Below are 56,819 nucleotides of genomic sequence, written 5' to 3' on the forward strand. Positions count from 1 at the left end.
TATAAGAATCAGTCTGTGTTTTATCTGTATAGTCGTTTGATAGGATAACAGGAACAAACCTGTTCATACGCGATTAGGTGTTTAAACATACAATCATCCAACTATGAAAAACTCAATAATGATGACTGCCGTTTTGGGCATTTTAGGCCTTAGTGCCTGCAAGAACAACGGCACCGATGTCAACGCTCCCGCCTTCGCAGAACGTACCTCATTTACCGCCAGTCGGCTGTATCCGGAAGGTATTGCTTACGCCCCCTCACTCAACAAGTTTGTAGTTACGTCGTTGACCCAGGGAAAGGTAGGTACTGTTGATGTGAACGGTACGTATACCGACCTGTTTAGCGATCCGCAATTAATCTCAACGCAGGGTGTGAAAGTGTTTAACGACCGGATCTACGTTTGTAATGCAGCACAGGGCATTGCTGACAAGACAACAACAACGGCAACAATGCGAACGGCGGGTCTGTTCGTTTACAACATTGGTACCCGGCAGATTGAACGGCGTACCGATCTGGCCGCTTTGTTGCCTAACGCCTCACACTTAGCCAATGATGTGGCTATCGATGCGCAGGGTGTTGCTTATGTGACCGATTCATTTTCGCCGGTGATCTACCGGGTAGCTGCCGATGGTACGCCCAGTATTTTAGTGAACAACCCTGTGCTGGGCGTACCGGCGGGGCAGTTTGGGCTTAATGGCATTGTGGTTCATCCCGGAAACTACCTGATCGTGGTCGTTGCGTCGACCGGTAAACTGTACAAGATCGACCTGGCCAATAGCAACACCATTACCGAAGTGACCGGATTTGCCCCCGTTACCGGTGGCGACGGCATGGTATTGATCAACGACGATCTGTATGTAGTGAACAACCGGAATCAGGTAACGCAACTGCGCGGAGCCAGTAACTGGGCTACAGCATCCGTGGTGAAAACCGACGCTGTTGGATACGATCAAGCCACGACCAACACTGTTATAAACGGCCAAATCTACACGCTGAACGCTCGCATCGGCGAAGTAAGTGCCGCCGCCGCTGCCAGCAACCCGGCCAGCCTAACCTCGTCAGCGTATAGCATACAGCGGTTTAAGTAAAATGGGTTTCAGGTTCCAAGTTTCAAGTGCTCTGCTTGTCAATCATATGACTGAAAAGCAGAGCACTTGAAACTTGGAACCTGAAACTTGAAACTCCATTTATCCCCAATTACAACCGGTAGCATAGAAAAGGCGTCAGGTACGTTGTGAATCTGTAGATTACAGCACAGATTAGTCGTATTCACCTTCCTTCGCCAAACTTTCTATGCAGCTAGTTATTGAAAACCTATCCAAAACGTATAAAAATGGCGTTCGTGCCCTCGACAATGTTTCGCTGACTATTCCGACGGGCATGTACGGTCTGCTGGGTCAGAACGGAGCGGGAAAAAGTACGCTTATGCGTACGCTGGCTACGCTTCAGGATGCTGACAGCGGTACGGCTATGCTCGGCGACCTCGATGTGCTGAACCATAAAGAGGCCGTTCGGCGCACGTTGGGTTACCTGCCGCAGGAATTTGGCGTCTATCCACGCGTATCGGCGTCTGAACTGCTCGATCATTTTGCCCTGCTCAAAGGTGTAGTGAACAGCCGCGAGCGGGCGCAGTTGGTCGAAGCGCTGTTGAATCGGGTCAACTTGTTTGAACACCGCAAAAAAGCGGTAAGCAGCTATTCGGGCGGTATGAAGCAGCGATTCGGTATTGCCCAGGCTCTGATCGGCGACCCGCAACTCATCATCGTCGATGAGCCCACCGCAGGCCTCGACCCCGGCGAACGCAATCGATTCTACAATTTATTATCGGAGATCGGCGAGAACGTCGTCGTGATTCTCTCTACCCATATTGTGCAGGACGTGATGGAACTCTGCAACAACATGGCTATTATTCATCAGGGCCGCGTTCTCTACGGCGGCACACCCACAGCAGCCGTTGCCGGCCTGTCGGGTCAGGTTTGGGCCAAGTCGATCAATAAATCGGAACTACCCACCTATCAGCAAACCCACACGCTGATTTCCAGCAAACTCGTTGCCGGCAAACCCCTCATCCACATCCTCAGCGACCTAGACCCCGGCGATGGCTTCGTCGCCGCCGAACCCGATCTGGAGGACGTGTTTTTTAGTGAATTAAGAATTAAGAATTAGGAATGAGATGGCCAACGGTTTTCAACCTGAGACGCTCTTGGAAGATAACAATGTGCTTCTGGTGAAGTCATTCGAATTCGGGCTGCGTATTGTGAAAATGTATCAATGGTTGATGGAGAAACACCGCATTTATTCGCTTGCCGACCAGATACTACGCAGTGGTACTTCTATTGGTGCAAATGCAGAGGAAGCGGTTGGTGGATACAGCATGAAGGATTTTGCGGCCAAAATTGGAAATTCCTACAAAGAAGCGCGAGAAACACGCTATTGGTTACGACTGCTTTACGGCTCGGGTTATATAGAAAGGCCCATGTTCGATTCAATGTTAGCTGACTGTGAAAAACTGTTGCGCATACTCGGATCAATCAAAAAAACGACACAACATAAAATCAGAATGGAGACTGAAAAGCGCTAGTTTTTCAATGAAAGGCGAAGCTTAATTCTGCATTCTTAATTCTTAATTACTATATGTTTTCCCACCTCTTCACCTTCGAAATCCGGTATTGGCTGAGGCAGCCGATGGTCTGGATATTTATGCTCGTTAACATCGTGATGTTTGCCTGGGCGGCGGCATCGGATGATCTGACGATTGGCGGCTCGTTTGGTAATATCTACAAAAACGCGCCCTACGTCATTCAAAATCAGTACGCTGTCTGGACCATCTTCGCCTTGCTGATGACAACCGCTTTTGTGCAAAACGCTGCCCTGCGCGACTTCACGTACAACAGCCACCAACTCGTATTCTCGTCGCCCATCCGCAAGATCGATTACCTGGCGGGGCGGTTTTTCGGGTCATACGTCGTAGCGCTGATTCCCTTCTTTGGTATCTCTATCGGTATTTTGCTGGGTACGTTGATTGGGCAGACCACGGGCTCCATGGAAGCAGAACGGTATGGACCGGTGGTCTGGTCGGCGCACGCCAACTCATTTCTGACCTTTGCGGTTGGAAACACCTTCATTTCAGGTACGTTCATTTTCATGCTCGCCGCCCTCAGCCGGTCTACGGTGGTGTCGTTTGTGGGCGCGGTGATTTTGCTTGTGGTGCAGGCGGTGGCGGGTAATCTGCTGGGCGACCTCGACAACGAAAATCTGGTCGCTTATTTCGATGCGCTGGGTTTCGGGCCTTTCGGACTGGTCACTAAATACTGGACGGTTGCCGATAAAAACACGCGGTCGGTTGGTTTGTTGGATGGCTACATGGGCATAAACCGACTCATCTGGTTCGGCGTGGGCCTCATCTGGCTGGGCATTACGTATGCTCGTTTCTCCTTCGCAGAGCGGGTAAGTAGTGGCGGCTGGTTCAAACGGAAGAAAAAAGGCGATTCGCTGCCGACCGATGTGGCTGGTATTGCGGTGTTCGGCACGCCACAACCGCTTCCCCGTGTTCGCATACATACAGGAGGAAGCGCCCAACTGGCACAGATGCTGCGCGTGGCCAAGACCGATTTCAACGGCACCATTCGGGGCGTAGCGTTTATCGTGATTATGATGGCGGGCCTGATCAACATGGGTTTCTCGCTTCGTTTCGCCGATGATTTTTACGGCCTGTATTCGTACCCCGTCACCTACAACGTCATTCAGACGATTCAGGGCACGATGGGCCTTTTCCTGTTTGCCATCATCATTTTCTATTCCGGCGACCTGATTTGGAAAGAGCGCGATGCTGATCTGGCGCAGATTTACGACTCCATGCCGCACCGGAACTGGTCGGTGTTTGTGGGGAAACTGCTGGCGATGATTGGCGTGGTGGCCCTTATTCAACTCGTTTGCGTGTTGGCGGGCATACTGGCGCAAACGTTGATGGGCTATACCGTTTACGACCTGAAGCAGTACGTTGTCGAGTTTTTTCTGATCAGTCTGTCGCGGTTGGTGCCAATTGTCGTCTTGTCGATGCTGATGCACACGCTGGTGAACAACAAGTACATCGCCTTTTTCGCGGTGGTCGTTTTCCTGATCGCGAATGGCTACATCTGGGGACCGCTCGACGTGCAGAGCAATCTGGCTCAGTTCAATGCCACGCCCAACTATACGTATTCTGACATGAACGGCTGGGGTCCGTATGTAGCAGCACTCGTCTGGTTCCGCACGTACTGGCTGCTGTTTGCCGCTTTGCTGAGCGTGGTGGCGGTGCTTTTCTGGGTACGTGGTAAAGACACGGCCTGGGCCAATCGCTGGCACATGGCTAAGCAGCAGTTCACTGGCCTGAACCAGCGCGTGACGTTTGGATTGCTGGCTGTGTGGCTGCTTGTGGGCGGATTTCTGTTCTACAATGCGCATGTCCTGAATCCGTTCGTGACAACCAAAGTGCAGGAAAAGCGGCAGGTGTCGTATGAGAAAACATACAAGAAATTCGAGAACCGGCCACAGCCCCGCATCACCGACGTTACCTATACCATCGACTTGTATCCCGAAGAGCGGGCTATTCAGGTACGTGGTCAATACGAACTGGTTAACCGGACCAGTTTTCCCATCGATTCGCTCCATGTGTTGCTGCCTAATCGCATGAATTACAGTATCCAGATTGCCGGGGCAAAACGGGTGTTGAACGACTCCATTCATCAGTACACGATCTACAAACTGGCCCAACCACTGGCGCCCGGCGATTCGCTGACGATGGCCTGGACAGCGCATCGGGCGGCGCGGGGAATCGAGAATGAAGTCGAGTTTGTGCAGCAGGTAAATCAGAACGGCTCGTTTTTCAACAACATGGATATTTCGCCGCAGATCGGTTATCAGAAAGAAGGCGAGATCAGCGGCAAGAATAGTCGGAAAGAATACAAACTGCCCGAGCGCGCCCGCATGCCCGCCCTGCAACGTACCTGCACAGATGCTTGTATGAACAGCTATATTGGTGGTAGTTCCGACTGGGTAAACGTGCGCACGACCATTAGTACAAGCCCCGATCAGATTGCCGTTGCCCCTGGCTCGCTTCGGAAAGAGTGGACCGCTAACGACGCCAAGGGACGTACCCGACGCTACTTCGACTATGCGCTCGATCATCCGTCGCTCAACTTCTACTCCTTCATTTCAGCTCAGTTTGAGGTAAACCGGAGCAAGTGGAATGGGATCGACGTGGAGGTGTACTATGATAAACAGCACCCTTATAACGTGAAAAACATGAGCGAGTCGATCAAGGGGTCACTGGCTTATTACACGGAAAACTTCGGGCCGTATCGGCACAAACAGGCGCGGATCATCGAGTTTCCGCGCTATGCGTCCTTTGCGCAGGCGTTTCCGGGTACAATGCCCTATTCGGAGAGTATCGGCTTCATTTCGAAAATCGACCCGGAGACCGATATCGACATGGTGAAGTATGTGGTGGCGCACGAAATGGGGCATCAGTGGTGGGCGCATCAGGTGGTAGGTGCCGAAATGCAGGGGGCTACATTGCTGTCGGAAACGCTGGCGCAGTATTCGGCCCTGATGGTGATGCAGAAAGCCTATGGTCGCGATCGGATGAAGCGCTTCCTGGGCTACGAATCCAACAGCTATTTAGGGGCGCGAGGCAGTGAAGCCGAGAAAGAAGTGCCGCTGGAGAAGGTTGAGAATCAGGGGTATATCCACTACCGTAAAGGCAGTCTGGTGATGTTCAACCTGAAGGAGTTCATCGGCGAAAAAGCCGTGAACAACGCCCTTCGTGACCTCACGACCGAGTACGCCTATCGCAAGCCGCCTTACCCAACGTCGTACGCCCTTGTCGATCGCCTTCGCGCCAACACACCCGATTCGTTGCAATCGACGATCAAAGACCTGTTCGAGCAGATTACCATTTACGATAACCGGGCCACGGCGACCACGGCTAAAAAACGGAAAGATGGCCAATACGATGTCACGGTGACGATTCAGACCGAAAAGCTACGCGCCGATTCGCTGGGCCGGGAAATGACCTTACCGCTCAATGACCTCATCGACGTAGGCGTGTACGGCAAACCAGCCGAGGGCAAGAAGATTGGGAAACTGCTGGCCATTCAACGTACCCGGATGAAGGCCAAAACAGGTACGTACTCCTTCGTGGTGAAAGAACTTCCCTACGAAGCCGGCGTAGACCCGCTCAGCTACCTCGCCGACCGCATTCCGGCTGATAATCTTAAGAAGGTGACGGGGTTGTAGATGTGAGCCGTATTAAATTACTACAATAGAAAGAGGACGTACCCAGGCAGGAGTATTGTAGTAGCAAAACTTGCTGACGCGTGGCTCCGCGCCCCGGGCTAGCATTTTTTGCTACTACACCTCAAATAAAAAAGGGACGTACCTGCGCAGGTACGTCCTTTTTTACTTGGTGATAATACAGTCTTACCACGTCCACGAAAGGGTGGCTGATACCTGACGGGGGGCAATGGGGTTGATGCTGTTATCGTCGTGAACGTTATAGCTCAGTTCGTTCAGCAGGTTGGTCATGTTGGCGCGGATGGCGTACCGGGCCTTAACGTACCCAACCGAGGCGTTTAGCTGGGTGAAGGCTGCCAGAGGAATCAGGCGGAAGACGTCGTTATTCACCGTCACGCGGGTAGACCGGCCGGCCTGACGGTCGCCCATGTAGAAAGCGGTGAGGCCCAGTTGTAGACCCTGTCCGAAGCCGGGGCGCTGCACGGTGTAGAACATACTGGCGTTGGCCGTGTGGTTCGGATTGTAGCGAAGCAGGCTACCCACAATATAGGTGTTGCTCTGCGTGTAGCGGGTTTCGTTATAGCTGTAACCGGCCAGAAACGATAGGCCCCGGAACGTCTTGCTCTTTACGTCGACCTCGACGCCACGACTTGTTACTTCACCGGCCAGTTCCTTAATGTTCGCGTTGGTGTTGCCATTTTCGAGGCTAGTCTGGGCCAAATTACTGTTTCTGATCTGGTACACCGTTGCATTGGCTGAGAGTAATCCGTTGAACAGGTCGTTTTTAATACCGGCTTCGTACTGATTGATGAATGACGGCGGCAGCGCATTACCCGCCACGTCGATACCCGTGTTGAGGGCAAACGAATTGGCGTAGCTCACAAACAGGGCCGTAGTCTGGCGGGGCTGATATACGAGCCCGAAACGCGGGGTAAAGGCATCGTCGAACGCGTTGCTGCTGGTGGCTTTCTGGTCGCTCAGGGTAGTGACCGTGCTACTGGTTTGCTGATAGCTCCAGCGCACACCAGCCAGTACTTTCCACTTGTCAGACAGCGCGATCAGATCCTGCACATACACACCTGCCCGGTTGATGGGAGCCTGCGTCAGCTGGCGAGCCGTGAGCGTAGGCACGTCGGTACGGATGCGGAATTTAGCCGGGTTGAACAGGTTTATCGTATCGTAAACGGCCAGTGGGTTATACGCTGTTGTATTCGTCCGGTACTGGTCGGCGTCGGCACCAACCAGCAGGGTGTGCTTGAGAGCGCCGGTGCTGATCTGTCCGGTCAAGTCAACCTGTCCGATCCAGTAGGTTTCGGCCACCTGGGTACGTTGCAGGCCACGAATCCAGTCGCCGTTGGCTTTGATAGCCTGACTGCTGGCATTGGGGCGGGCTGCGCTGAACAGTTCACTGTTGAAATTCTGAATGGCTCCCGTAGCCCGTACCTGCCATTGATCGGTCAGGCGGTGGGTCAGGGTGGCGGTGCTGCTTTTCTGTTCTACGCGGTTGTAGCTCCAGGGCGTGCCGATAAAGCGGCTTCGAGGTACGTCGGGAATCGAGTAGTTGATGGCGCCGATACCAAAATCGGGCGTCCGGTCGTCCTTCAGGTAATCGGCTTCCAGTAACAGTTCCGTGCGACTGCCGAGCTTGACCAGCACCGATGGGTTTACGTAAATGCGCTCGCCACGTACCTGATCGCGGAAGCTGCGGCTGTTTTCATAGGTGCCGTTCAGGCGGACCGCCACCGATTTCGACAGGCCACCGTACACATCGAACGACGGTTTGTAGAAACCGTAACTGCCGATCCGCATCGACACCTGACCGCCTGACTCGAAGCGGGGTTTCTTGGTCACCAGATTGAGAATGCCGCCAGCTGCCACGTTGCCAAACAGAATTGCCGATGAGCCCTTGAGCACTTCCAGCCGCTCCAGCGATGAGATTTCGGGCATCACGCCGTTGTTGTAGCGGACGCCATTTTTAAAGGTGTTGCTGCTATTGAAGGCAAACCCACGGCCCCCAATTTCTTCCTGATAACCTCCCGTTGTGCCCGTGATATACACGCCGTTGATGTTGGCCAGGGCATCGCTGAGGCGGAGTGTTTGTTGCCTATCCAGGATGTCGCGCTCAATAACGGCAACGCTCTGAGGCAGGTCCAGCGGACGAATGGCGACTTTACCCACCGTCAGCGGCACCTGGTTAGGCGATTTATAGCTACGTACCTGCACTTCGCCCAGTTGACGGGCCGTTTCCTGAAGCGTCAGATTGAGTTGTGTCGTTTGACCCGACTGAACCGTAACCAATTGCTCCTGCGTCTGTAAGCCGACAAAGGAGACTACCAGCGTATACTCGCCGGGAGTCAGCCGGAGGTGGTAGCTGCCATCGTCAGATGTGGTTGTTCCTTTTGAACTGCCTTTGACAGAAACGCTGACATAAGCCGCCGGCTGTCCATCCTGTGTGCTGATGCGGCCATGAACGGCACCGCGCTGATTATCGTCATCGTCGTTAGTTGTACGAATCCGAGAGGCGTGGGGTCGATTTGGGCGGGCAACGGTTGGGTTAGTGACTGCCAGGGCCGAGAAGAATAAAAGCGTTGAGGTGAGTATAGGTAAAGACATAGCAGGTCGATGTCGTTATTTAGAATCAGTATCGATTAGTCAAAGGTTATGTTTATTTAGATTTAATCAAAATAAAAAACAAGAACCAGCGGCGATTCCTGTTTTTGTCTGGTTTTTCAGCGGTAAAAGTCTTTTTTGTACCTTCCACCTTCTCAACAAATTCTTCCGCCGTGGCTGAACCAACCGATGAATTGCTGCAAACGCATTTCCGCGCCTGTAATCTCTGTGAGGCTATTTGCGGCCTGACAATCACACACCGCAACGGCAGCATCATCAGCATTGCCGGTGATCCGGCCGATCCGTTCAGTCGGGGGCATGTTTGCCCAAAGGCGCTGGCCTTGAAAGACATTTACGAAGACCCAAACCGGTTGCGGCGACCCATGAAACGGGTGGGCACCGATTGGCAGGAGATAGGCTGGGAACAGGCGCTCGATGAGGTGGCCGACCGGTTACGTCAGGTACGTGACACCCACGGCCCCAGCGCCATTGGCGTGTATGCGGGTAATCCGACCGTTCATAATTCGGGCTCGTTTCTGAGTATGCCGGGTTTTGTGAAAGCCTTGGGCACCCGAACGGTATTCTCGGCCTCGTCGGTCGATCAGTTTCCGCACCATTTCGCCGCCTGGCAACTGTTCGGCCATCCGTTGCTGATGCCTGTTCCTGATCTCGACAATACAGACTTCTGGCTCATTATGGGTGGAAATCCGATCGCCTCGAACGGGAGCATCATGACCGCTCCCGACGTGGCAACCCGGCTGCGGGCCATTCAGCAACGTGGGGGTAAGGTCGTGGTGATCGATCCGCGCCGCACCGAAACCGCCAAACGGGCCGATGAGCATCACTTTGTCCGACCCGGTACCGATGTGTTTCTGTTGCTAGCCATAACGCAGGTGCTGTTTGCCGAAAACTTGGTCAATCCCGGTCGCCTGAGCAGCGTCACAGATCATATCGATCTACTTCGCAACGCTGTTGCCGGTTGCACGCCCGAACGCGTTGCCCCGCTGACGGGCGTTGAGCCAGGTACGTTACTGCGTTTGACGCGAGAGTTTGCCAGCACGCCCCGCGCTGCGCTTTATGGACGCGTTGGCGTGTCGACTCAGGAATTTGGCGGGCTATGTCTGTGGCTAATCAATGTACTGAATCTGTTGACGGGCCATCTCGATGAAATAGGCGGTATGCTGTTCACCTCGCCCGCTATTGACCTACTGGCCCAACGGCCCGGTGTGCAGCGACCTGTTTACAATAAGTTCAACCGGTTTCAGAGTCGGGTGAGTGGTAAGGCGGAGTTTATGGGCGAACTGCCGGTGGCCTGTCTGGCCGAAGAAATTGAAACGCCCGGTCCCGGTCAGATCAGGGCCGTAGTAACCAGCTGCGGCAATCCGGTGTTGTCGACGCCCAACGGTCGTCGCCTCGATCAGGCGTTGGCCGGGCTGGAATTTATGGTCTCGGTCGATATTTATATGAACGAAACCACCCGCCATGCCGATTATATTCTGCCGCCACTAACGGGCGTCGAAACGGCCAATTATGACCTTACCTTCCACGTGCTGGCTATCCGGAATACGTCGCGTTACTCGGAGCCGATGGTGCCAAAGCCCTCAGGTACATTGTATGACTGGGAAATCTTCGAGAACCTGCGACTGCGGCTCAGCGACGTGCCCCGCGATGAGTGGAAACTGCAAGATCCAGCCAAAACCATCGACATGGGCTTGCGGTACGGCCCCTACGGACGCACCGGCCTAAGCCTCGATCAGTTACGCGACAACCCGCACGGCATCGACCTGGGGCCACTCCGCTCTCAACTGCACGAGCGGCTGCAAACCCCGGATGGGCGCATCAATGTTGCCCCCGCTTTATTCCTGGCCGATCTGTCCCGTGCCGAAGCCGCTCTGATACAGGCGACTCCTGCGCCCAATGCACCTCGCCCGCTGCTGTTAATTAGTCGCCGCCACCTGCGCGATAACAATTCATGGATGCACAATGCCCCGGTGCTGGTAAAAGGACGTAACCGGTGTACGCTGATGCTGCACCCCGACGATGCTACCCGGTTGGGTATCGCTACCGGTCAGGCGGTGCGGGTACGTTCCCGCGTGGGCGAGATCGAACTACCCGCCGATGTAACGCCCGATATGATGCCGGGCGTTGTGTGCATGCCCCACGGCTATGGCCACAACCGCCCTGGAACCCGGCTGGATGTTGCCCAACAACATGCCGGTGCCAGCGTCAACGACCTCACCGACGAAGCATTCGCCGACACGCTCACCGGAAACGCCGCCTTATCAGGCGTACCGGTCTGTATAGAAGGAATCGCACCGGATTAGGGTGTGTTTGGGGATTGAGAAAGGCTTTGGCGGGTCGGAGAACGACCGGAAAAAAGTGTATTGCTTATTCCCAGTCTACTTCGCCGAGGCCCTGACGGATCACCTCGAAGGAGTCGGTAGTAGCATTGACAATAGTAGATGGAGCATACCCGCCGTAGCCGCCATCAATCACAATGTCGACATCGTGGCGGTAGGTTTCGTAGATCAGCTCGGGATCTGTGCTGTAGGCAATGCCTTCGGGCAGGTCTTCAGGGCCACCTTCGCGCAGGGTAGTCGTAATGATCGGGTTACCCAACTCCTGCACAATCAGGCGTGGTATGTCGTTATCCGGCACGCGAATACCGACCGTTTTCTTGCTGGAATTGAGCAGCTTGGGTACGTTATTGTTCGCATCAAGAATGAACGTATAGGGGCCGGGGAGTAATCGCTTCATCAGTTTGAATGCTGAGTTGCTCACCCGGGCATAGTCGGCAATGTGGCTGAGGTCGTAACAGATAAACGAAAAATCATTCTTCTGCGGCTTAATACCCTTGATCCGGGCCACTCGTTCAACTGCCCGCGCATTATGAATGTCGCAGCCAAGTCCGTAGATGGTATCCGTCGGATAGATGACCACCGCTCCATCGCGAAGTGCCTTCGCCACCTGACGAATCCGGTTCATATCAGGATTTTTCGGATATAATTTTATGAGTTCAGCAGCCATAAATCAGTTATCAGTTATCAATGAACAGTTATCAGTTAACAATGGCTCCGCTCAGGTACGTTATTGGGCGAAGCCACTGATAACTGATAACTGTTAACTGTTCATTGTTAATCGATAGTAACGTCGGTACATGTTGTTTACGGGGAGGTGCATACGGCAGAGGAGCAGTATGACTCTTGTTGGCAATCCCACCGGTTCGATTCGCTCCAACAATTCGCCAAACTTTGCCGCCAACTGATACTGCTCGGCGTAAAAGCATTTGCGAATAAACTGCCGAATACGGTTGGAAAGTGCTTTTTTTTCGTCGGTTGTCTGGCAAAGGGCATATGCTTTCTGACAAACACGCCAGGTAGAATCGAGCAGTGCATTATCGGCCTGTACTATTTGTTGCCCCAATGAGTTAGGCAAAAGTCGTTTGTGCGTCAATACTTCGTCGATATACGCGTAACGATACGTACGGGCCGAACGTACCCAGAAGTCAAAATCTTCGTAGGCCAGCGTTTCGTCGTAGCCACCCAATGCCGTTAGCATACTGCGCCGCATCATCATCGTAGGCGTGTTGATAAAATACCGTGTAAGCACTTCCCGGAATATGTCGCCGGTAGGTACGTTTTCTGTCGTTCGCCCATCGGCCCGAACAGAATGGTGATGACGGATAAACTGATCAGCGTCGTCGATATAAGCAGCATTGGAGAATACCACACCGTAATAGGTGGGGAGCGACAAAAATTGTTCGATTTGTCGATTAATTCTATGGGGAAGCATAAAATCGTCGGCGGCCAGGTCGATCACATATTCACCAACGGCCACTGCCAACCCCTGATTGAACGCTTTGCACAGTCCCCGATTAGTTTTATTTTGAATAAATCGGGTGTCTGGAAACTGCTTGCAAAAAAACGTGATCTGCTCTACCGACTCGTCTGTGCTGGCATTATCGATAACGATCAACTCGATGTTTGGGTACGTTTGCTCGGCTACTGATTGAAGACACCTCAGAACATATCCGGCCTGGTTGAAGCAAGTACAGATCACTGATACCCAGGGCTTATGCTGATTGAGGAAAGGAGCCATGGGAATGCTGACGCCCGCCTGGGTTATCCGTTTACGATTCATATTACCAATTCATGTTGGAGAAAGTAGTATAGAATACTATACGATATGAAAGTAACAGGTTACCTCTGGCTTAACGCTTTATTTTGAGTGAGCGGAAATTGTCAGGTTATTTTTAGACGATAATTGATATTTGGCACAGTTTTTCGACACTATGTATGTAAGCGGATCGGGCGGCGTGCCAAAATGCCTGCCACCCGGCCGCTATCACATTTATGGGTTAGGGTTCGCAAATGCCACTTCACGTGTTGGAGGTGGCATTTGTTGTTTTCCGGGCAACCGACGGGTTCTTGTCGCCTTCCAGGTCAAACAAGACCACATTCATCTCATACCCAAGCACCAGCAACAGGCAAACGAGATTCGTCCAGATCATCAGAGCGATTAATGTACCAATGGAGCCGTACACTTTATTATAAGAACTGAAGTTGGAGACGTAATAAGAAAACCCGAGTGTAGTTAGTACAATCAGTACCGAGGCGGTTGTTGAGCCGGGTGTGATAAACGTCCACTTCATGTTCACGTCTGGTCCGTACTTATAAATGACGGAAACTACACCCACGAACACGGCAAATACCAACAGATACCGGGCAATTTTAAGTACGTAGTAAAAAACGATATTATTGAAAACGCCGAATTTAAGCAGGTAATCGATCACCACGCCTCCAATGACGAGAAGGCCAATGGCCAATACCAGTGAAATAGCCAGGGCTACTGTGAGCACCACGGCAATGCCCCGTTTAGCCAGAAAGCTACGCCGTTCGGGCATATGGTGCGATGCGTTGAAGGCATTCATCAACGCTACCATACCATTGGTTGCTGAATACAGAGCCAACAGAAAACCAAATGACAAGACTCCGCCACGCGGCTGACTGACAATATCCTTTATAGTTGCCCCTACCGAATCGAACGTACCTGATGGCAAGGCCTGGGCAAAGAACTGCAAAATCTGCCCTTCCAGATCAGGAATAAAATTGATGAATGGAATCAGCGTAAACAGGAAAATAATGGTCGGGAAAATGGCCAGGATAAGACTGTAAGCTACCGATGAAGCCCGTTCGCTAAGGTCGTTGTCAGTGATCTTATCGGTGATCCTGCTCAGAAAACTGTACCAGTCGTTGGTCGAGTTGAACGCGTTGTGTGAACGTAGCCAGACCCGAGCCCCAGACAACGCTTTCAAACTCATCAGTTTTTGAAACATAAGCTAACTGGTTTTGGACATCCTTTTATACTATGCCAACTTCAGGTTCAAAAAAAGGTTTGAGGTGGTCGAGCAGCGTAGCGGGAGCCGCCGAGAGCCGCCCTGTGTCGGCACGCTGGAACACGAGCGTAGTTTGTCCTGTATTCAGCAAGTCACCGGCTTCGTTATGAATAGCGTACTGAAAGATGATTCGGGCGCGGGGTAGTTCGGGAATGGTTACCGTTACGGTGAGCAGATCATCATACCGGGCGGGCTTCAGGTAGCGCGACGTGTTTTCGTAAACCGGCATCATAATGCCCGACGCTTCCATCTCTTTATACGAGAAACCTAAGCTACGCAACGCCTCTACGCGCCCAATTTCGTAAAACCGCGCATAATTGCCGTAATACACGTACCCCATCTGGTCAGTATCAGCATAACGTACCCGGAAAGGAGGAACAAGGAAGGAAAACAAGGGATTTACGATTTACGAGGTACGAATTACGATTTTTGCGCTGCCACTTACTGAGACTTCGCTAAGTGGCAGCGCAAAAATCGTAATTCGTACCTCGTAAATCGTAAATCATTTCATGATTTTCCGTTCGGTCAGAGCGCGCTGGTAAATGCGGGCGTTGGCCATGTGTTCGGCCATGTTGCGCGAGAAAGTGTGATAACCTGAGAAATCGGCTTTGGCGACGAAGAACAGGTAATCGTGTTCCTCGGGGTTCAGCACGGCGTCGATAGTACCGGGCGGCGGCAGGTTGATTGGTCCCGGTGGCAAACCGCCATACATGTAGGTGTTGTAGGGGCTGTTGAACGCCAGGTGTTTGTTTAGTACGCGCCGGATGGTGAAATCATTGTTGGCGAAAACAACGGTAGGGTCGGCTTCGAGCTTGATGCCGCGTTTCAGTCGGTTCAGGTATACACCGGCCACGCGGGGTTGCTCGTCGGCCTTTATGGTTTCGGCCCTGACAATCGACGCCAGCGTTTGTACTTCGGTCTGACTCAGGCCCAGGGCATCGGCTTTGGCTTTGCGGGCGGGCGTCCAGAATTTTTTGTACTCATCGGCCATCCTGTTCAGCAGGGCTGTTGGTTTAGCCGTCCAGAACATTTCGTAGGTATTCGGAATGAACAGGCAGATGATCGTGGTGGTATCCAGGCCGTAGCGTTTGCAGGTGTCGGGGTTGTTGAGGAGGGCACGAAGTGGCTCGGGACCAAATGCAAACTTGTTGCCCACTTTTTCGATGAGCTCACTTTTCAGCCGGATGCTGCTGTTAAACGTCAGCTCGATAGGGTCTTGACTACCGCTACGGAGTTTCTTGATAGCCTCGTAATTGCCCATGCCCGGTTTCATGCGGTAGTGGCCTGTTTTCACCCGCTCAGGGTATTTCATCAATTTCGAGACGAACCGAAATGTCATCTCATTTTCGAGCACCTTATTTTTTTGAAGTGTATCGATGACCGATTCAAACGTGGCGCCTTTGGGAATGTACAGCGAAAACGTCTTGGCGTCGTCGGTATGGGCGTTAATGTTGGGCGTCTTGGCGAGTTGCCAGCCGTAGAACGTAAATGAAACGAATAGTACCGTAAAGGCGAGGTAAAGGCCAATTTTGGTGTTGCGCGACAGTGTCATTGGTATAAGAGGGCTGATGCGTTATTCCGAAGCAAAATCCTGCTCCGGTAAAACAACGACGCAAAGGTACAGTCCCAACGCAACAATGCGCCGACAAGCCATTTTTTGAAAAAGTTTGAGAGATGGCTTCCTACAAGAAATGTTTTTTGACCTGTTAAGCTTGTAAATCCTGTCAAAAAAAATAACCTGTCGAAAAAGAGCAGCTACCAGCGCAATGGGCCGTTTGTCATAAAAAGGCTGCAACCTTTCAGAGGTATCCTGCATCTTTCCGCTACACAACTCTATACGCCCAATGAAAACGCCTCTACTAATCACGTACTTGGCCATGAGCCTTAGCCTCAGTTCCTGCCTGTCGGCGCAGGATGTCGACAGAAAGCAAACGTTTTCGGGCGTATCTGCCCTCGACGTAAGCGCTGGCGTGAACGTGTACCTGACTCAGGGAAACACCGAATCGGTGCGCATTGAGGCAAAGGGTTTCGACGATGATGAAGTTATCTGTGAACAGCGTGGTAGTAAACTGGTGCTGGGCGTTCGGCGGCAAAACGGTTGGAAAAGCATTTTTGGTCGAAATGGATCTGTGAAAGCCTACGTAACCATTAAAAACCTGAACAGCATCGATGTATCGTCGGGGGCTGATCTGGAAGGGGAGACCAATCTGGTCGTTGATGAACTGACGTTGAACACGAGCAGCGGTGCCGATGTTGATTTAGACGTTAAAGTCAACCGCATGACTGTATCGGTCAGTAGTGGTGCCGACGTTACGTTGAGGGGGTCGGCCGCGAAATTAACGGCCTCTGCCTCGAGCGGAGCCGATCTGGACGCCGATAAACTGGTTACCGACATCTGTTACGCCGAGGCATCAGGTGGTGGCGATGCACGAGTGTATGGCCGAAAAGAGCTGTACTTGCGGGCATCGGGCGGAGGCGACGTTTCGTATAGCGGACCGGGACAACTGGTGAGCCGTAAAACATCGGGTGGCGGCGATATTAATCGGGATTAAACAAGAGAAACGAATGAAAATGAATGGTATGCGGCTGTTGGTAGCCTTTTTTGCGTTGGCAATCAGCCCAATTTATGCACAGAATGTTACACTGAATCCGAAGGTCGCCGACTTTTCGGTGTTGAAAGTAAGCTCAGGTGTACAAGTGTTTCTGACGCAGGGAGATGCGGAATCGGTGAAGATCGAGGCCAAAGGATTCGAGGAAAAAGACATTGTGGCTGAAGTAGACGGCCGTGAGTTAAAGATCAGCATTCGTTTGCAAGGCTGGCTGGGCAAAAACAAAGCCGATAAGAATACAAATCGCTACGTGAAAGCCTACGTAACGGCCCGTCAACTCAATGAGATTACCGTGTCGGCGGGTGCGCAGCTAACGGGTGAGACACCGTTTCAGGCTGAGAAAATTGGCTTATTTGCCAAATCAGGATCGCAACTGACCATGAACCTACAGGCTACCGATGTGGAGCTAAGTTCAGGGGCGGGGTCAACGGCCACGGTAGAGGGGGCGGCCAAAACGGTTATCGCTTCGGCATCGGCCGGGGCTACCATTGATGCTAAAGCGCTGACCTCAAACACCACACAGGCCGAAGCAACAAGCGGTGCCACTGTGCGCGTGTACGCCGAAAATGAATTGTTTATGAAGGCCTCGACGGGCGGTAGCGTTACCCACAGCGGCCCCGGCCGAATCGTCAGCCGCAAAACCTCGCTGGGTGGAAGCGCTGATTAGGGGAAATGTCATTAAGTGGTCATTATGCTTCTCTGTCATTAAATGGTCATTCGTTGTCATTTATCGTAAAACAAAAAATGACTACCTAATGACAGCGAAGCGTAATGACAATGAATGACAACGAATATCACATTGAACCCGGCATTTTACCACTGGTTGACGCACTGAACCGAACCGGGCTACTACAAACTTTTTCGAGTTGTGAGGGACACTTCGCGCCCGAGGAGCAACGCATGCGCGACCGAAATCATGCTGAAGTTCGGTTTCTGCCCGAACCAAATGCCAGGCTTGAGCCATGGCTGGGTACGTTGCTGACCCGCTTCAAAACCTGTCATGGGCTGATGCCGGTCACCGTAACTGGCTACAAACTGTTCACGCCCATCGACGAAGAGGCCGTTGACGAAACGTACGTGATTGAACTCCGGCCCTTCAACCGATTCGATCCGCCCGTCACCAAACGTGCTGATGTTGATCGCGCTGTGCTCCAACTGGCAGCGCTGATATAGATCAGCAGGAAGCTGTGATAAATATCATCTTTACTTGATGAGTGACTGAGGAGATTTGTGGTCTCTCTAAACTCGCTACAAGGATGTTGAATTTTTTAAGGACTGTTTTCGGCAGCACCGGGAATAATAAGCTTAAACAAGTGCTGGCGCAGGGGGCGGTCGTCATTGATGTTCGCTCACCCAACGAATTTGCTACCGGTCACGCCAGGGGTGCCGTCAATATTCCCCTCGATCAACTAAAATCGAAAGTCATACAGTTGAAAAGCTATCAGAAGCCGATCGTACTGTGTTGCGCCACCGGTATGCGTAGTTCACAGGCCCGACTGATCTTGCTTGAACAAGGCATTACCCACATGTTTGATGCCGGTAGCTGGCGAAATCTGAAGTAAGGGATTTTGGATACTGGATATTAGACGCTGGACTAAAACGGCCTTGGGGGAGACTTGTTTTTTATTCAAGATCCAGTATTCAACGTCTACCATCTACTATCCTTTCGTGATAAAAGTCACGGATAACAAGTTGTTTACCAGCGTGCTTTGTGTCATCAATCTTAAAATAAGACAACGATGATAAATTTAGTCAAAGCCGTCTTTGGCAGAGCAGGTAACAGCAGTAAACTCGACGAAGTACTGGCTCAGGGAGCGGTAATTGTTGACGTTCGTTCGGCGGGCGAATTTGCCAGTGGGCATGCCAAAGGAGCCGTAAACATTCCCCTCGATCAGTTAGAGGCGAAAATGAGCAAGATAAAAGGCTACAGACAGCCAATTGTGGTTTGCTGTGCGTCGGGTATGCGTAGTGCCCGGGCCAAAGCGTTTCTGGCTGGTCAAGGCATAGCCGATCTGCACGATGCCGGTAGCTGGCGCAATTTGAACTAGCAAGTAGTGTAGATATAAGCCAATAGCGCGGGCCACATAGCCCGCGCTATTGGCTTACTCATTGATGGGGTAAAAGGGTTCACCAGCCGAGGGTACTCTGTGGTATTTGTCACGAATTGACGCTGATACTAATCAGATTTTCAGGCTTTACCGGATAGTATACGGTTCCAATATAGCCACGGAAGCAGGTATTTCTTCATGAGCCACATGCTCCAGCGGGGCACAGCCTGATTGAACGGGAAGGTCATTTTGGGCTTGTTGGTGTAGTCAAATTCAGCCAGCATCAGCTTGCCATATTCCGTCGGAATAGGGCAGGCTGTGTAGCCATCGTACTGCGCATCTGATTTGGTTTTGTAGAGATGAGCCAGAATATGCTCGACCATGACTGGTGCCTGTTTCCGAATGGCCGCGCCGGTTTTCGACGTAGGTACGTTGCTTACATCACCGCACGCAAAAACGTTGTCGTATCGGGTATGCTGAAACGTGAATTTGTTTACCTCGACCCAACCCAACGCCTGCGCCGGATCGGCCAACGGGCTGCTCTTGATAAAATCGGGTGCCGACTGTGGTGGCGTTATATGCGCCATATCGAACCGGATCGATTGTTTCACCAACTCGCCTCCTGCGTTCTTCCCTTCGAAATAGATCATTTTGTTGGTACCATCTACTTCGGTTACGTTTTGCGCGTAATGTGTCTTGATCCGGTAGCGTTTCAGCAAACCTTCGAGCGTTTGGGCAAATTCTTTCACGGCAAAAATGGCCCCGGCTCCAGAAATGTAATGCACCTCCGTCTTGTCGAGCACACCGTTTTTGCGCCAGTAATCGCAGGCCAGGTACATGATCTTATGGGGCGCGCCGCCGCACTTGACAGGTGTGGTGGGATTAGTAAATACCGCCGTTCCACCCTTGAAATTTTTGATCAGTTCCCAGGTGTAGGCTGCCGAGTTGAACGAATAATTGCTTGATACCGAATTCTTCCTCAGCGTTTCCGTCAGTCCATTGATCTTACTCCAATCGAGCTGAATGCCCGGCACTACCACCAGCGAATCGTAGCCGATCACATCGCCGCTCCGGCAGGTAACCTGGTTTTGATTGGGCTGAAAGGTTACAACGGCATCTTTAATCCAGAAAGCCCCTTCAGGAATATAATCGTGTTCTGGTTTTTCGGTGTCTTGAATGGCAAACTGACCTGCGCCGACCAGTGTCCAGGCGGGCTGGTAGTAGTGTTTCACCGACGGCTCGATAATCCCGATTTGCAGGGTCTCATCTTTCCGTAGTAGCTGGGCTGCTGCCGACAGACCGGCGTTACCGCCACCAATAATCAGCACTTGATAATGTGGTGTCATTGTCCAGGAATAGTTTAGTTTTCCTAAACATAGGCCATGAAAAAGCGGCGGTCTGTAACATTAGTCACACACTGCCGCTTCAGGCGTCAGGATTCTTTTTTTGACAGGATTTGCACGATTTTTCGCTTGTACCGCATAACTCTGATGCAAAAACAAATCCTGTGAATCCTGTCAAAAAAACCTTTTTAAATCTTGTCGACCAGACAAGTTGCTCGGCGAAAACTATATAATCGAGGTCAGTTTGGCAGTTTGTCGCGAAGCAGCCCATACGTCCATGTGCCGCCAATGGCGCTCAACAGCGTGGCAATGACCACAACGTAACCACTACCAATTTGGGCGAATAGCGGACCCGGACAGGCACCCGTAATGGCCCATCCCAAGCCGAACAGCAAACCGCCGTAGACCTGACCTTTGTTGAACGTTTTGGGGTGAAATTCTACGGTTTCGCCCGACAGGGTTTTGATGTTGAATTTTTTGATCAGCAGAATCGAAATCATGCCGACCATAATAGCCGATCCGATAACGCCGTACATATGGAAACTCTGTAATCGGAACATTTCCTGAATGCGAAACCACGAAATAATTTCGGCTTTTACGAAAACAATGCCAAACAGAATTCCCACAATCAGGTACTTGACGTTAGCCAGCCCGGTCTCTGACTTTTTCATATCGTTGGGCGCATCACACACCAACGCCTCCGGAATTTCTTGTATCTGTTGCATACTGTTAAACCAGTTTCAGGATAAAGGGTAAAATCAAGTGAGTCATGGCAAAGCCGCCGACCATGAAGCAGCAGGTAGCTACTACCGATGGCCATTGCAGGTTGGAAATGCCCATGATGGCGTGGCCCGATGTACAACCACCAGCCCAACGAGTGCCGAAGCCAACCATAAAACCACCCAACACGAAGAAGATAAGCCCTTTAATGGTAAACAGGTTTTCGGTAGCGAACAGGTCGGCGGGCATCAGCCCCGAAAAGTCATTGATACCCAGTGCCCGCAGATCAGCCTCAGTAGCCGTTGACAATTGGAACGCGTCGGGATTGGCCAAAAACATGGTAGCGATAAAGCCGCCAACTAACGTACCCAGCACGAAAACCAGATTCCAGATTTCTTTTTTCCAGTTGTAGCTGAAAAACGGAATATTGGCAGGTATACAGGCCGCGCAGATGTGGCGGAGTGACGACGAGATGCCGAAAGATTTGTTACCAATCAATAATAACGTTGGAACGGTAAGCCCAATCAAGGGGCCGGCCACATACCAGGGCCAGGGCTTACGAGCGAGTTCAAAAAAATCCATATAGTTGGTTATAGCGATGATTAATAATCAAGACTGGTTATATATAAACGCCTGTACCTCAAAAGCGTTCAGTAATCTGATGAGCGCAAAAAACGCCCAGACCTGATTTGAATCATGCGAAACTAGCCCACTGTTTACGGCTAGTTTGTGACAATTGTTACACAGAGCTTATTTACGGGTCAAATACCAGATCGAATAGCCAATCAGGCCAACCCAGGGCGCGCCGTGAAACAATAGGTCACCCCAATCCATGAGCGTCATGCCGTTGGCACCGCCCATCAGCCAGCGCAGTTTCCCGATCAGGTGGGGTTCGGGCAGAAAAGGAGCCAGCCCCAGCGTAAGACAGGCAAACGCTAATGAGCGGAAAATTCGGGTTTTATAGAAAGGAGTAGTTGCCATGGACACTATTGTTGCGGTTTATTCTTGTTCCACGGATACAGCAACTGATTCAGCAGCGTTTGTGGAAACTCATGCATGCCCGAGAAGCCTAATTTAAGGTGATTGCCATTGTAGGGCTGGTAAGCCGTTTTGAACAGATAATCCCAGATACTCAGGGTGATGCCGTAGTTGATGCCTTCGGGCCGATCTTCGGGCAACACATCGACATGGTGCCAGAGGTGCATCTGTGGGCTATTGAACACGTACCTGAGCGGCCCCAACGGCAGGTTTACGTTGGCGTGGTTGAAGTGCCCGATGGCCAGCGTGAAGATATGAACCAGGAAAAAGTCCTGAATGCCAAAACCAATCATCGCCAGCGGAATGTACTCGAACGTGCGGTAAATGATGGTTTCCATCCAGTGGTAGCGCAGGTGCGCGGCGAACCCCATCTGCTTAACGCTATGGTGTACTTTGTGAAACTCCCACATCCACGGAACGTGGTGCAGCAGGCGGTGAACGTTCCACTGCACAAAATCACGCACCAGAAACAGCGTTAGTAACTGTGCCCAGACTGGCAGCGCCTGTACGTTGATAGCCACCAGATTACGGACGCCGAACAGGGCCAGAAAATCCGTGAACGCCTGTACCCCCACGTTCGAGAAGGCATTGTAGCCAATGAGCGAAAACAGGAAAAAGTTGAAGAACAGGTAAAAGGCGTCGAGCCAGAATTCCTGCCGGATAATGGCCTGGTCTTTGCGCCACGGAAACAGGATTTCGAGTCCCCAAACAGCCATTGATAAGCCTACCAGCCAGTAGAAATAATTATGCCAGGTAGGGTACAGAATTTCGTTGACAAGGTAGTTGAAGTAGCCCGAGTACCCGTTCGTGATAGCGTCTATGTAGCGTTCCATGACTTAGCGACTTTTCTGACAAAGTTGCCCTGTGTATGGGTCCGGTTCCGTGATAGATGTCACACAGGAAGAGTCGCTACCATCCGCAGTACACAGGCGGTGCCGTGGTGGAAAGGACCTTCGTCGAGGTCGGTATATACTTCTTCGAGCTGAAGGATGTCCAGGCCTTTAAAATCCTGAAGCAACTCGGTGCGGCTGTAGAGCATATCGGAGTTCTGCGGCCCGCCTGAATTTCGGCCGAGTTGCTCTTTGTGAAATGCTTCCAGTACGATTCGCCCCGACGGTTTCAGCCAAGAAATAAGGCGTTGGTGAAAGGCACTACGCTCGGCGGGCGGCATATGCACATACACCAGCCCGATGAGATCGTAAGTGTTTTCGGGAACTGTAAAATCCTGCAGTGTGCTGATGTTGTACCGAATACTGACACAGGCACCACCTGCCAATTGCAGGGCTTTATCGCGGGCGGCTTCGCTGAAATCAAACGCGTCGACGGCCCAACCCTGCTGAGCGGCATACACGGCGTTGCGGCCTTCCCCTTCGGCGGGCAGTAACATACGGCCCGGCTTCAGCGGCTGAAGGCATTCGCTGAAAAACGCGTTTGGCTGTGTGCCATACGCGTAGATTGGACTGCTATAACGTGTATTCCAGAATTCGTTCATGAGAAGTAGTTAAGCCGCACTTGTTTCAGCTTGCCTGATTACCTGCTCCAGTTGGTGAACAGGCACCACGCCCGACTGCCTCCAGATGATCTGTCCTTTCCGAAACAGGATCAACGTGGGCACGCCTTGTATCTTGTAACCACTGGCGGCCGCCGGGCTTTTATCAACGTCTATTTTCAGGATACGTACCCGATCACCCATACGAGCGGCCAGGTCTTTCAAAATAGGCGCCATTGCTTTGCAGGGGCCGCACCACTCGGCGAAGAAGTCGACGAGAACAGGTGTTTCACTTTGAATAATTTCGTTAAACGGTTGTCTTGCTGGCGTATCCATAACGATTAAGAGCGATTTTTAAGAACAGTTGTTGATAATTGAACAAGGAGATCGGTAACCAGGAAACCCATTATACCACCCCAGACCGACATTGTTTGCCAGTGCGATTGAATGGGGCAATGGCCGGTAAGGCAACCCACTTCGCGCCAATAGACGTACCCGCCTGCCGCGCCAGCCATTGCGCCCAGCCAACTACCGTACTTCTTCATACTCAACATCGTCGACAGACTTGTTCGCTGTTTTTGTCGATGAGGGCACACTACAGCCAGCAGCTCCGCAACCGGTGTTGGTCATGGCCTGGAAAAGCAGCAGGCCACCTACCAGACTCAACAGGGGTTGATGATCGGTGAAGGCGCTCCAGATGATGCCAACACCCGCAATCAGGCGGACAACCCGCATAACGCCCCAGTTCTTAAGATCAATCGTGTTCATCGTAGTTGTTGTTTGAAAGGCGTGCAAACGCCATAGGCTGGATTATCAGGCGACTCTTTTTTTGAAGCTACAGAACACAAAATTCTGCGTTGTATTAAAAGGCGTTATGTGGTCTTCGGTAATACAACGCAGCTTATCAAAACCATTTTCCAGTTCAGTGCTCAGCGTTTCTTCTGTGTACTGTTTTATGGATAGACCACTGCATTTGGTGGGGCCGTTTTCAGAGAACGTACCTATGCTCATGAAGCCATCTACTGATTTTCGGGCGGTTTCCATATAAGTCGCTACCTGTTCGTCAGTGGTCAGAAAATGGAACGTTGCCCTATCGTGCCAAACGTCAAACGTAGTTGTCGGCTCAAATTCGGTCACGTCACTCACTACCCAATTAATGGTCTTTGCTTTATCGCCTAAGCGTTTTTTTGCTTTTTCAAGGGCTACGGCCGAAATATCCAGTACCGTTACATTCGTGTAGCCCTCTGTAAGTAACCAGTCGACAAGGGTACTGTCTCCACCACCTATGTCAATGATAGCAGCCGTTTTGTCCAGTTCAAATGAACGGATGAAATCTAACGATGTTTTCGGGACTTCCTGTGTCCAACTGACTTGATCAGGGCTTTTAGTCTCGTAAACGGTTTCCCAATGGGTTTTGATTGATTCGATGGATGACATGGCTTTGAGCTAGCTGTTTCAATGGTAAGGTTAATGACGGATACGTCTTGGTTTTCGTGTGTAACCCATTCACATTAAGGCAGTAAGGTTCAGGTTTGATTTGCGGTTAATTCCTGAACCTATCTAGTACGAATACCGAAAGGAAGGTACAGCGGGCAGGTGCTAACCAGGCTGGTGAGCAGAAAGATGCCGGCTACTGCCAGACTAACAATGCCCCAAACGCCCGATAGCGTACCGGTGGCATACAAGACGATCAGGACAATGGCAATGACAATCCGGAGCGTCCGGTCGATGGAACCCATATTCTTTTTCATGACAGTTTTTTTCTGACGAAGAAACAAGGTAGCACCCTGCTGGTCTGTGATAAAAATCACACAGTCAGATGATTATCAGTTTCTTACTCAGGTACGTCCCCAGTCCAGTATCCAACGTCTAGCAACCAGTGTCTCCTATCCAGCATTTGACTGGTGGGCTGGGTCGTAGCTGACGAAAAAGTTGATCCAGGTACGTCGGGCAAGGCGGAATAAGAAAGGCGTCAGAGCAATCAGCGCCGGTATGAGTCCAAACAGGTAGTACGTCATGTCGATGTCGAGGATGCCGATGAAGAGTGCAAACGTCGTGATGATAAACGCCACGTAGAAAGCGTAACTCACGTATAAAGCGCCCGTAAAGAAACCAGGCTCACTTTCGTAACGCAGCTTACAGTGGCTGCAGCGTTCGTGCATCTCGTCGAAATGTTTCAGGTCATATGCGCTTTTGCTGATGAAGAAATCACCCTGCTGACAACTGGGACATTTATTGAAGAGGATGCTGTAGAGCCTGGTTCCTTTTAACATGGTATTGAGCAGTTACTGAATGGATAATCAAGATTTAGCCAACGTGCTGGGGCATACGTAATCGGTTGTCTTGAATCGCCCGGTTGCTTTAATGGCGGCAAAACCACCGGCTACATCGATCACGTTATCATAACCGCGTGCTTTCAGAATAGAAGCGGCCATCATGGAGCGGTAACCGCCCGCGCAGTGAAGGTAGATGGTCTCGTCTTTCGGAAATTCGGCCATTTGTTCGCTGATGAAATCGAGCGGAATAGACTTAGCTCCATCGATGTGTTCGGCTGTAAATTCGCCGGGCTTGCGCACATCGATTACAGGTACGTTACCACCGTCGAGGAGGTTGGCGAGGGTATCCGCAGAGATCGACGTTACCCGGTCGACCTCTTTATCACTGGCTTCCCAGGCGCTGAAACCGCCCTGTAGGTAGCCCATCACCTGATCGTAGCCTACGCGGGCCAGCCGCGTAAGTGTTTCCTGCTCCTGACCGGGATCGCACACCAGCAGTAACTCCTGCCGAACGTCGGGAATGAGCGCACCCACCCAGGGGGCAAACTGACCACTGAGGCCAATATTGATCGAGTTAGGGATAAATCCGTTGGCAAACACCTGTGCAGCACGAACGTCGAGTACCAGCGCACCTGTTTCGTTGGCGGCCGCTTCAAAAGCGTCGGGCGACAGGGGCTGTGTTCCCCGGCTAAGTACCGTATCAATGCTTTCGTAGCCCTGCTTGTTCATCTGCACGTTTTGCGGGAAGTATTTCGGCGGTGCCAATAGTCCGTCGGTTACTTCATAAATGAACTCGTCGCGGGTCATGTTGGCGCGAAGGGCGTAGTTGAACAGTTTCTGGTTGCCGAGCGTGTCGGTAGTTTCCTTGCTCATGTTCTTGCCACAGGCCGACCCCGCGCCATGCGCTGGATACACGATCACGTCATTGGGCAAGGTCATAATTTTATTCCGTAGCGAATCGAACAGATGCCCAGCAAGGTCTGTCACGGTCAGGTCTGATTTCTGCGCCAGGTCGGGCCGTCCTACATCGCCGATAAACAGCGTATCGCCGCTGAACAGGGCTTTTTCTCCACCTGCTTCATCGATCAGTAAATAGCAGGTCGATTCCATAGTATGGCCGGGCGTGTGCAGCACTCTAATGGTCAGCTTGCCCAGGGTCAGCTCTTCCCCATCTTTCGCTATATGGGCGGCAAAACCCGTTTGTGCGTTTGGACCATACACAATAGTGGCTCCCGTTTTCTGGGCGAGGTCAACGTGACCGGAGACGAAATCGGCGTGGAAATGGGTTTCCAGCACGTATTTGATCGTGGCTCCGGCCCTTTCGGCCTGCTCAATATACGGTTTCACTTCGCGGAGTGGGTCAACAATGGCCACTTCGCCTTCGCTTTCAATGTAGTATGCTCCCTGCGCCAGGCAGCCAGTATAAATCTGCTCGATCTTCATGTGAAAAGAGTATTTTGATGTGTTAAAGAAGTGTTTCTTTCGCAATGATGTAGATGCCCATGACCAGGACGAAGTAGCCGAAAGCGACCTTTAATTTCTGGCTTGGAATAAAGCGGGCCAGGTACGTACCCACGAAAATGCCCGCGACCGAAAGGGCCGTGAATTCGAGCAGAAACGGCCAGTCGACGGCCATGTTGGACAGGTCGCCCACGAAGCCTGCCAGTGATTTCACCGCAATGATCAGCAGCGATGTTCCCACCGCCGTTTTCATGGGCAACCGGGCCAGCAATACTAGGGCAGGAATGATCAGGAAACCGCCGCCTGCACCCACAATGCCGGTTAACAGGCCAACCAGCATGCCTTCGAGCGCAATGAGTGGCAGGTTAAACTGAACGGCCCCGTCAGTTTGTTTGGCCTCAGCCTTCTTGTCGCGAATCATGCTGATCGATGCGGCCAGCATGATGAGGGCGAAGAAGACCATGATGGCTACGTTCTTACTCAGGCTGAAGGTATCGGTTGAAAAGACCGGGTCGGGAATGACGGGGACGATGAGTTTCCGGGTCAGGTAAACGGTGAGCAGCGACGGAATAGAGAAAACAACCGCTGCTTTGTAGTTGATTTGTTTCAGCCGCATGTAGTTGACCGACCCCACCAGGGAAGTGGTGCCAACCACAAATAAGGAATAGGCGGTAGAGAGCAAGGGGTTGATACCCAGTAGATAAACCAGAACGGGTAGTGTTAGAATACTGCCGCCGCCGCCAATTAACCCAAGACTGACACCGATGATGATAGAGGCACCAAAACCTGCTACATGCTGTAAGGTCATAATCACTTAAATTTTAAGCGAAATACGACCCTGCCACGCCCGACTTCCGTGACAATTGTTACAAAGGCGCGAAATCAGACCAGCATCGTGATTTTATTACGCATCAGCGTGAGGCGTCCGGCTTTTTCCAACTGTTTCAACAAGCGCGAAATGACCTCGCGTGACGTAGCCAGATCCTGCGCAATTTCTTCGTGCGTGATCGATAGCACGGTGCATTGGCAACTCTGCGTCTTCTTGTTCAGGTACGTTAGTAACCGCTCGTCGAGTTTGTGGAAAATCACCTCGTCGATGGTTGTGAGCAGGTTGTCGAAGCGTTTTTGGTAGGTCTGAAACACAAACTGTTTCCAGGTCGAATACTGGCACATCCAGCTATCGACTTTGGCAACGGGTACGGCAATCAGTTCGGTTTCTTCTTCTACCACGGCGATGATCTCGCTCTGCTTGCTACCCATGCAACAGGTGAGTGACATGGCGCAGGCATCCATGCCACCGAGGTAGTATAGCAAGGCTTCGCGCCCTTCCTGATCGGGCCGCATGATCTTGACCGAGCCACGCAGAATGATGGGTACGGAACGGATAAATTCGCCAGGTCTGATAAGGTACGCTCCAACCGGTGCTACTTTATGCTGACCCACCTCAGCTAATTCCTGAAGCAGGGCATATTCAAATTGACCCTTAAGGGCCTCCTGTAAAAAATCAACCGTAAGTTTCATGTCTGTATATACGCTTTCAAGCTACATTTTGTGCCATAACGCAGAAAGGCCACATCGAGTGTCGACTGACGGGCAGGAACGGTAAGAGGTAAAGCTGGACAATGGCACCCCTTTTGCCTGACAAAAGTCAGGTTATTGAAGAACGTGTATCCCTACATTTGTTCGATGTATTGATCGCTCACTTACGTATTATCTGATTCCTCTTATGCTTGATTCTGCCCAACTCCGCACAATGCTTATGGTCCTGTTTGGACTGGCCGCAACCGTGGCGCTAATGTTCGTAATCATGATTTTACTAGCCTGGCATATGCCCGGCGAAGGGCAGCCGGTTGCGCAGGCTGGTCAGATGGCCGGTGGCGGCGGTGCTCCGGTGGCAGCGGCTAAAGTGCTCTCTGCTGATGCCCTTGCCGGAAAAGAAATTTTTGCCGGAAACTGTGCTTCCTGCCACAGCGCGGGTGCCGATAAATTGCTGGGTCCAGGGCTGGCGGGTATCCGTCAGCGTGCCCCAGGAGAGGCATGGTTGCAGAAATGGATTCGCAACTCGTCGGCTGTTATTGCCAGCGGTGACGCCTACGCCGTGAAGATTTTCAACGATAACGGTAAAATTCAGATGACCTCGTTTACGTCACTAACCGACCTGCAAATCAAGCAAGTACTCGACTACGTGGATTCGGAAAACTAGTTACTGGCGCCATTCACCCTGCCAACGCATCAGGGTGAATGGCGCCAGATAAGTAACTGACTGATAAAGCATGGTTTTGTGCAGTATGGTGTTATTATGACCAATAGCGATAGTTAATTCGCTTGTTGCTACCGATCACTAATTCCCAACTTCCAGATAAACCATTCAACCTAACTTGACATCAGCTAGCGCCAAACCGGCTGAAACCAGAGTGAATTGCTTTATGTACGATCTCCCTACTGTCTCTGTCATTGATAAAAAAAAGAATAGGTTAAAGCGATACATTATTTCGGAGCTATACCGATCTGAGTCACGAACCATTGCCCAACTTGCCCGTGTCATGCACAGTAGTGTACCGTCGGTCACGGCCCTGATCGATGAGTTAATGACTACAAAATGGATTCGAAGCATTGGAACGGGCGTGGCGCAGATGGGTCGAAAGCCTTCTTTATATGCCTTAAAACCAAGGTGCTATGTTACGGTTGTGGTCGACATCACTGTTCATGATACCAAACTGCTTGTGTTCGATTTGACTAATCAGGTGGTACTTCGAATGGATCTGGTACTGCATCTTGGCGATTCCTCTTCGTTTGTCTGTGATTTGCGGGAACCGTTGCAGCAACTGGCCCAAAAACTGAATGCGCTGGAGTTCATGGTCATTGGTATCGGCGCTACCATGCCGGGGCTGGTTAACCCGGAACTGGGCTTCAACTTCACGCATCCCGAACTGAATCAGCCGGGGCAATCGCTCAGTGCCCTCTTCGAGTCGCTGTTCGATGCGCCGACTTTCTTTATCAACGACACCAAAGCCATCATTTTTGGCGAAAGCAAATTCGGGCTCTCGCAGGACAAAAAACATGTGCTTTCTATCAACATCGACTGGGGCATTGGGCTTGCCGTAATGATCAATGGCGAAATTTTGCAGGGAACTGCGGGCTTTGCCGGTGAATTAGGGCACATTCAGATCAAAACCGATGGTGAACTGTGTACCTGCGGAAAAGTAGGCTGTCTGGACACATTGACCTCAGCGTCGTCGCTGATTCGCCGTGCCCGACTTGGTTTGGCACAGGGACAACCGTCTATGCTGGCCGACGAGGGATCAGATGCGGTGACGATTGAACGAATCATCGAGAAGGCCAATGCCGGTGATGCGTTTTGTATTGACCTGTTGCGCAACGCCGGTAGTGAATTAGGTCGCGGACTGGCCATTGCCGTTCATTTGTTCAACCCCGAACTGATTATTGTAAATGGTGTACTGGCTAAAGCAGCCGACGCCATCACATCGCCTATCAAGCAGGCGTTGATTCGTCATTGCCTGCCCGATTACCAAAGCAACTTAACCATCGAACTATCACAGCTTGGCGAGATGGCGAAGCTTTACGGCACCCACGCCTATGTGCTGCAAAGCCTCCTTGACCACGAACAAATACCCTGACTCAACAGAATAGGCCCCAAAAGTTAAGGGGTCAACTCATTGTTGTGTTTGGCAGCCTCTTCGGTGAGGGTCGTCAATGCATTTTGCGACAAGGCTGTTTCTACCTCTTTGCCTTCTTTACGAGTGCTGTCGCGACCAGCCGAAGATGGATCGGGAAGCATATTGTTGATAAAGGCAAGCGTGTCGGTTACGAGACCCGGAAATAGTCCATGAACGGCGCCGGCAAACTTGGCCGGTAACGATACAATTCGTTCAGCGTCACCGTAGCGAGTGGCCTCGATAATATCTGAGGCTACTTTCTCGGCGCTTACCGATAGACCGGGTAACGAATCGCCGATCTTAAACCAGGCATATTCTTTTTCGTGTTGCCCCCGTATCTGTGCCTGTCGCGGGCTACCTGTACGAATCAGACCGGGGCAAATGGTGGTCACGTATATATTATCGCGGGCAATTTCGGCCCGGAGGCCTTCTGAGTAACCAACCAGCGCAAATTTACTGGCCGAATAAGGCAACAGATGCGGAATGGAAACCTTGCCACCAAATGAGGCCACATTCACGATCCGACCTTCTTTTCGCCGTTGCATATCGGGCAAAACGGCGTTGATGGCGTGGTAAGCAGCCCAGAAGTTGGTGTTCATCGCTTCATGAAAATCATCGTCGGTGGTGTTGGCATATGGCCCGGCCATAATCACGCCCGCATTATTTACTAACACATCGACTGGACCAAGTTGTTGATTGACGGCTTCGAAAAACCCGTTTAGTTGGTCTTTGTTCGTTAGGTCGCATTGATGCGCATACACTTCATTGCCGTAGGCACGTAGCTCGGCAGCGGCAATATCGAGGGCTTCCTGCGTTCGGGCACAGATACCTATCCGAGCTCCTTCACGCGCCAGTTGTCGGGCCAGTACAAGCCCCAGCCCACGTGAACCACCGGTAATTACGACCACTTTATTCCGAAAATCGATCTTCTGATTACGGCGTTGCAAGGCACGGATAGCGACAACGGCTCCCACACCAGCTATACTCCAGAGCAATGTATTCCTGGCCATAAACTAAGCTGTTTTTATAAGGAAACAACCGTAGGCAGGTAAGGGCGCGCGAAGTGATGGAGTGGCCCGTTAATTCTTTGTGTACACGACATCGGCGAAGTAATGGCGGCAGTCGGTAAACCAGTGGGTCTGCGTGAATCCGGTTTGGTTGGCCAGTTCATCGATCTGTAATCGGGTGAATTTCCGGGAAATTTCGGTATGAACAATTTCGCCGTAATCGAATGAAATCGTCAGGTCTAACGCCGCGATAGTAACCGTCTGCTTTGTCTGGCTCACCAGATAGCTTCGGGCTTCTCCACTTTCAGGGTCGTAAAGCTCATAGTGATCAAAGGTCGCCAGATTAAAGGTTGCATCGAGTTCGCGGTTGATGCGGCGGAGCAGGTTCAGGTTGAACGCTTTAGTTAAGCCCTGACGGTCGTTGTAGGCGGCGTGAATCACGGCGGGGTGCTTTTGCAGGTCGAAACCTGTCAGCAGCAGATCGCCGGGCCTGAGAGAAGCCGACAGTTGGGCATAAAAAGCCAGCGCGTCGTCGGGCGTGAAATTGCCAATGTTCGAACCCAGAAAAAGTACCACTTTGCGCGGTTCATTAGCAGAATCGTAGGTCCGTTGCGCAATGCGGGCCAGCGCGTCGGTGTAGTCGCCGTGTTGCGGGGTTACGCTGAGCGAAGGTAGTTTTTGGGTCAGATCATCGGTCAGTTCATCCAGCGCCGTTTCCGAAATATCGACCGGCGAGTAGGTGAATTGAGCGTTTTGTTCTACAAAGTGGGAAAGTAAAACCTTCGTTTTTAGCCCGTCGCCCGCGCCAAGTTCAATGAGGTCAAAGGAGCGATTGTCGGCCGAAAACATGCTGAGCCACTGCTCTTTATAATTGTCGATGATCTCGTATTCGCTACGGGTGAGGTAGTACTCGGGCAGATGCATGATTTCGCTGAACAGCCGGCTGCCTTCAGCGTCGTAAAAAAAACGCGACGAAAGGCGCTTGGGCTGTTGGGTCAGTCCCGTACGTACCTCGTCGGCCAGCGCCGTGCTTATTAGGTACGTTGTTTCGGTATGGTCTGTAAGCATGTTGTTGTAAGAGATTGACTATGCATTCACCAGCCGGATCCCAGTGTATTGCCACTGTTTGTCGGGCTGGAAGAAGTTACGATACGTGGGTCTTGATGAGTTGGGCGGTGTGGCTACTGAAGCACCCCGCAAGACCATTTGTCCGCTCATGAATTTGCCGTTGTACTCACCTACAGCTCCCGGCACGGTTTTAAAACCGGGGTAGGGGAGATAGGCTGATGAAGTCCATTCCCATCGTTTTCCCCAGTTCAGGTTACCTCGTAACGCGGCTGTTTCCCATTCAAATTCGGTAGGCAGACGTGTTCCCCGCCAGCGGGCATACGCATCGGCTTCGTAGAAATTGACGTGACAAACCGGCGCGTCCGGGTCGATGGGTTCCAGACCGGCGAAGGTGTAGTTGTGCCATCGGCCGTCTAGTTTATGCCAGTAGAGTGGTGCTTCGGCTTTGGTAGCGTTCACCCACGCCCATCCGTCGGAGAGCCAATGCTGAAATTGACTATAGCCACCGGCTTCTATAAAGGCCACATATTCGGCGTTGGTAACCAGGTTGCCCGCCAGCGTTGTCTCGTTCAGGTAAACCTTGTGGACCCCCAGTTCATTGTCGAAGCTAAATCCACTTCCTTGATAGCCAATGGTATACACGCCTTCGTGAATAGTGATCGACGTACCTGGCTGTTCTGATTCATGCTCCGAAACGGGGATATCCAGTGCTGGAAACAGCGGGTTGTGACCGAGCGTGTATTTGATGTCGGTAATCAGCAATTCCTGATGCTGTTTCTCATGCTCCAGACCCAGTACAAGCAATGACTCCAACTCGGTAGCCAATTCGTTTTCGGTCAGAAAACGATTCATCTGCTCATCAACGTAGTCGCGGTAGCGATAGACTTCGGCCACGGTTGGTCGGCTTAAATTTCCTCGCATAGTGCGCAGTGTTCGTCGACCAACGGTTTCGTAATAACTATTGAAAACGTAGTTAAACTGATTGTTGAACACCTGGTAGTCAGGCACGTTCGGGATTAACACGAACGTTTCCCAGAACCAGGTTGTGTGCCCCAGATGCCATTTTGGCGGGCTGGCGTCGACCATGGGCTGCACCACAAAATCTTCGGTTTCGAGGCCCGCACACAGCCGCACCGACTGGTCACGTACCTGATGAAATGCGTCGGCCAATGCCGTAGTTACTGACTGTAAATGCATAGAATCGATAAAGTGAGCTGGTTGGGCTTTCTGATGGAATAGTCTATTTGTTGACTCGATAAGTCGATAGACTAACCGACTATACAGCAAACCAGTTAAGCCGGGTTATGGTGTCGATACATCGAAAAAATAATAGTGAGTGGACCGCAAACACAGATCGCCCAACTGTTGAGTACTGGCAAGGTTATGCGTTGACAGTGTTAGTTCAAACGTCAGACTATGCCAACTCCTAAGCCCGATTATTACGGTATCGACTTCCGAAAAGAGCCTGAAAAGTACCGGGTCAGTGTGGGCGAGATGGGGGTTCTTACTGCTATGCCGTACAAGGCTGAGATATTGCCATTTTGGCGGTTCAAAGACCCTGATATAGCCCGCGAATCGTCGGAGAAGATTTACCAGCTGTTTCTGGACTACAAGGCCGATAACGATTTCATTGGGATGGATATGGCCCGCAAATTCCTGCAAATGGGCTATACCCGCTCCCGTCGCTACGCCAATCATAAAGGCGGTAAGAAGTACGACGGTCCGGTGCCTGACGACAAAAAAGGGCAGTCGGGCGCGCACGGTCGGGCGCAATTGCCGCGTAGTGAGGAAGACCCTGTCAAGGCCGAATCAGCCCGAATTTTCTATGCCAAGTACCTCGAAGCCCGCGAAGACCCGGAGTATAAGCGTCAAAAGAAAGAATGGCAGGAAAGGTATGGGTGAGGGTGACGAAGTTTGCTAGCGCGAGTATTTACTCGTGTCTTTTATATCACAAGCATTTGCTTGCACAGCGCGAATGCGCAATACAGTAGAGACAGGTAAGTGATAGGCTTACTTATTTTCACTACCGCATTGCGCTTTCGCGCTGTGCAAGCGAATGCTTGCGATATAGAAGACACGAGCACATGCTCGCGCCAGTTTCGCACTTACTCCCTTCTCCGATGCTCATCCAACTCGTTGACGCTACCTTCCGCAATCCGACAAACACAACGTACCCACCCATAAACTGGACGCTGGAAGCTGATCAGCACTGGGCCATTATGGGGCCATCGGGGTCGGGGAAAAGCCTGTTGCTGGATGCCCTGGCCGGACGGATAACCTTGCTTGCCGGGAAATTGCTGCACCCGGTTGGTCCGCTCAAAACCACGGTCGAACTGGTAGCACGCGACTATTCGTTCGACTGGCGCATTGCCAGTGCGGCGCAGTTTTATCAGCAACGCTACAACACCCAAACCGTTGATACGGCCCCGACCGTGCGCGATGTGTTGCAAGGTCAGGTACGTCCCACTGGCACGATCGATCTGGCTTCGGCCCCTGTGCCACCGCCAGCTTACACCGATGAGTGGCTGGCCGACATTGCCGCCCAACTGAACATAACGTACCTGCTCGACCGGCGGTTAACGTCGCTTTCTAATGGCGAAACTCGCCGGACGTTGCTGGTCCGCTCATTGCTAGAACGCCCGCGCGTCTTGCTGCTCGACAACCCGTTTGTCGGCCTAGACACCGACAGTCGCGTCCAGCTTCACGCCATTATAGACCGGGTTGCACAATCAGGAGTAGCGCTGGTGATGGTAGTCGATGAGCGCGACGTACCGGACTGCGTTACCAACCGGCTCACGCTAATCGGTACACTCAAGTCAGACGAATCGACCATCCAACTACAACCCGCTTCAACAAGCCCCCAGCCTTCGTTCACTCATGCTGTCAGGATGCGAAACGTGACTATTCGGTATGGTGATAAGACGGTGTTACACGGCATTAACTGGACAGTGCGGCGGGGCGAAAAATGGGCGTTGCTGGGTGCGAATGGCTCTGGGAAAAGTACGTTGCTGAGCCTCATCACCGCCGATAATCCGCAGGCGTACGCCAACGATTTCGACCTCTTCGACCGAAAGCGCGGCACCGGCGAAAGCATCTGGTCGATCAAAGCGAAGATCGGTTTCGTTTCGCCTGAACTGCACCTGTACTTTCCCCGCCAGATAAAGGTGTACGATGTGGTGGCGTCTGGCCTGTTCGACACGATGGGCCTGTTCCGTAAGCTGACGCCCGAACAACGTACCCGCATTGAAGATCAACTCCGGCAGCTTGGCCTCGATCAGCTACGCGATCAGCCCTTATCGGCCTTGTCGGTGGGACAGCAACGGTGGGTGTTGCTGGCCCGTGCGCTGATCAAAAATCCACCGCTGCTTGTGCTCGATGAGCCTACGCAGGGACTTGATGCAACCCAAACTAGTCAGTTCCGCCAACTGGTCGAACAAATCTGCACGGTCAACCCCGATCAGACACTGATCTACGTAACGCATTACACCGACGAGTTGCCAAATTCGATCACAAATACGCTGAGGCTCGCTGACGGACGTATAGTGGTATAACCTGACGTGGTTAGTGTATAGCTGTATTTGTAAGTAATGCATTTCTTCGCGTGCGGGGCTGACGCATGGCCCTTCGACAGGCTCAGGGTGACAATCCACCCAAGAATGTAAATGACAAACTTGAGTGGGATTGTCACCCTGAGCCCGTCGAAGGGCCATGCGTCAGCCCCGCACGCGAAGCAGTCATGTCTATAGCCAATCCATAACTGGCGTTAACCTATTGTTTGCGCTGATTCTTTGCGACCTTTGCGGCTTCAACCGGCACACAACATTCCATGATTCTTTTAGACGGTAAACTCCTTTCTGCACAGATCAAGCAGGAAATCGCGGCTGATGTCGCCAAGATCAAGGCCGAAGGCGGCAAGATTCCACACCTCGTCGCTATTCTCGTCGGAACGGCCGGCCGGTCGGAGACCTACGTGGCTAGCAAAATGAAAAGCTGCGAGGAAGTTGGTATGCACTCCACGCTGATCCGGTTCGACGATGACGTGACTGAAGCTGAACTGCTTGCTGCTGTAGAAAGCGTGAACAATAATCCCGATATGGATGGCCTGATTGTGCAGTTGCCGTTGCCAAAACAGGTAAATACCGACACCGTAATGGAGGCGATCGACCCAGCTAAAGATGTCGATGGCTTTCATCCAACCAACGTGGGGCGCATGACAAAAGGCTTACCTGCCTACATTTCAGCCACACCGCAGGGCATTCTGGAGATGCTGAAACGCTACGATATTCCAACGAGCGGCAAGCATTGCGTGGTGGTGGGTCGTAGTCAGATTGTGGGCCTGCCCATGAGCATTCTGATGCAGCGTAACGGCTATCCCGGTAACTGCACCGTAACGCTAACGCATTCGAAAACGCAGAACCTCGCTGAGATCTGCCGCACCGCCGATATCCTGATCGCCGCCCTCGGTAAGCCCGAATTCGTCACCGCCGATATGGTAAAAGACGGTGCCGTAGTGATCGACGTTGGTTTGGAACGCGTTCCTGATGCCAGCAAGAAAAGTGGTTTTGCCCTGAAAGGTGACGTTAAATTCGACGAAGTAGCGCCCAAAACAAGCTACATCACCCCCGTCCCCGGCGGCGTAGGCCTGATGACGATCTGCTCCCTGATGCAAAACACCGTCAAGGCCGCCCGGCGCGAAGTGTACGGGTAAGTAATTTAAACGAGAGCTATCTCGCTCGCAAATAGATATGTACAGTTTCATCCTTGTCCGGAAGCCTAAATCGCATAATAGCTGGCAGAAAGATAGCACTCCGGGAAAGCGTTATAAAGCAGCACTAACTGAAGCATTAGTAGCTTCATGCCCTAACTATGAGAGTAGTACACAAGATATGTATGGACTTGTATACCACTTTTACACCAAATACGAGGGATTCGATGCTGATAACCTAAGCAAGCCTATTTGGGATTGCCTTTGTAATGAGTTATACAAAGATGACCGACAGGTAAAACTACGTGTAGCGGGAAGTTTTAACTTGCGAGATGCGTCGTATGATCTTAAGTCACTCAATTTCACTAGTTTATCTGGTGATCTAATTACCACCTTACTTGAGGCTTTTGAGACGGAGAGCCATATATTGTACATTGAATGTGGTGTATTTGATTCCGACATGATACGGTTAAACTTGGCAGAAAATGCAAATTAGACCACAATACCTACAGCGCTACATGCATGATATTGCTGTGGAACAGTTAATGTCTGATTATCAGGCTAAAGGATATCAAGTTGCCAAAGAGGAAAAGATTGGCAACTATAGAGCTGACCTTGTGGCTAGGAAAGCGGATGAGGTGGTTGTCTTTGAAGTGAAAGTCGGAAAGATGACTCCTCAAAAGCGAGCACAAATTGCTGGACTAGGGGACTATGTCAAAGCACAAAAAAACTACAAATTTCTAGTTGTTGTAGCCACTCCTCCCAAGCCAAAGAAGATAGATATTCCCAACTTGGACGAAATTCTGTATAACTACTTAGTCAACGATTTCCCTGACGAGCTTGACTCTCTTTCTACCCGTACCCGGATAGAAAATGTAGTTGACTCTACTGTTGATGAGTTAGCCATACTTGAAGAAGGTGGATTTATGGCCAAAGGAAACGGGACTGTGGAAGTTGAACTTCAATACGGTCTAACTAGCGATGCATCTTTGAGCGATGATAGCTTCCCGTTTACATTCGAGATTAAACTTAAGCAGAACGAACAAAACGAATTGGTTCTTGATGAGGTCGTTCAACTGCATGTCGACACATCCTCGTGGGACGAGTAACATTTCATTGAATCTGCTACCTGTCCTACGCGTATGGCAATACCTTTTCGTAAAGTTGCTTTCTTCTATCTGTTCGTCTTACTGCTGATTGCTGTGCTCGTTACGCCGCTTTCAGTGGCGCAGACACCGCCGAAGCGGGAGTTTCGGGGTGCCTGGATCGCAACGGTTTCGAACATCGACTGGCCATCGCGGCCGGGGCTTACTGCCGATCAGCAGCGGGCAGAATTTGTCAATATCTTGAATCAGCATCAGCAGGCCGGGCTCAACGCGGTGGTGGTGCAGGTACGTAGTGTGTGCGACGCCATGTACCCAAGTGCGCTCGAACCCTGGGCTGAGGTTTTGTCGGGGAGACAGGGCCAATCGCCGGGTTATGATCCGCTGGCATTCATGCTGGCCGAATGCCGGAAACGGGGTATGGAGTTTCACGCCTGGTTTAACCCGTATCGGGCTGTGTCGAATGCCCAAACCGCCCAACTCGACCCCAATCACGTGGTTCGTAAACACCCGGAGTGGCTCCTGGCACAGGGTACGTTACGAGTACTGAACCCCGGCTTGTCTGCCGTGCGCAACTACGTCACGAGCGTAATCATGGATGTAGTTCGCCGCTACGACATCGACGGGGTTCATTTCGACGACTACTTCTACCCGTACCCACCCGCTTCCGGCCCATCGTTCAACGATGATTCAACCTACAACGCCCTGAACCGGGGTATACCAAACCGGGCCAACTGGCGGCGCGATAACGTCAATCTGTTTGTGAAGCAAGTATCGGATAGCATCCGGGCGGCCAAACCCTGGGTTAAATTTGGCATCTCGCCGTTTGGTATCTGGCAGAACAAAACAACGGCGCAATCGCTCGGGTCGGCTACCAATGGCCTTCAGAGTTACTCCGATATTTATGCCGACACGCGGCTATGGGTACAGTCGGGCTGGCTCGATTATGTGGCGCCGCAACTCTACTGGAACATCGGGCTGGCAGCGGCTAATTACGACGTGCTGATTCCGTGGTGGTCAGCGGTGGTGCAGGGCAGTCCGGCAACGGCGGGGATTAACCGGCATCTGTACATTGGGCAGGCGGCGTATAGGGTGGGGGTGGCCACTGAAAACGCCACCTGGAATCTGGCGGGGCATATGCCGGCGCAACTTCGGCTCAACCGCCGGACGGTAGGCGTGCAGGGCAGCATCTTCTACAACACCACAACGCTGAACCGCAATCCGTTGGGTTTGCGCGATAGCCTTCAGACATTGGCTTTCTATGGCCGTCCGGCCCTACAGCCTGCTATGCCCTGGAAGTCAGGTACGTTGCCAGCGGCACCAACACAACTGACTGCCCAACGCATCGGCAATACCGTTCAACTGCGCTGGCAAAAACCGACAACCGGCTCTGGCGAGCTGGAGCGCGTGCGGCAATACGTGATCTATCGCTTCAACGACGGACAGGCGGCCTCTACTGAAGATGCTACGGCCATTCGGGCGATTACGGTCAACGATACTACTGCTTTCACCGACACTAACGTACCTGCAGGCCAACTGGTACGCTACTTCGTGACGGCCCTGACCCGGCTTCATGCCGAAAGCCCCGCCACCAATCTGGTTACCGCCGACCCACTGCTGGCTACCGAGCCAATTGTGAGTGGCCTTGACTTGCGTCTGTCACCCAATCCAGTATCGAACCGGGTTCGGATTGAGTACGATTTGCCCACCGCGAGCCTGGTAACGCTCTCGATCCGCGAGGGGGCGGGCCGGGTAGTGACACAATTGCCTGAACAACAACAGGAGGCCGGTTCGTACAGTATTTTCTATAATACGAATGCGTTGCCCAACGGTGTATACTACGTAGTGATTCAGGCCGATGGCCAACGCGCAGTAAAGCGTTTACTGGTAGGGCGTTAGAGTCTAAAGTTCAAAGTCCAATGTTCAAAGTCGCGCTGCTGCGTTTAAATGAGGTTGATTAGCAGCGAAACTTTGAACATTGGACTTTGAATTTTTAACTCTACCTCCTTCCTTTCTTAACCTGAACGAACGTACCGTCGGCGGCGAAGCTTAGTTCGGCGATCTGACCGTTGCTCTGCTGAATAATCACCTTGAACTGGCCCGTTGTGTTTTTACCCGCCACTTTAATCGTCGATCCGGCGTAGTTGGTGGTGATGTAGGTCGTAATGGCAGCGGGCAGGGCGGTGGTGGCCACTACGCTGTAGTTCCCTTTTAGGCCCCGCACAATTTCCTGCGCAAAGGTGCCGTCGATGTTGAACAGGAGCGCTTTGCGCTGGTCATTCAGTGTGATCATCACAATGAAGCCCCGCGTAGCATCTTTGGTGGCGACGTTGATTGTGGCACCAGCATAATTGGCCGTGATGTAGCTGGTGATAGCGGCTGGCAGATCGGCAATGGCAACCTGATTCAGGCTATCGCGACCACGTCCCGGACCGCCTTTCCCATGACCCGGCCTATCACGCAGGGCTAACTCTTTGTTGAAGGTGCCGTCGGCGTTGAAGAGCAGTGTTTTGCGTTCGGTGTTCTGCGTAATGGCTACCAGGAAGTTCCCCGCGTCATCTTTAGCGGCGTAGTTTACCGTGGCACCTGCGTACGACGCGCTGATTGCCGCAGTCACGGCGGCGGGTAATTCGGCGACGGTGATTTTGGTGACGGCGCTGCGGCAATGGAATCCGGTGGTGTCTCCCGTTAAGCGGGCCGATGAGAGTGTGGTGTCATCTTCAGGCGTAACTTGCTGTGCATTGTTACAACCCCACAGGGTTAAGCCAACCAGGGCAACGAAGAAGAAATAAGTCGTTTTCATGTGCTATACGATATTGTTTGTAGTCTCGATTACTACGGTTTAGCACCGGACGTTGCACTTATTTTTATAAATTTTTAAAGCATACTAACCTAGCATGTTTACGCGTTATCTTCAATTTTGTGAGTAATTAAACGCAGGAGAATTACGTTTATCCTCTACTCCACACGTCGGTGAGCAGTTATGTCTTCCTTTATGAGAACTAGGATTCTGATCTTTTTTGCGTTACTCTTTAACGCAGCGGTGGCCATTGCCCAACCGGCGATGCTGTCTGAAAAGCGGCTGACTGTGTTGACTTTTGGCGATAGTAACGGCACGTATTCCTACAGTTGGCCTGAGCAACTCAAACTTGCCTTGCCGAATGCCGAAGTCCACAATATCAGCAAATCGGGGCGCACTATTGGCTTCGTCAACAACGGCGACAGTACGCTGAATTCGCTCATGATGATTGATCAAAACCTGAAGAAAGCTGCCGAACTGACCGGGCGTCAGCCTTACGATTTCGTTGTGATCGAGCTGGGTACCAACGATGGAAAAGCCGTTTTTGCTGATCGTCAGTCAGACGTACCTGCTAACTTGGGGCGGCTAATCGAGCGGATAAAACGATGCCCGTATGACGTCATTCGCAAGGCGAAAATTATTCTTATCTCGCCCCCGCCTTACGGTAAAAAAGCGGAAGCTACGTCGAAATATGCGGGCGGTAATGAGCGGGTAAAATCGATGTCGAAAGCATTTAAAAAGGTAGCGCGTCGGCACAATTGCCTGTTCGTCAACGGCTACAAAACGCCCGGCCTCGACGTAGAGACAATGACTGCCGATGGCCTGCATCTGGACGCTACGGCATCCAGAAAACTGATCGAACCTGTGGTGGCGTTGATGGTGAAGTAAGCTGGCTTTGATGGTAAACTGCTGATTTATTATATCGAAGCTGCCTCAGCCCGGATCGTTTTGTCATTCCGACGCCAGGAGGAATCTTGAGTATAGACCTCTCAATTTGTCAGGGAACGCGCAAGATTCCTCCTGGCGTCGGAATGACAAAATGATCCGGGTTGAAGCATACTGTAGTATTTGAACGGTAACAGATAAGCTCACCAAAAGCCCGCAAACAAGCTGGCCAGAAAACCAGATACATTCCAGCGATTAGCCTGTTTGCGTTTAGCCAGTTCCCGCCTCTTGCGGGCCAGTTCGTTTTGTTTTTCCTGTAAATCAATCATGGTGTTGGCGTTAGGTAAGTGTAGACGAATGTACAAGAATCTTCCAATCACGATAGTCTCCTAAGTGTCTAAAAGCCAATATCCAGTACTAGCGGTTGCAGCAGGTATTGGCCGGTGCGAATGCTGTAGGTGGTACGCAGGCCAAGTTCCAGCGGCGTGCGTAGTCGGAGAGGATTGAAGACGAATGAGAGGTCTGCTCCAACGGTCCAGTCATACGAACTGAACGGCACAATGGCGCGAGCCACACCCCGGTTGTCATAACGTACCTGATTACTGTTGCCCCGTGCGTAATCGGTAAAAACGCCGCCTTTGATGCGCTGAATATAGAGCAACCGGGTCAGTGATAGGTGCATGTCGGCAAGGGGGAGCCGGTAATCGCCGCCAACTACCACCAGGTTGTCAAACGGAACATACGGCGCACCACGCGGGTAGAGTACGCTGGCCTGGAATCGGTAGAGCTTCTGGGCGTCGGGGGTGCCCCACTGGTACTGATACGCACCCCGCAACTGCATGAAATGATGCTTGCCAATACCGGGCAAATACACGTTCATCGCCGACCCCCATTGCAGGCCTGTCAGCTCGCCCGATTGGGCAAAGGGTGTGGAACGTACCTGCGTGCTGACCGCAAAACCAAGCCGTGGCCCCACATCACGGCGGCTTTGGCGTAAGGTCAGCGCGTAGTTGGCGCCGTAGGTCATCGTGTGCAGATAACCATTACCCGCTTCGGTAAATAACCGGCCTGGCAGGTCGTAGCCGCTCACTTGTAGAAATCCGTAATAGGCCGACAGGTTGGCGCTCTGATTGAACCGCGATTGTGTGAGCTGGAACGGAAGCCGAACGCCCGCCGACACCTGATTGTACCGCCACGTATCGGTGCGTAGGCTGTCGAGCGGGTTGACGCGGTCGAGATAATAGGAGGTGCGTCGGTTACCGCTCTGGAAACCCAGATCAAGCACTGGGTACAGGCCCTGATAGCTCAGATTTGCCGCAAAGGCACCCACCTGCTCGCTCTGGTTATAGGTATACCCCGCCGTAATCTGTGTAGTTGCCAGCAAATCTTGCGACTGTAGACCGACGTTTAGGGCTTGCCCGTTCGATGAAAATGTGGGTCCCCAACTGTAAATATTCAGCGGATGCGACAGGCGACGATACCGTTCGGGGGCCGAAACCGGTAAAGGCGGTACCGAGTCGGTAGCAATAGGCGGAACAGTCTGCGTTCCGCCGTTGAGTAGCGGCCCAAAGTAGCGCGTAGTCTGGTCGACAGCGGTGCCGGGTCTATCGACTGGTGGCCAGGTGGCGGGGTCGAGCGGCATTTCGGCAATGCGGAAGCCGTGCGTGTTAAAATCTTGAAAGGCAATGTATTGGCCGCGTGAGCTGGCCGATGACAGCGCTGCATGGTACGCTCCGAATGGCCGTGACGTGACTTGCGAGGTTTTTCCGGTCGCCACGTTTACGGCGTAGATGTTATCAATGCCCGATTGCGGTGAATTGTAGAGAACAAACGCGTTTGTGTAGGGTTGCGGATTGCTCAGGTTGGTCTGCGACACCGGCAGTAGCGCTCGTTTCTGACCGTTTCGCGTATCGATCAGCTCAATCGTTTTTCCCTGTTCCGACAGCGTAACGGTCACCACGGTTTCGGCGTCGAACCAGCGTGGATGAATGTACTGATTGTTGGTCGGGTTGGGCAAGATGGTCAGTTCACGACCCGTTTGGGCGTCGAGCACCACCAGCCGATTCTGAAAGTCGGTTTCGTTGCGAACAGCGATGAGCTTGCGGTTGTCGGGCGAAAGGGCCACGGCTTTGTAGCGGGTTCTGTGGGTCAGGCGGGTCAGCTTGCCAGAGGCCAGATCGAGCACCCGAACTTCGGCAAATACCTGCTGCCCCCAACGCGGATCGTAGCGGTTTTCAATCCAGCAGGCTTTCTCCGGCGTGGCCGAAAACATATCCGGATTTTCGATGATCAGCCCCTGTGTGTAAACCCGTTTTTCAACGCCATTCCGGCTGAGTAGAACGAGCTGCTGAATATCGCCGAGGCCACTTTTTACACAAAGAATGGTGCTGTCGGTGATATACTGTGGGTTGCGGTAGTTGGTGAAAACGGGACGGGGCGTTTTCGCTTTTTCGGCTGAAACCGGGTACATTGTCGCCGGGGTAATCGTCAGCGATTCCTGTTTTTTCTTCCACGTTTCGATCAGGTCGGCCACCGATTCCGAATACAAATCATCGACCCGCGTGCCTTTCGGATTCTCACCCGATTTGGTTGTTTGTTTCAATCCATTTGAAAACGAGAAGGGGTAGATGGGGAACTGCGTATAGATACGATTCAACGACTTACTCCACGCGTCGGGGCCGTAGGTACGTTTCAGTTTTGTGGTCAGAAAATAGCCCAGCTCATAATGGTTAGGTACGTTATCGCGGAAGGAGCCACCCACAGCTTTAGCGTAGCTGAATGGCTTGCGAGTCAGCAGGTTGGTGCGTGTGTTGAGCTCAAAAGCGGGAATCCGTCCCCGACCGCTGTTGGTCAGAATGGTTTCCGTCCCAACCGCATCGCCTTCCAGAAACCAGCCCGGCGTAACGATCTGCGTCGGAAAGCCAAGGCCCTGTGCGCCCAGTAGCGTGTAGAGCACCCGTCCGTAGCCTTGCAGGGCTTTTTCGTACTGCACAATATGTCGGTATTCGTGCACCGCCAGCAGATCGAGCCAGTTCAACGTACCCAGCAACGAGGGATCTTGCGGGGGAGCGGTAAAAAACTCACTACGCCGCGGATACAGCGTGGCAAATCCGTTACTGACGCTCGTCTGGTTTTGCAGAATAACCGACAACGGTCTTGGTCGACGGCCAAGTCCTGCGCTGACGGGTTCATACACCTGCTCCAACCGTTGCGCCGTACGAAGGGCGGGTTGCTCGAATCCCTGGGGATATAACACGTTGAAATGCGGCGTTTTTACCCGGTACCAGCGAAGCGAAGTTGGGTTCTGGCTAAGAATCGGCAGTGTCTGAGCCGTGGCTGACAACGTTGCCAAAAGGGCAGCGAAAAGAAGACGGAATTGCATAGGACGAAGTACGCAAAAAAATTGCCGTCATCTTTAGCTGACGCACCCTCTCTAACTATTTCATTTAAATACTTGTTAGTCTATCAAACAACAAGACTCAACATACTAATGAAAAACGCCTTTTTAGTACTCGCCTTTGTGGTGGGTGTATCTGCCTGTGCGCCGCGTGTTGCGGTGGATAAGGCCAACGTTGATTTCTCAAAGTACCGCACCTTCGCCTGGATGAAGTCGGACGTGAAGGGATCGAAAAATCCGGTTTATTATAATCAACTAGCTACTGAGCAGGTTGAAAACACTGTAGCCAGTGAACTAGCCAAGAAAGGCCTGAAAGCAGTAAGTCGCCGCCCTGACTTGTTGATTGGTTATCACTTTTTCGTGGAAGAGAAAACCCGCACAGTAGCTACTAATAATGGCCCATACGGCTTCTACGGCCCTTACACAGGCTGGGGACGTTGGGGCTACGGCGGCTGGGGTCCAGGCTGGAATGGCTTCGGCGGTCCGCAGTATACGCAGGAGAAATACGAATCGGGCACCGTCGTCGTCGACATGGTTGATTCGCGCACGAAACGTCTGATCTGGCGCGGTGCCGTGCAAAACGCAGTTAGCGACCCAACCAAAATCAGCCAGAATCTGGCCAAACAGGTCGAACGCATCGTTGAACAGTTCCCGCAGGTGAGGGGCTAGTAGGGTCCAAGGTTCAATGAAAAGGGGTTCAATGTTTAATGTCCAACGTCTAAAGTTGCGCTGCTAAGGATAGTTTTGTGAACAAGCAGCGCAACTTTAGACGTTGGACATTAAACATTGAACCCCTTTTCATTGAACCTCCCTGTCTTTCTTGCCAGTCGGGTGCGTAACGCGCCATTAGGTAGTTTCTCGGCCACCGTTACGCGGGTGGGTGTTGCCAGTGTGGCTATTGGACTGGCCGTACTGATCGTTGCGTTTGGTATTCTGTTTGGTTTCAAACGGACTATTCAGCAAAAAATATTCGCCTTTGGTGCCCATCTCCAGGTCGTGAAATTTTCCGGCAACGTGTCTTACGATGCGCCTCCCATCTCGATTGCCGACCCCGCTTTTGCCCGACTTAAGGCGTCACCCGACGTGCGGCACATTCAGGGGGTAGCCACCAAAGCCGGTATCCTGCAAACCGAAGATGATTTGTCAGGCGTTGTGATGAAAGGAGTTGGTCCCGATTATGACTGGAACCTGTTTCAGGAATCGCTGGTAGCGGGGAAACTGCCCAATTTTGACTCGGCGGCCGTGAATGGCTATTCAACCCAACTGCTTATCAGCCGGACCATCGCTAATCAACTTCGGCTGGAGGTGGGCCAATCGGCCATTCTTAACTTCACGGGACTGTCGGAGGGAGGGACGGGACCTTCGGGCCTTCGTCCGCGTAAAATGACGGTCGTGGGTATTTACGAGACCGGGCTCGAAGAGGGTGACAAAACCTTCGTCATCGGTGACCGGCGACTGATTCAGCGGTTAAACAACTGGGGTGCCGATTCGGTAGGAAGCTACGAGTTATTCGTTCGTGATTTCGCGCAACTCAACCAAACTTTTGCGGGCGTACTGAACCAGATTCCGCCTGAAATGCGGGTCATCAAAGTAACCGATCAGTACGGTATGCTCTTCGATTGGATGGTGTTGCTCGACCGCAATACCGCCGTGTTCATCATCCTGATCATGTTCGTGGCTTGCTTCAACATGGGCTCGGTGCTGCTCGTGCTGATGATGGAACGTACCCCGATGATTGGCCTGCTAAAAGCCCTCGGAAGCCCCAACGCCTTACTCCGTCGCATGTTTGTGGTCGTTGGCCTGAACATCGTGATCTGGGGGCTCATCATCGGAAACGGTGTTGGCCTTGGCCTTTGCTGGCTTCAGTACCAGTATAAACTCATTCCGCTCGACGCCAAGAACTACTACATGAACTACGTCCCCATCGTCTGGGACTGGCCCGTAATCGGCCTCATCAACCTGGCCATCGTGGCACTCATCGCCGTAGCCCTCTGGATTCCCACCCTCATCGTCAACCGCATCGACCCGGTGAAGGCGCTGGTGTTTAAGAAATGAGAGGCAAGATATGAGAGTCAAGAGACAAGATTGGCTCTGCTGACGCACCAAATGGTATTTTAGCAGAGCCAGTCTTGTCTCTTGACTCTCATATCTTGTCTCTTAATTCTTAATTGATACCACCGTATATCCCTGCTTCCGAAGTAGCGCAATTACACCTTTGTCGCCGCCGAGGTGACCGGCTCCGAAGGCGAAGAAGGTGGGTTTGTCGGTGGCCGCTTTTTCGATGACGGGAATCCAGTTTTGGTTACGCTTTTCGAGCAGGTCAGCCTCAAAGTCTTCCAGCCCGTCGTATTTGCTTTCCTTCATCTGCTGCATCATCGCTGTGATGTCCTGCTTTTTGTACGCGGCTAGCAAATTGGCTAGTTCCTGCTTGGCTTCGTCAGGTTTACGCGCCATATCAACGAGCATCGACACCTGTTTCTCCATCGGAATCTTGTCGAAAACGGCCATTTGGTCGCCAATTGTTTCGAGGCCTAAAATCTCTTTCTTGTCTTTTGCTGCCAGTTGCATCAACGTCAGATCATACGATGCGGGTTGGCAACCCAGTGCGCCCATGGCCAGAAATGAGTAAAGGCCGATGGGTTTAATAGCCGTGAGTTGCGCCATACCCATGCCCGAACTCTTTTTCAGGTACGTATCCAGCATCGTATAATCATCAGCCGACATGTAGTCTTTGAGCGTTTTGCCATTGGTGAACATCAGACTCTGCATCATGGTCGATTGCAGTGTCGGGTCGTCCATATCGATTTCCAGATAGAGCTGTTTCGTGTCGGTAACGGCCTTTTTCATGGCGTCGGTAATGACCAGATCGGTGGGGCAAACGAGGTGAAATGTGCCGTAGAGGTAGGAGGGTGCCGTCAGGTTTTTGCCCGTTACCTGATAGAGCAGGGTGTTGTCCTGAGCCGAAACGGTATGAAAAAAGGTGCCAGCAGTGATCAGGCAGGTGGTCAGAAAGCGATTCATCGGTATATGGTTTGTTGATTTGTTACAGTGGTGAGCAAAACGGATTGAAGCGTCTCGCTATACATCTGACTCTGTCCAGGCCAGAATGGCGGAAGGTAACACTAAGACAATGGTCCAGACGCCCCAAAAGAACGGACTTATCTGGTCGTAGCCGCTTAAGACAGGCCAGTGAAAATCAGAAGCCAGCATTAAATAAACCAGCAGAATGAGAACGGTCAGACTTACTACAGAATAAGCCAATCGGTAGGCGCGGTTACGCACGAGCACCTGCCGTTCGTCAAGCTGTTCGTCGGGCGCATTGCCATACTGCCAGAGTTGGGTGCCTCGGTACAGATAGACCGAGAGGGCAACAAAGGGCACAAGCCCAAGCAGTGTGGCCAGACTGCTCGACAAGCCCATCGAACGTGTGATGAAAAATAGGGTCGGGTAACTTACCAGCTGTAGCACCGTAGCCAGCCTGCGTTAAGGTAATGAAAGGCTTCTGGTCATTGGAGTTTTTGTTTTAGGGTGGCTAATTCCTCACTGAGTGGCCGCATGGGTTGGCGCGAAAACACAATTTCGATCGGTAGGCTGAAAACCGCACACAGGTCCATCGCCAGATCGAGGCTTGGGTTGTATTCGCCTCGCTCCAGATAGCCGATCGTTTGAAAATTCACGCCTACCTTATCGGCTAGATCTTTGCGCGATAACCCATGTTCTTCGCGCAAAACGGCAATACGGTTGTATATCTTTTCGCCTCTCATACGTTTTAATCTGTGATAAATGTAAAGCGAAATGTTGTGTATTTACAACAATTTGAATAAAATTTATAGCAAATGAGCTTTTTGTTGTGTTTGCTGGCCTATTCTCCTGATGAACGGTTATTACGGCTAGCCCTGTGCTGCCCTGATCAGTATAGAGCAACGTACCCAGCACTACCGTATCATAGACCGCAGTAGTATAAAGAGAAGAACGGATGGCACGAAACCGGTATCTTTGATGTATGATTACTTCATCTCAACAACCCCAATCTGTACCCAGCGTGGTGGTACCAACCCGCCTTCGACTGGTTACCGCCGCGTCACTGTTCGACGGGCACGATGCAGCCATTAACCTGATGCGGCGATTATTGCAGTCGTCGGGGGCCGAAGTTATCCATCTGGGTCATAACCGGTCGGTGGCCGAAATTGTAGATTGCGCCATTCAGGAAGACGTGCAGGGCATTGCCATCACGAGTTATCAGGGAGGCCATATCGAGTTCTTCAAATACATGTACGATCTGCTTCAGGAGCGGGGAGCGGGCCATATAAAAATATTCGGCGGCGGCGGCGGTACCATTCTCCCCCGCGAAATAGACGAACTACATGCCTACGGCATTGCCCGCCTCTACAGCCCCGACGATGGCCGTACGCTGGGCCTGCAAGGCATGATCGATGATCTGCTGGCGCGGTGCAGGGAAGGGCAGGGGGCTGAGGGCTTGGGGGATGGCTCCGCGATTGAGCCTGATCTTACGGATTTTTCGATCATTGCCCGACTCATAACCCTGGCTGAGAACGGTCAGCCCTACACTCTTCGCCCTTCGCCCCTCGCCCTTCGCCCCGCCCCGCCTGTTCTCGGCATAACCGGTACTGGCGGTGCGGGTAAATCGTCGCTGGTCGATGAATTGATTCTCCGCTTCCTGCGAACGTACCCGGACAAAACGATGGCGATCATCTCAGTCGATCCGTCGAAGCGGAAAACGGGTGGTGCGTTGCTCGGCGACCGAATCAGGATGAATACGCTGAACCCGGCCGTCAGTCAGGGACGGGTTTACATGCGGTCGCTGGCTACGCGGCAGGCGAATCTGGCCCTGAGTCGCCACGTGCAGGATGCCATCGATATCTGCAAAGCGGCGGGCTTCGATCTGGTCATTGTGGAGACATCGGGTATTGGGCAGTCAGACACGGAAATCACCGAGCACGCCGACAAGACGCTCTACGTGATGACGGCCGAATATGGCGCAGCCACACAACTGGAAAAAATCGATATGCTCGATTTCGCCGATCTTATCGCCATCAACAAATTCGATAAACGCGGCTCGCTCGACGCCCTGCGTGATGTGCGCAAACAGTACCGTCGCAACCACAATGACTGGGATACGCCCGACGAGCAACTGCCTATTCTAGGCACTATGGCCGCTCAGTTCAACGATCCAGGCATGAATGAACTGTTTAGGCGGGTGATGACGAATTTGGGATTGGGCGCTGCGGATAGATTCGATTCTCCAGCGGAGCCTAATCCGATATCCTCAATCCCCAATCCTAAATCTTTCATTATTCCTCCCGACCGGGTACGTTATCTGGCTGAAATCGTGGAAGAAAGCCGTCGGTACGATCGGTTTGTTAATGAGCAGGCTATGCTGGCGACGAAACTGTATCAGTTGGATGGGGTGTTGGCGATGACCTCACCCCCAGCCCCTCTCCTTGAAATAAGGAGAGGGGGGGCACTTCTGCCATCTGGTATTCAGGAAAATGATCGAGAAGGAAATCACTCTCCCGAACCAAATTCTAAAGACGTACTGGAAGGTAAGAATGCCCCCCCTCTCCTTATTTCAAGGAGAGGGGTCGGGGGTGAGGTAAACGCCCTCTACGACCAGTTCGCCACCCAACTACACCCTGACGCGAAAAAGCTATTACAGCAATGGCCCGAGATGCAGCAGCGGTATACGGCTGATTTTTATGAGTTTAAAGTGCGTGATAAGGTGATTCGGCAGCCGTTGTATACCGAAACGTTGTCGCACCTCAGGATTCCGAAAGTGGCCTTGCCGAAGTATTCCGATTGGGGCGACGTGCTGCGTTGGATCATGCACGAGAACGTACCTGGCGAGTTTCCCTATACGGCGGGTGTGTTTCCCCTGAAACGGGAAGGGGAGGACCCCACGCGGATGTTTGCCGGTGAAGGCGGTCCCGAACGCACCAACCGTCGGTTCCATTATGTTTCGAAAGGAATGCCCGCCAAGCGGCTGTCTACCGCCTTCGACTCGGTGACGCTTTACGGTGAAGACCCGGCTTTGCGTCCCGACATTTTCGGCAAAGTAGGCAACTCCGGCGTCAGCATCGCCTCGCTCGACGATGCCAAGAAACTCTATTCCGGCTTCGACCTCTGCGATCCCGCTACCAGCGTATCGATGACCATCAACGGCCCCGCGCCTATGCTGCTGGCTTTCTTCCTGAACGCCGCGATAGACCAGCAGGTAGAGAAGTGGTTGAAGGGGATGGAGGAAAGGGAGGATGGAGGAAAGGGAGAAGTGGGAGGCTTCGCAACCCTTTCCTCCTTTCCTCCGTCCTCCCCCTATTTAGGCCCACTCCCGGACGGTAACGACGGGCTAGGCTTAGCGCTGTTGGGGACTACCGGCGATAAGGTCATTCCGGCTGAGGTGTATGAGCAGATCAAAGCCGATACCCTACGGAAGGTGCGAGGAACGGTGCAGGCCGATATTCTGAAGGAAGATCAGGCGCAGAATACCTGCATTTTCTCCACCGAATTTGCCCTGCGTATGATGGGCGACATTCAGGAATACTTCACGCAGAACCGCGTTCAGAACTTCTATTCGGTGTCTATTTCGGGCTACCACATTGCTGAGGCAGGGGCCAACCCAATCAGTCAACTGGCGTTTACGCTCTCGAACGGCTTTACGTTTGTCGAGTATTACCTGAGTCGTGGGCTGCATATCGACGATTTTGCGCCGAACCTGTCGTTCTTCTTCTCAAATGGTATGGACCCAGAATACACGGTGCTGGGCCGGGTGGCGCGGCGCATCTGGGCCAAGGCCATCAAGCACAAGTACAACGGTAACGACCGGAGCCAGAAGCTGAAATACCACATCCAGACGTCGGGGCGGAGTTTGCACGCGCAGGAAATTGCCTTCAATGACATTCGTACCACATTACAGGCATTGCTGGCGATTTATGACAACACCAACTCGTTACACACCAATGCGTATGACGAGGCGATTACAACGCCAACTGAAGAATCAGTGCGGCGGGCTATGGCGATTCAATTGGTGATTAACCGGGAGTTTGGACTGACTAAAAACGAAAACCCGTTGCAGGGGTCATTCGTTGTAGAGGAATTGACTGATCTTGTTGAAGAGGCCGTTTACCAAGAGTTTCTGGCCTTGAATGAACGCGGAGGCGTGTTGGGAGCAATGGAGCGCATGTACCAGCGCAGTAAAATTCAGGAAGAGTCGATGTATTATGAGACGCTGAAGCATAACGGGCAGTTGCCTATCGTCGGCGTCAACACCTTCCTCGATCCTAACGGCTCACCTACGGTTACACCGGCTGAAGTTATTCGTAGTACGGATGAGGAAAAGCGCGCGCAAGTCGACAATGTTAAGGCCTTCCGGGATCGTAATGCCGATGCAGCCGAGGTGGCGCTTCAACAGCTTCAGCAAACTGCCCTGACGGGCGGAAACCTGTTTGCCAGCCTGATGGAAGCCGCCAAAGTGTGCTCGCTGGGCCAACTATCGCAAGCGTTATATGCCGTGGGCGGGCAGTATCGGAGGAATATGTAAGTGTAGCACCGAAGCTCCAGCTTCGGTTGGGTAAGCTTGTCAATGACAACCGAAGCTGGAGCTTCGGTGCTACTTGCACTGAGTACTCCAAAGATGTTTCGTTTTAAGCAGTTCTCCATTCAGCAAGACCGCACGGCTATGAAGGTCTGCACCGATGCCTGCGTATTGGGTGCCTGGGCCGACGTGACCGGTACCCAGATTCTTGACATTGGCACTGGCACCGGCCTATTGGCGCTGATGGCTGCCCAACGAAATCCAGATGCCCAAATTGATGCTGTAGAGTTAGACGAAATTGCGGCCCAACAGGCGGCTGAGAATGTAGCGGCCAGCCCGTTTGCCAGTCAGATACGTGTCTGGAATACGCCCATTCAAGCATTTCAAGACAACGTACCTAAGCCTCTATACAACTGTATTCTGACCAACCCCCCGTTTTACACCAACTCGTTACGCTCGCCCAACAAGGCAGTGAACCGGGCCATACATACCGACGATCTTTCGTTTGCTGAATTACTCTCGGCGGTTGGGCGGCTACTTCATTCGTCAGGTACGTGGTGGGTGTTGCTGCCTCCAACCGAATCGGCTCAGCTGGAGAAGTTAGCAGCACACGGCGTCGGTACAGCCCGCCCGGCCTCAGCGGGGTTATACCCTTTCAGGCAGTTACACCTGCGACATCACGCGCAGAAACCGGTATTCCGACACCTGACGGCGTTCCGTTTTGCCGATGCTCCTCCTGCATTGCTGCTTGAAGAACTAAACATCTACGAACTCGACGGACGTACCTACACGCCCGAATTTCGCCTCTTATTGCAGCCCTACTACCTGATATTCTGAAATCTTACGAACTTTACGACTGTTTGTGGTTTGAGGTTTATGGTTTGTTGTTGCTCTGCCAGTGCACCTTTGTACCATCAGCAGCGCAATAACAAACTACAAACCACACACAACAAACCAAGAGCAACGCGCAATGCAACTGACCATACTGATTCCGCTATACAACGAAGACGAGTCGCTGCCCGAGCTGCACGACTGGATTGTTCGGGTTGTAACGGAACATAATTATACTTATGAACTGCTATTCATGGATGATGGCAGTACCGACCATTCGTGGGACGTCATTGAAGAGCTGGCAGCACGGAACCCGCATGTGAGGGCCATCCGTTTTGCCCGTAACTCCGGGAAAACGGCCGCTTTGCAAATCGGTTTTCAGGAAGCGCGCGGAAAGGTTGTGATCACGATGGATGCCGATTTGCAGGATAGCCCCGACGAAATTCCTGGCCTGTACCGCATGATTACCGAAGAGGGGTACGATCTGGTGTCGGGCTGGAAGCAGAAGCGGTATGACCCCATTACTAAAACCCTGCCTACCAAGCTCTTCAATGGGGTAGCTCGCTGGGTTTCGGGCGTGAAACTACACGATTTCAACTGTGGGTTGAAGGCATATCGGCAGGAGGTTGTAAAGTCGCTGAACCTGTATGGCGATATGCACCGTAACATTCCGATCATTGCTAATTGGAACGGGTATAGCCGCATTACCGAGAAAGTGGTTCAGCACCGGGCTCGCAAATATGGCACTACCAAGTTTGGTCTTGAACGGTTTATTTACGGCTTTCTCGATATCCTTGTTATCGCCTTTGTGCATCGGTTTAGTAAACGCCCTATGCACTTCTTTGGCGGGCTGGGTACGTTGTCGTTTTTCTTCGGATCAATCATGGCGCTGGTTATCGTTGGACAGAAAAAGTACAATATTCTGAAAGGACTGCCTTACCGGGATGCAACCGACAATCCTCTATTCTATTTTGGCCTGATTGCCATCATATTAGGGGTGCAATTGTTCCTGGCGGGCTTCCTGGCTGAGTTATACATACGGCAATCGTCGGGTAAGGCCGTTGAGTACCAAATTGCCCGAAAGATAGGTTTTTTAGATACAGTGACGGTTTAGCTTGGCTACCGTCTTATCTTTGTGTTATCACGCTGGCAGACACCGCTTTGGTGTTTTGCGCAGAGTCGTCCCGGTATCTGGTATCCGTTCAGCTTATGGCTGAAACAGGATGCTGAATACCGGGATGTGTCATTTAGATCAATTCCGTTTCGCGGAATAATACAAAATTTTCAATTACCAATTATGGAAGCTGAATTCTCAACCAAAGAAATTGACACCGTTGTCAAGGCGCAGTCGAAAGCTCACCCCTGGCATGGCATTACTCCCGGCGATTCTGCCCCCGAAATGCTGACAGCCTTTATCGAGATTGTTCCGTCAGACACGGTGAAGTACGAAATCGACAAACAAACGGGCTACCTCAAAATAGACCGTCCACAGAAATACTCGAATATCATTCCGTCTTTGTATGGCTTCATTCCACAGACCTACTGTGGTGAAGGTATTGCCAAGCTGGCCTCTGATAAAACAGGCCGTCTTATTCCCGAAGGCGACGGTGACCCGCTCGACATCTGCGTACTGACTGAGTCGACAATTACCCACGGCGACATTCTGCTACAGGCCCGCCCCATCGGTGGTTTCCGCCTGATCGATAAAGGCGAAGCCGACGACAAGATCATTGCCGTGTTGAAAGGTGATGCCATGTACGATGCCTTTAACGACCTGTCTGAATTGCCCGAAAGTGTGGTTGATCGTTTGCAGCATTACTTCCTGACCTATAAGAACTTACCCGATCAGCCAACCGTCATGGAATTGGCCAGTATCTACGGCCGCGAAGAAGCCTACGAAGTAATTCGGATGGCCATGGAGGATTATAAGAAATTGTAGTGATGAGGGTTCAAAGTCTAAAGCCTAACGTTCAAAGTTGCTCCGCAAGTAAGCAGCGTAACCTTGAACGTTAGACCTTGAACATTGAACTTCACTACTAAACGCAGTTTTTCCCTTTCATCCCCCGTATTGCGCATTCAACCAAAAAGTGGCTCACTCTTAACCGGTGAGCCTTTATTTTTGGTATATACACACTTAACCGACAATTGAGCTTATGCGCCAATTCTTGAAATACCTCCTGGCTACACTGCTGGGGCTATTCATCTTTACGTTTCTAGGCATCATCATTTTTGCAGGTATTATCGGTGCCGCTTCGTCTCCAAAAGAGACAGTTGTTGCCAAAAATTCGATACTTAAACTTGACCTGAACGACCCGATTCGGGAGCGCAGTTCTGAGAATCCGTTTGCAGCCCTCAGTGGTGATGGCGATGCCAACGTGCTTGGCCTGATCGAGATAAAGGAAGCGCTTAAAAAAGCCAAGGATGACGATAATATTCAGGGTATCTACATCGATGCACAAAACCCGCAGGCGGGCTGGGCAACACTGGAAGAAGTTAGGAATGCGCTGATCGACTTTAAAAAGTCGAAAAAGTTCGT

The 56,819-nt window shown here is 51.9% G+C and carries 56 protein-coding genes (1 of these 56 running past the window's edge); 26 read left to right on the forward strand and 30 right to left on the reverse strand.

Annotated elements, in window-relative coordinates; translation table 11 throughout:
• Positions 1–103 precede the first annotated feature (103 nt).
• The 4 genes from ACAW87_RS19300 to ACAW87_RS19315 all read left to right on the forward strand — a co-directional run bounded on the left by ACAW87_RS19300 (position 104) and on the right by ACAW87_RS19315 (position 6,275).
• A complete protein-coding gene (locus ACAW87_RS19300; RefSeq protein WP_370725270.1) occupies positions 104–1,087 on the forward strand; it encodes a gluconolaconase in 984 nt (327 codons plus the stop codon).
• Between the two features lie 205 nt (positions 1,088–1,292).
• Positions 1,293–2,165: an ABC transporter ATP-binding protein gene (locus ACAW87_RS19305; RefSeq protein WP_370725271.1), complete on the forward strand. Its 873-nt coding sequence runs from the start codon at positions 1,293–1,295 to the stop codon at positions 2,163–2,165.
• A gap of 37 nt (positions 2,166–2,202) precedes the next feature.
• Positions 2,203–2,580 carry a four helix bundle protein gene (locus ACAW87_RS19310; protein WP_370725272.1) on the forward strand — a complete coding sequence of 126 codons (378 nt, stop codon included), beginning with the start codon at positions 2,203–2,205 and terminating at the stop codon, positions 2,578–2,580.
• Between the two features lie 53 nt (positions 2,581–2,633).
• Positions 2,634–6,275, forward strand: a complete 3,642-nt coding sequence (locus tag ACAW87_RS19315) for an ABC transporter permease/M1 family aminopeptidase (RefSeq protein WP_370725273.1) — start codon at positions 2,634–2,636, stop codon at positions 6,273–6,275.
• Positions 6,276–6,458: 183 nt separating this feature from the next.
• Here the strand turns inward: ACAW87_RS19315 and ACAW87_RS19320 are convergent, their stop codons facing one another.
• Positions 6,459–8,885 (reverse strand): TonB-dependent siderophore receptor, encoded by a 2,427-nt coding sequence (locus ACAW87_RS19320; RefSeq protein ID WP_370725274.1) that lies wholly within the window; start codon positions 8,883–8,885, stop codon positions 6,459–6,461.
• A 170-nt stretch (positions 8,886–9,055) separates the two neighbouring features.
• Between ACAW87_RS19320 and ACAW87_RS19325 the strand changes: the two genes are divergently transcribed.
• Positions 9,056–11,206 carry a molybdopterin oxidoreductase family protein gene (locus ACAW87_RS19325; protein WP_370725275.1) on the forward strand — a complete coding sequence of 717 codons (2,151 nt, stop codon included), beginning with the start codon at positions 9,056–9,058 and terminating at the stop codon, positions 11,204–11,206.
• A 64-nt stretch (positions 11,207–11,270) separates the two neighbouring features.
• Here ACAW87_RS19325 and ACAW87_RS19330 read toward each other — a convergent pair whose 3' ends face one another.
• The 5 genes from ACAW87_RS19330 to mltG all read right to left on the reverse strand — a co-directional run bounded on the left by ACAW87_RS19330 (position 11,271) and on the right by mltG (position 15,823).
• A complete protein-coding gene (locus ACAW87_RS19330; protein WP_370725276.1) occupies positions 11,271–11,909 on the reverse strand; it encodes an L-threonylcarbamoyladenylate synthase in 639 nt (212 codons plus the stop codon).
• Between the two features lie 93 nt (positions 11,910–12,002).
• Positions 12,003–13,022: a glycosyltransferase gene (locus ACAW87_RS19335; protein ID WP_370725277.1), complete on the reverse strand. Its 1,020-nt coding sequence runs from the start codon at positions 13,020–13,022 to the stop codon at positions 12,003–12,005.
• A 238-nt stretch (positions 13,023–13,260) separates the two neighbouring features.
• Positions 13,261–14,217, reverse strand: coding sequence for a YihY/virulence factor BrkB family protein (locus tag ACAW87_RS19340; protein WP_370725278.1), 957 nt, complete (start codon positions 14,215–14,217; stop codon positions 13,261–13,263).
• A 25-nt stretch (positions 14,218–14,242) separates the two neighbouring features.
• The gene (locus ACAW87_RS19345) at positions 14,243–14,671 is read right to left on the reverse strand and encodes an acyl-CoA thioesterase (protein WP_370725279.1); all 429 of its coding nucleotides are present in this window, start codon (positions 14,669–14,671) and stop codon (positions 14,243–14,245) included.
• Positions 14,672–14,779: 108 nt separating this feature from the next.
• Positions 14,780–15,823: an endolytic transglycosylase MltG gene (mltG, locus tag ACAW87_RS19350; protein WP_370725336.1), complete on the reverse strand. Its 1,044-nt coding sequence runs from the start codon at positions 15,821–15,823 to the stop codon at positions 14,780–14,782.
• Between the two features lie 298 nt (positions 15,824–16,121).
• Between mltG and ACAW87_RS19355 the strand changes: the two genes are divergently transcribed.
• The 5 genes from ACAW87_RS19355 to ACAW87_RS19375 all read left to right on the forward strand — a co-directional run bounded on the left by ACAW87_RS19355 (position 16,122) and on the right by ACAW87_RS19375 (position 18,934).
• Complete coding sequence (locus tag ACAW87_RS19355) at positions 16,122–16,829, forward strand: head GIN domain-containing protein (protein WP_370725280.1); 708 nt, start codon at positions 16,122–16,124, stop codon at positions 16,827–16,829.
• A gap of 13 nt (positions 16,830–16,842) precedes the next feature.
• Entirely contained in the window at positions 16,843–17,553 is a 711-nt protein-coding gene (locus tag ACAW87_RS19360) for a head GIN domain-containing protein (protein ID WP_370725281.1), read from the forward strand.
• A gap of 110 nt (positions 17,554–17,663) precedes the next feature.
• Positions 17,664–18,059, forward strand: a complete 396-nt coding sequence (locus tag ACAW87_RS19365; protein WP_370725282.1) for a hypothetical protein — start codon at positions 17,664–17,666, stop codon at positions 18,057–18,059.
• 83 nt (positions 18,060–18,142) lie between these two features.
• Positions 18,143–18,448 (forward strand): rhodanese-like domain-containing protein, encoded by a 306-nt coding sequence (locus tag ACAW87_RS19370; RefSeq protein WP_370725283.1) that lies wholly within the window; start codon positions 18,143–18,145, stop codon positions 18,446–18,448.
• 177 nt (positions 18,449–18,625) lie between these two features.
• Positions 18,626–18,934: a rhodanese-like domain-containing protein gene (locus tag ACAW87_RS19375; protein WP_370725284.1), complete on the forward strand. Its 309-nt coding sequence runs from the start codon at positions 18,626–18,628 to the stop codon at positions 18,932–18,934.
• A 140-nt stretch (positions 18,935–19,074) separates the two neighbouring features.
• Here the strand turns inward: ACAW87_RS19375 and ACAW87_RS19380 are convergent, their stop codons facing one another.
• The 15 genes from ACAW87_RS19380 to ACAW87_RS19450 form a co-directional block, all read right to left on the reverse strand.
• Complete coding sequence (locus tag ACAW87_RS19380; protein WP_370725285.1) at positions 19,075–20,280, reverse strand: NAD(P)/FAD-dependent oxidoreductase; 1,206 nt, start codon at positions 20,278–20,280, stop codon at positions 19,075–19,077.
• A 236-nt stretch (positions 20,281–20,516) separates the two neighbouring features.
• Positions 20,517–21,002, reverse strand: coding sequence for a DUF6691 family protein (locus tag ACAW87_RS19385; RefSeq protein ID WP_370725286.1), 486 nt, complete (start codon positions 21,000–21,002; stop codon positions 20,517–20,519).
• Positions 21,003–21,006: 4 nt separating this feature from the next.
• The gene (locus ACAW87_RS19390; protein ID WP_370725287.1) at positions 21,007–21,579 is read right to left on the reverse strand and encodes a YeeE/YedE family protein; all 573 of its coding nucleotides are present in this window, start codon (positions 21,577–21,579) and stop codon (positions 21,007–21,009) included.
• Between the two features lie 168 nt (positions 21,580–21,747).
• Positions 21,748–21,978, reverse strand: a complete 231-nt coding sequence (locus tag ACAW87_RS19395) for a hypothetical protein (protein ID WP_370725288.1) — start codon at positions 21,976–21,978, stop codon at positions 21,748–21,750.
• 5 nt (positions 21,979–21,983) lie between these two features.
• Complete coding sequence (locus ACAW87_RS19400) at positions 21,984–22,868, reverse strand: sterol desaturase family protein (RefSeq protein ID WP_370725289.1); 885 nt, start codon at positions 22,866–22,868, stop codon at positions 21,984–21,986.
• Positions 22,869–22,927: 59 nt separating this feature from the next.
• Positions 22,928–23,527: a class I SAM-dependent methyltransferase gene (locus ACAW87_RS19405; RefSeq protein ID WP_370725290.1), complete on the reverse strand. Its 600-nt coding sequence runs from the start codon at positions 23,525–23,527 to the stop codon at positions 22,928–22,930.
• A 9-nt stretch (positions 23,528–23,536) separates the two neighbouring features.
• Positions 23,537–23,860: a thioredoxin gene (trxA, locus tag ACAW87_RS19410; protein WP_370725291.1), complete on the reverse strand. Its 324-nt coding sequence runs from the start codon at positions 23,858–23,860 to the stop codon at positions 23,537–23,539.
• Positions 23,861–23,865: 5 nt separating this feature from the next.
• Positions 23,866–24,069 carry a hypothetical protein gene (locus tag ACAW87_RS19415; RefSeq protein ID WP_370725292.1) on the reverse strand — a complete coding sequence of 68 codons (204 nt, stop codon included), beginning with the start codon at positions 24,067–24,069 and terminating at the stop codon, positions 23,866–23,868.
• A complete protein-coding gene (locus tag ACAW87_RS19420) occupies positions 24,053–24,292 on the reverse strand; it encodes a hypothetical protein (protein WP_370725293.1) in 240 nt (79 codons plus the stop codon). The genes ACAW87_RS19415 and ACAW87_RS19420 overlap by 17 nt, the downstream gene beginning before the upstream one ends.
• Positions 24,293–24,337: 45 nt before the next feature.
• Positions 24,338–24,961: a class I SAM-dependent methyltransferase gene (locus tag ACAW87_RS19425; protein ID WP_370725294.1), complete on the reverse strand. Its 624-nt coding sequence runs from the start codon at positions 24,959–24,961 to the stop codon at positions 24,338–24,340.
• Between the two features lie 119 nt (positions 24,962–25,080).
• Complete coding sequence (locus ACAW87_RS19430; protein WP_370725295.1) at positions 25,081–25,275, reverse strand: YgaP family membrane protein; 195 nt, start codon at positions 25,273–25,275, stop codon at positions 25,081–25,083.
• A 135-nt stretch (positions 25,276–25,410) separates the two neighbouring features.
• The gene (locus ACAW87_RS19435) at positions 25,411–25,797 is read right to left on the reverse strand and encodes a DUF983 domain-containing protein (protein ID WP_370725296.1); all 387 of its coding nucleotides are present in this window, start codon (positions 25,795–25,797) and stop codon (positions 25,411–25,413) included.
• A 27-nt stretch (positions 25,798–25,824) separates the two neighbouring features.
• Entirely contained in the window at positions 25,825–27,243 is a 1,419-nt protein-coding gene (locus tag ACAW87_RS19440) for an MBL fold metallo-hydrolase (protein ID WP_370725297.1), read from the reverse strand.
• A gap of 22 nt (positions 27,244–27,265) precedes the next feature.
• Positions 27,266–28,069 carry a sulfite exporter TauE/SafE family protein gene (locus ACAW87_RS19445; RefSeq protein WP_370725298.1) on the reverse strand — a complete coding sequence of 268 codons (804 nt, stop codon included), beginning with the start codon at positions 28,067–28,069 and terminating at the stop codon, positions 27,266–27,268.
• Positions 28,070–28,143: 74 nt separating this feature from the next.
• A complete protein-coding gene (locus tag ACAW87_RS19450) occupies positions 28,144–28,782 on the reverse strand; it encodes a Crp/Fnr family transcriptional regulator (RefSeq protein WP_370725299.1) in 639 nt (212 codons plus the stop codon).
• Between the two features lie 205 nt (positions 28,783–28,987).
• Here ACAW87_RS19450 and ACAW87_RS19455 point away from each other — a divergent pair, with 205 nt between their 5' ends.
• Together ACAW87_RS19455 and ACAW87_RS19460 are read left to right on the forward strand one after the other, a co-directional pair.
• Positions 28,988–29,464, forward strand: a complete 477-nt coding sequence (locus tag ACAW87_RS19455) for a c-type cytochrome (RefSeq protein ID WP_370725300.1) — start codon at positions 28,988–28,990, stop codon at positions 29,462–29,464.
• A gap of 340 nt (positions 29,465–29,804) precedes the next feature.
• Positions 29,805–30,899, forward strand: a complete 1,095-nt coding sequence (locus ACAW87_RS19460) for an ROK family protein (RefSeq protein WP_370725301.1) — start codon at positions 29,805–29,807, stop codon at positions 30,897–30,899.
• A 23-nt stretch (positions 30,900–30,922) separates the two neighbouring features.
• Here ACAW87_RS19460 and ACAW87_RS19465 read toward each other — a convergent pair whose 3' ends face one another.
• The 3 genes from ACAW87_RS19465 to egtB all read right to left on the reverse strand — a co-directional run bounded on the left by ACAW87_RS19465 (position 30,923) and on the right by egtB (position 34,210).
• Positions 30,923–31,948 (reverse strand): SDR family NAD(P)-dependent oxidoreductase, encoded by a 1,026-nt coding sequence (locus ACAW87_RS19465; RefSeq protein WP_370725302.1) that lies wholly within the window; start codon positions 31,946–31,948, stop codon positions 30,923–30,925.
• A gap of 69 nt (positions 31,949–32,017) precedes the next feature.
• Positions 32,018–33,013 (reverse strand): L-histidine N(alpha)-methyltransferase, encoded by a 996-nt coding sequence (egtD, locus tag ACAW87_RS19470; protein ID WP_370725303.1) that lies wholly within the window; start codon positions 33,011–33,013, stop codon positions 32,018–32,020.
• A gap of 18 nt (positions 33,014–33,031) precedes the next feature.
• The gene (gene egtB / locus ACAW87_RS19475; RefSeq protein ID WP_370725304.1) at positions 33,032–34,210 is read right to left on the reverse strand and encodes an ergothioneine biosynthesis protein EgtB; all 1,179 of its coding nucleotides are present in this window, start codon (positions 34,208–34,210) and stop codon (positions 33,032–33,034) included.
• 219 nt (positions 34,211–34,429) lie between these two features.
• On the opposite strand from egtB, the gene ACAW87_RS19480 reads away from it, so the two are divergent.
• The 6 genes from ACAW87_RS19480 (at position 34,430) to ACAW87_RS19500 (ending at position 40,720) form a co-directional block, all read left to right on the forward strand.
• The gene (locus tag ACAW87_RS19480; protein ID WP_370725305.1) at positions 34,430–34,915 is read left to right on the forward strand and encodes a DUF4385 domain-containing protein; all 486 of its coding nucleotides are present in this window, start codon (positions 34,430–34,432) and stop codon (positions 34,913–34,915) included.
• Between the two features lie 218 nt (positions 34,916–35,133).
• Positions 35,134–36,564, forward strand: a complete 1,431-nt coding sequence (locus ACAW87_RS19485; RefSeq protein WP_370725306.1) for an ATP-binding cassette domain-containing protein — start codon at positions 35,134–35,136, stop codon at positions 36,562–36,564.
• A gap of 275 nt (positions 36,565–36,839) precedes the next feature.
• Complete coding sequence (locus tag ACAW87_RS19490) at positions 36,840–37,721, forward strand: bifunctional 5,10-methylenetetrahydrofolate dehydrogenase/5,10-methenyltetrahydrofolate cyclohydrolase (RefSeq protein WP_370725307.1); 882 nt, start codon at positions 36,840–36,842, stop codon at positions 37,719–37,721.
• 178 nt (positions 37,722–37,899) lie between these two features.
• Positions 37,900–38,214: a RusA family crossover junction endodeoxyribonuclease gene (locus ACAW87_RS25780; RefSeq protein ID WP_502918435.1), complete on the forward strand. Its 315-nt coding sequence runs from the start codon at positions 37,900–37,902 to the stop codon at positions 38,212–38,214.
• A gap of 22 nt (positions 38,215–38,236) precedes the next feature.
• The gene (locus tag ACAW87_RS19495) at positions 38,237–38,827 is read left to right on the forward strand and encodes a pPIWI-associating nuclease domain-containing protein (RefSeq protein ID WP_370725308.1); all 591 of its coding nucleotides are present in this window, start codon (positions 38,237–38,239) and stop codon (positions 38,825–38,827) included.
• A 33-nt stretch (positions 38,828–38,860) separates the two neighbouring features.
• On the forward strand, positions 38,861–40,720 hold the full coding sequence (locus tag ACAW87_RS19500) for a family 10 glycosylhydrolase (protein ID WP_370725309.1): 1,860 nt from the start codon (positions 38,861–38,863) through the stop codon (positions 40,718–40,720).
• A gap of 100 nt (positions 40,721–40,820) precedes the next feature.
• Here the strand turns inward: ACAW87_RS19500 and ACAW87_RS19505 are convergent, their stop codons facing one another.
• Positions 40,821–41,624, reverse strand: a complete 804-nt coding sequence (locus ACAW87_RS19505; protein ID WP_370725310.1) for a PepSY-like domain-containing protein — start codon at positions 41,622–41,624, stop codon at positions 40,821–40,823.
• 192 nt (positions 41,625–41,816) lie between these two features.
• Between ACAW87_RS19505 and ACAW87_RS19510 the strand changes: the two genes are divergently transcribed.
• Entirely contained in the window at positions 41,817–42,509 is a 693-nt protein-coding gene (locus ACAW87_RS19510) for a GDSL-type esterase/lipase family protein (protein ID WP_370725311.1), read from the forward strand.
• Positions 42,510–42,709: 200 nt separating this feature from the next.
• Here the strand turns inward: ACAW87_RS19510 and ACAW87_RS19515 are convergent, their stop codons facing one another.
• Both ACAW87_RS19515 and ACAW87_RS19520 read right to left on the reverse strand, forming a co-directional pair.
• Positions 42,710–42,835, reverse strand: a complete 126-nt coding sequence (locus ACAW87_RS19515) for a hypothetical protein (RefSeq protein ID WP_370725312.1) — start codon at positions 42,833–42,835, stop codon at positions 42,710–42,712.
• 68 nt (positions 42,836–42,903) lie between these two features.
• On the reverse strand, positions 42,904–45,888 hold the full coding sequence (locus tag ACAW87_RS19520; protein WP_370725313.1) for a TolB-like translocation protein: 2,985 nt from the start codon (positions 45,886–45,888) through the stop codon (positions 42,904–42,906).
• A gap of 108 nt (positions 45,889–45,996) precedes the next feature.
• Here ACAW87_RS19520 and ACAW87_RS19525 point away from each other — a divergent pair, with 108 nt between their 5' ends.
• Together ACAW87_RS19525 and ACAW87_RS19530 are read left to right on the forward strand one after the other, a co-directional pair.
• Complete coding sequence (locus ACAW87_RS19525; protein ID WP_370725314.1) at positions 45,997–46,572, forward strand: DUF4136 domain-containing protein; 576 nt, start codon at positions 45,997–45,999, stop codon at positions 46,570–46,572.
• A gap of 132 nt (positions 46,573–46,704) precedes the next feature.
• Positions 46,705–47,958 (forward strand): ABC transporter permease, encoded by a 1,254-nt coding sequence (locus ACAW87_RS19530; protein ID WP_370725315.1) that lies wholly within the window; start codon positions 46,705–46,707, stop codon positions 47,956–47,958.
• Positions 47,959–48,060: 102 nt separating this feature from the next.
• On the opposite strand, the gene ACAW87_RS19535 is transcribed toward ACAW87_RS19530, so the two are convergent.
• From ACAW87_RS19535 to ACAW87_RS19545, 3 genes are read right to left on the reverse strand one after another with little or no spacing between them, the layout of a single operon-like run.
• A complete protein-coding gene (locus ACAW87_RS19535; RefSeq protein WP_370725316.1) occupies positions 48,061–48,924 on the reverse strand; it encodes a TraB/GumN family protein in 864 nt (287 codons plus the stop codon).
• 57 nt (positions 48,925–48,981) lie between these two features.
• On the reverse strand, positions 48,982–49,371 hold the full coding sequence (locus ACAW87_RS19540) for a hypothetical protein (protein WP_370725317.1): 390 nt from the start codon (positions 49,369–49,371) through the stop codon (positions 48,982–48,984).
• A gap of 38 nt (positions 49,372–49,409) precedes the next feature.
• A complete protein-coding gene (locus tag ACAW87_RS19545; protein WP_370725318.1) occupies positions 49,410–49,667 on the reverse strand; it encodes a helix-turn-helix transcriptional regulator in 258 nt (85 codons plus the stop codon).
• A 239-nt stretch (positions 49,668–49,906) separates the two neighbouring features.
• Here ACAW87_RS19545 and ACAW87_RS19550 point away from each other — a divergent pair, with 239 nt between their 5' ends.
• From ACAW87_RS19550 to sppA, 5 genes are all read left to right on the forward strand, one after another.
• Positions 49,907–53,458 carry a methylmalonyl-CoA mutase family protein gene (locus tag ACAW87_RS19550; protein ID WP_370725319.1) on the forward strand — a complete coding sequence of 1,184 codons (3,552 nt, stop codon included), beginning with the start codon at positions 49,907–49,909 and terminating at the stop codon, positions 53,456–53,458.
• A gap of 93 nt (positions 53,459–53,551) precedes the next feature.
• Positions 53,552–54,289 (forward strand): tRNA1(Val) (adenine(37)-N6)-methyltransferase, encoded by a 738-nt coding sequence (locus ACAW87_RS19555; protein WP_370725320.1) that lies wholly within the window; start codon positions 53,552–53,554, stop codon positions 54,287–54,289.
• Between the two features lie 88 nt (positions 54,290–54,377).
• A complete protein-coding gene (locus ACAW87_RS19560; RefSeq protein ID WP_502918436.1) occupies positions 54,378–55,397 on the forward strand; it encodes a glycosyltransferase family 2 protein in 1,020 nt (339 codons plus the stop codon).
• A gap of 183 nt (positions 55,398–55,580) precedes the next feature.
• On the forward strand, positions 55,581–56,222 hold the full coding sequence (locus tag ACAW87_RS19565) for an inorganic pyrophosphatase (protein WP_370725322.1): 642 nt from the start codon (positions 55,581–55,583) through the stop codon (positions 56,220–56,222).
• Positions 56,223–56,436: 214 nt separating this feature from the next.
• Positions 56,437–56,819, forward strand: the 5' end (the start) of a protein-coding gene (gene sppA / locus ACAW87_RS19570; protein WP_370725323.1) for a signal peptide peptidase SppA. 1,396 nt of this gene lie beyond the right edge of the window; 383 of the gene's 1,779 nt are visible here — the first part of the coding sequence; the start codon lies at positions 56,437–56,439; its stop codon lies off the right edge, out of view.

It is taken from the genome of Fibrella aquatica (assembly GCF_041321135.1).
Classification (GTDB): domain Bacteria; phylum Bacteroidota; class Bacteroidia; order Cytophagales; family Spirosomataceae; genus Fibrella; species Fibrella aquatica.

What these genes read in the sequence shown, in the direction of transcription:
- ACAW87_RS19300 (WP_370725270.1), top strand. Translation starts at nt 104, where the DNA reads ATGAAAAACTCAATAATGATGACTGCCGTTTTGGGCATTTTAGGCCTT.
- ACAW87_RS19305 (WP_370725271.1), top strand. Translation starts at nt 1,293, where the DNA reads ATGCAGCTAGTTATTGAAAACCTATCCAAAACGTATAAAAATGGCGTT.
- ACAW87_RS19315 (WP_370725273.1), top strand. Translation starts at nt 2,634, where the DNA reads ATGTTTTCCCACCTCTTCACCTTCGAAATCCGGTATTGGCTGAGGCAG.
- ACAW87_RS19320 (WP_370725274.1), bottom strand. Translation starts at nt 8,885, where the DNA reads ATGTCTTTACCTATACTCACCTCAACGCTTTTATTCTTCTCGGCCCTG.
- ACAW87_RS19330 (WP_370725276.1), bottom strand. Translation starts at nt 11,909, where the DNA reads ATGGCTGCTGAACTCATAAAATTATATCCGAAAAATCCTGATATGAAC.
- ACAW87_RS19335 (WP_370725277.1), bottom strand. Translation starts at nt 13,022, where the DNA reads ATGAATCGTAAACGGATAACCCAGGCGGGCGTCAGCATTCCCATGGCT.
- ACAW87_RS19340 (WP_370725278.1), bottom strand. Translation starts at nt 14,217, where the DNA reads ATGTTTCAAAAACTGATGAGTTTGAAAGCGTTGTCTGGGGCTCGGGTC.
- ACAW87_RS19355 (WP_370725280.1), top strand. Translation starts at nt 16,122, where the DNA reads ATGAAAACGCCTCTACTAATCACGTACTTGGCCATGAGCCTTAGCCTC.
- ACAW87_RS19360 (WP_370725281.1), top strand. Translation starts at nt 16,843, where the DNA reads ATGAAAATGAATGGTATGCGGCTGTTGGTAGCCTTTTTTGCGTTGGCA.
- ACAW87_RS19365 (WP_370725282.1), top strand. Translation starts at nt 17,664, where the DNA reads ATGAATGACAACGAATATCACATTGAACCCGGCATTTTACCACTGGTT.
- ACAW87_RS19370 (WP_370725283.1), top strand. Translation starts at nt 18,143, where the DNA reads ATGTTGAATTTTTTAAGGACTGTTTTCGGCAGCACCGGGAATAATAAG.
- ACAW87_RS19375 (WP_370725284.1), top strand. Translation starts at nt 18,626, where the DNA reads ATGATAAATTTAGTCAAAGCCGTCTTTGGCAGAGCAGGTAACAGCAGT.
- ACAW87_RS19380 (WP_370725285.1), bottom strand. Translation starts at nt 20,280, where the DNA reads ATGACACCACATTATCAAGTGCTGATTATTGGTGGCGGTAACGCCGGT.
- ACAW87_RS19385 (WP_370725286.1), bottom strand. Translation starts at nt 21,002, where the DNA reads ATGCAACAGATACAAGAAATTCCGGAGGCGTTGGTGTGTGATGCGCCC.
- ACAW87_RS19390 (WP_370725287.1), bottom strand. Translation starts at nt 21,579, where the DNA reads ATGGATTTTTTTGAACTCGCTCGTAAGCCCTGGCCCTGGTATGTGGCC.
- ACAW87_RS19395 (WP_370725288.1), bottom strand. Translation starts at nt 21,978, where the DNA reads ATGGCAACTACTCCTTTCTATAAAACCCGAATTTTCCGCTCATTAGCG.
- ACAW87_RS19400 (WP_370725289.1), bottom strand. Translation starts at nt 22,868, where the DNA reads ATGGAACGCTACATAGACGCTATCACGAACGGGTACTCGGGCTACTTC.
- ACAW87_RS19405 (WP_370725290.1), bottom strand. Translation starts at nt 23,527, where the DNA reads ATGAACGAATTCTGGAATACACGTTATAGCAGTCCAATCTACGCGTAT.
- trxA (WP_370725291.1), bottom strand. Translation starts at nt 23,860, where the DNA reads ATGGATACGCCAGCAAGACAACCGTTTAACGAAATTATTCAAAGTGAA.
- ACAW87_RS19415 (WP_370725292.1), bottom strand. Translation starts at nt 24,069, where the DNA reads ATGAAGAAGTACGGTAGTTGGCTGGGCGCAATGGCTGGCGCGGCAGGC.
- ACAW87_RS19420 (WP_370725293.1), bottom strand. Translation starts at nt 24,292, where the DNA reads ATGAACACGATTGATCTTAAGAACTGGGGCGTTATGCGGGTTGTCCGC.
- ACAW87_RS19425 (WP_370725294.1), bottom strand. Translation starts at nt 24,961, where the DNA reads ATGTCATCCATCGAATCAATCAAAACCCATTGGGAAACCGTTTACGAG.
- ACAW87_RS19430 (WP_370725295.1), bottom strand. Translation starts at nt 25,275, where the DNA reads ATGAAAAAGAATATGGGTTCCATCGACCGGACGCTCCGGATTGTCATT.
- ACAW87_RS19435 (WP_370725296.1), bottom strand. Translation starts at nt 25,797, where the DNA reads ATGTTAAAAGGAACCAGGCTCTACAGCATCCTCTTCAATAAATGTCCC.
- ACAW87_RS19440 (WP_370725297.1), bottom strand. Translation starts at nt 27,243, where the DNA reads ATGAAGATCGAGCAGATTTATACTGGCTGCCTGGCGCAGGGAGCATAC.
- ACAW87_RS19445 (WP_370725298.1), bottom strand. Translation starts at nt 28,069, where the DNA reads ATGACCTTACAGCATGTAGCAGGTTTTGGTGCCTCTATCATCATCGGT.
- ACAW87_RS19450 (WP_370725299.1), bottom strand. Translation starts at nt 28,782, where the DNA reads ATGAAACTTACGGTTGATTTTTTACAGGAGGCCCTTAAGGGTCAATTT.
- ACAW87_RS19455 (WP_370725300.1), top strand. Translation starts at nt 28,988, where the DNA reads ATGCTTGATTCTGCCCAACTCCGCACAATGCTTATGGTCCTGTTTGGA.
- ACAW87_RS19460 (WP_370725301.1), top strand. Translation starts at nt 29,805, where the DNA reads ATGCACAGTAGTGTACCGTCGGTCACGGCCCTGATCGATGAGTTAATG.
- ACAW87_RS19465 (WP_370725302.1), bottom strand. Translation starts at nt 31,948, where the DNA reads ATGGCCAGGAATACATTGCTCTGGAGTATAGCTGGTGTGGGAGCCGTT.
- egtD (WP_370725303.1), bottom strand. Translation starts at nt 33,013, where the DNA reads ATGCTTACAGACCATACCGAAACAACGTACCTAATAAGCACGGCGCTG.
- egtB (WP_370725304.1), bottom strand. Translation starts at nt 34,210, where the DNA reads ATGCATTTACAGTCAGTAACTACGGCATTGGCCGACGCATTTCATCAG.
- ACAW87_RS19480 (WP_370725305.1), top strand. Translation starts at nt 34,430, where the DNA reads ATGCCAACTCCTAAGCCCGATTATTACGGTATCGACTTCCGAAAAGAG.
- ACAW87_RS19485 (WP_370725306.1), top strand. Translation starts at nt 35,134, where the DNA reads ATGCTCATCCAACTCGTTGACGCTACCTTCCGCAATCCGACAAACACA.
- ACAW87_RS19490 (WP_370725307.1), top strand. Translation starts at nt 36,840, where the DNA reads ATGATTCTTTTAGACGGTAAACTCCTTTCTGCACAGATCAAGCAGGAA.
- ACAW87_RS25780 (WP_502918435.1), top strand. Translation starts at nt 37,900, where the DNA reads ATGTATGGACTTGTATACCACTTTTACACCAAATACGAGGGATTCGAT.
- ACAW87_RS19495 (WP_370725308.1), top strand. Translation starts at nt 38,237, where the DNA reads ATGCATGATATTGCTGTGGAACAGTTAATGTCTGATTATCAGGCTAAA.
- ACAW87_RS19500 (WP_370725309.1), top strand. Translation starts at nt 38,861, where the DNA reads ATGGCAATACCTTTTCGTAAAGTTGCTTTCTTCTATCTGTTCGTCTTA.
- ACAW87_RS19505 (WP_370725310.1), bottom strand. Translation starts at nt 41,624, where the DNA reads ATGAAAACGACTTATTTCTTCTTCGTTGCCCTGGTTGGCTTAACCCTG.
- ACAW87_RS19510 (WP_370725311.1), top strand. Translation starts at nt 41,817, where the DNA reads ATGAGAACTAGGATTCTGATCTTTTTTGCGTTACTCTTTAACGCAGCG.
- ACAW87_RS19515 (WP_370725312.1), bottom strand. Translation starts at nt 42,835, where the DNA reads ATGATTGATTTACAGGAAAAACAAAACGAACTGGCCCGCAAGAGGCGG.
- ACAW87_RS19520 (WP_370725313.1), bottom strand. Translation starts at nt 45,888, where the DNA reads ATGCAATTCCGTCTTCTTTTCGCTGCCCTTTTGGCAACGTTGTCAGCC.
- ACAW87_RS19525 (WP_370725314.1), top strand. Translation starts at nt 45,997, where the DNA reads ATGAAAAACGCCTTTTTAGTACTCGCCTTTGTGGTGGGTGTATCTGCC.
- ACAW87_RS19535 (WP_370725316.1), bottom strand. Translation starts at nt 48,924, where the DNA reads ATGAATCGCTTTCTGACCACCTGCCTGATCACTGCTGGCACCTTTTTT.
- ACAW87_RS19545 (WP_370725318.1), bottom strand. Translation starts at nt 49,667, where the DNA reads ATGAGAGGCGAAAAGATATACAACCGTATTGCCGTTTTGCGCGAAGAA.
- ACAW87_RS19550 (WP_370725319.1), top strand. Translation starts at nt 49,907, where the DNA reads ATGATTACTTCATCTCAACAACCCCAATCTGTACCCAGCGTGGTGGTA.
- ACAW87_RS19555 (WP_370725320.1), top strand. Translation starts at nt 53,552, where the DNA reads ATGTTTCGTTTTAAGCAGTTCTCCATTCAGCAAGACCGCACGGCTATG.
- ACAW87_RS19565 (WP_370725322.1), top strand. Translation starts at nt 55,581, where the DNA reads ATGGAAGCTGAATTCTCAACCAAAGAAATTGACACCGTTGTCAAGGCG.